This is a genomic window from Desulfovibrio sp. (assembly GCF_018379785.1).
Taxonomy (GTDB): domain Bacteria; phylum Desulfobacterota; class Desulfovibrionia; order Desulfovibrionales; family Desulfovibrionaceae; genus Desulfovibrio.
Genome location: NZ_JAGZUV010000021.1, coordinates 1 through 44,071 on the forward strand (window position 1 = coordinate 1; position 44,071 = coordinate 44,071).

The 44,071-nt window shown below is 63.4% G+C and carries 46 protein-coding genes; 24 read left to right on the forward strand and 22 right to left on the reverse strand.

Annotated features, from left to right (window positions below; genetic code table 11):
* Window positions 1-107: 107 nt before the first annotated feature.
* The 6 genes from KH208_RS06285 to KH208_RS06310 all read right to left on the reverse strand — a co-directional run bounded on the left by KH208_RS06285 (window position 108) and on the right by KH208_RS06310 (window position 5,043).
* A complete protein-coding gene (locus tag KH208_RS06285; protein WP_291434800.1) occupies window positions 108-557 on the reverse strand; it encodes a DUF805 domain-containing protein in 450 nt (149 codons plus the stop codon).
* 22 nt (window positions 558-579) lie between these two features.
* The gene (locus tag KH208_RS06290) at window positions 580-1,053 is read right to left on the reverse strand and encodes a DUF805 domain-containing protein (RefSeq protein WP_291434801.1); all 474 of its coding nucleotides are present in this window, start codon (window positions 1,051-1,053) and stop codon (window positions 580-582) included.
* A gap of 190 nt (window positions 1,054-1,243) precedes the next feature.
* Window positions 1,244-2,101: a bifunctional methylenetetrahydrofolate dehydrogenase/methenyltetrahydrofolate cyclohydrolase FolD gene (gene folD, locus KH208_RS06295; protein ID WP_291434803.1), complete on the reverse strand. Its 858-nt coding sequence runs from the start codon at window positions 2,099-2,101 to the stop codon at window positions 1,244-1,246.
* Window positions 2,102-2,169: 68 nt separating this feature from the next.
* Entirely contained in the window at window positions 2,170-2,832 is a 663-nt protein-coding gene (locus KH208_RS06300) for a DUF805 domain-containing protein (RefSeq protein WP_291434805.1), read from the reverse strand.
* A 47-nt stretch (window positions 2,833-2,879) separates the two neighbouring features.
* The gene (gene eno / locus KH208_RS06305; protein WP_291434807.1) at window positions 2,880-4,181 is read right to left on the reverse strand and encodes a phosphopyruvate hydratase; all 1,302 of its coding nucleotides are present in this window, start codon (window positions 4,179-4,181) and stop codon (window positions 2,880-2,882) included.
* 70 nt (window positions 4,182-4,251) lie between these two features.
* Window positions 4,252-5,043 (reverse strand): type III pantothenate kinase, encoded by a 792-nt coding sequence (locus KH208_RS06310; RefSeq protein ID WP_062254446.1) that lies wholly within the window; start codon window positions 5,041-5,043, stop codon window positions 4,252-4,254.
* A 398-nt stretch (window positions 5,044-5,441) separates the two neighbouring features.
* On the opposite strand from KH208_RS06310, the gene KH208_RS06315 reads away from it, so the two are divergent.
* Complete coding sequence (locus tag KH208_RS06315) at window positions 5,442-6,281, forward strand: sulfotransferase family 2 domain-containing protein (RefSeq protein ID WP_291434810.1); 840 nt, start codon at window positions 5,442-5,444, stop codon at window positions 6,279-6,281.
* Between the two features lie 75 nt (window positions 6,282-6,356).
* On the opposite strand, the gene KH208_RS06320 is transcribed toward KH208_RS06315, so the two are convergent.
* From KH208_RS06320 to KH208_RS06340, 5 genes are all read right to left on the reverse strand, one after another.
* Window positions 6,357-7,880: an NAD(P)/FAD-dependent oxidoreductase gene (locus tag KH208_RS06320; RefSeq protein WP_291434812.1), complete on the reverse strand. Its 1,524-nt coding sequence runs from the start codon at window positions 7,878-7,880 to the stop codon at window positions 6,357-6,359.
* Window positions 7,867-8,397, reverse strand: a complete 531-nt coding sequence (locus KH208_RS06325) for a GtrA family protein (RefSeq protein WP_291434814.1) — start codon at window positions 8,395-8,397, stop codon at window positions 7,867-7,869. Before KH208_RS06325 ends, KH208_RS06320 begins: the two co-directional genes overlap by 14 nt.
* Before the next feature lie 15 nt (window positions 8,398-8,412).
* A complete protein-coding gene (locus KH208_RS06330) occupies window positions 8,413-10,044 on the reverse strand; it encodes a hypothetical protein (protein ID WP_291434816.1) in 1,632 nt (543 codons plus the stop codon).
* A gap of 374 nt (window positions 10,045-10,418) precedes the next feature.
* A complete protein-coding gene (locus KH208_RS06335; RefSeq protein WP_291434818.1) occupies window positions 10,419-11,966 on the reverse strand; it encodes a carbon starvation CstA family protein in 1,548 nt (515 codons plus the stop codon).
* Between the two features lie 245 nt (window positions 11,967-12,211).
* Window positions 12,212-13,162 carry a TIGR01212 family radical SAM protein gene (locus KH208_RS06340; protein ID WP_291434819.1) on the reverse strand — a complete coding sequence of 317 codons (951 nt, stop codon included), beginning with the start codon at window positions 13,160-13,162 and terminating at the stop codon, window positions 12,212-12,214.
* Between the two features lie 241 nt (window positions 13,163-13,403).
* On the opposite strand from KH208_RS06340, the gene KH208_RS06345 reads away from it, so the two are divergent.
* From KH208_RS06345 to KH208_RS06385, 9 genes are all read left to right on the forward strand, one after another.
* The gene (locus KH208_RS06345) at window positions 13,404-14,444 is read left to right on the forward strand and encodes a rod shape-determining protein (RefSeq protein ID WP_291434820.1); all 1,041 of its coding nucleotides are present in this window, start codon (window positions 13,404-13,406) and stop codon (window positions 14,442-14,444) included.
* Window positions 14,445-14,568: 124 nt separating this feature from the next.
* On the forward strand, window positions 14,569-15,465 hold the full coding sequence (gene mreC, locus KH208_RS06350; protein WP_291434821.1) for a rod shape-determining protein MreC: 897 nt from the start codon (window positions 14,569-14,571) through the stop codon (window positions 15,463-15,465).
* Window positions 15,462-15,932 (forward strand): hypothetical protein, encoded by a 471-nt coding sequence (locus KH208_RS06355; protein ID WP_291434823.1) that lies wholly within the window; start codon window positions 15,462-15,464, stop codon window positions 15,930-15,932. The genes mreC and KH208_RS06355 overlap by 4 nt, the downstream gene beginning before the upstream one ends.
* Window positions 15,919-17,844, forward strand: coding sequence for a penicillin-binding protein 2 (gene mrdA / locus KH208_RS06360; protein WP_291434825.1), 1,926 nt, complete (start codon window positions 15,919-15,921; stop codon window positions 17,842-17,844). Before KH208_RS06355 ends, mrdA begins: the two co-directional genes overlap by 14 nt.
* A 319-nt stretch (window positions 17,845-18,163) precedes the next feature.
* Window positions 18,164-19,270 (forward strand): rod shape-determining protein RodA, encoded by a 1,107-nt coding sequence (rodA, locus tag KH208_RS06365; protein WP_062254431.1) that lies wholly within the window; start codon window positions 18,164-18,166, stop codon window positions 19,268-19,270.
* Window positions 19,271-19,553: 283 nt separating this feature from the next.
* Window positions 19,554-19,922, forward strand: a complete 369-nt coding sequence (locus tag KH208_RS06370; RefSeq protein ID WP_062254429.1) for a polymer-forming cytoskeletal protein — start codon at window positions 19,554-19,556, stop codon at window positions 19,920-19,922.
* 336 nt (window positions 19,923-20,258) lie between these two features.
* On the forward strand, window positions 20,259-20,813 hold the full coding sequence (locus tag KH208_RS06375; RefSeq protein ID WP_008682481.1) for a GAF domain-containing protein: 555 nt from the start codon (window positions 20,259-20,261) through the stop codon (window positions 20,811-20,813).
* Window positions 20,814-20,990: 177 nt separating this feature from the next.
* On the forward strand, window positions 20,991-22,007 hold the full coding sequence (gene gap / locus KH208_RS06380; RefSeq protein WP_291434828.1) for a type I glyceraldehyde-3-phosphate dehydrogenase: 1,017 nt from the start codon (window positions 20,991-20,993) through the stop codon (window positions 22,005-22,007).
* A 125-nt stretch (window positions 22,008-22,132) separates the two neighbouring features.
* On the forward strand, window positions 22,133-22,762 hold the full coding sequence (locus KH208_RS06385; protein WP_291434830.1) for a hypothetical protein: 630 nt from the start codon (window positions 22,133-22,135) through the stop codon (window positions 22,760-22,762).
* 26 nt (window positions 22,763-22,788) lie between these two features.
* Here the strand turns inward: KH208_RS06385 and KH208_RS06390 are convergent, their stop codons facing one another.
* The 6 genes from KH208_RS06390 to queA all read right to left on the reverse strand — a co-directional run bounded on the left by KH208_RS06390 (window position 22,789) and on the right by queA (window position 27,556).
* Complete coding sequence (locus KH208_RS06390) at window positions 22,789-23,271, reverse strand: nuclear transport factor 2 family protein (protein ID WP_291434832.1); 483 nt, start codon at window positions 23,269-23,271, stop codon at window positions 22,789-22,791.
* Between the two features lie 111 nt (window positions 23,272-23,382).
* Window positions 23,383-23,922, reverse strand: coding sequence for a 2-oxoacid:acceptor oxidoreductase family protein (locus KH208_RS06395; RefSeq protein WP_291434834.1), 540 nt, complete (start codon window positions 23,920-23,922; stop codon window positions 23,383-23,385).
* Window positions 23,915-24,763, reverse strand: coding sequence for a thiamine pyrophosphate-dependent enzyme (locus KH208_RS06400; protein ID WP_291434835.1), 849 nt, complete (start codon window positions 24,761-24,763; stop codon window positions 23,915-23,917). The genes KH208_RS06395 and KH208_RS06400 overlap by 8 nt, the downstream gene beginning before the upstream one ends.
* Complete coding sequence (gene vorB / locus KH208_RS06405) at window positions 24,763-25,860, reverse strand: 3-methyl-2-oxobutanoate dehydrogenase subunit VorB (RefSeq protein ID WP_291434836.1); 1,098 nt, start codon at window positions 25,858-25,860, stop codon at window positions 24,763-24,765. The genes KH208_RS06400 and vorB overlap by 1 nt, the downstream gene beginning before the upstream one ends.
* Window positions 25,857-26,093 (reverse strand): ferredoxin family protein, encoded by a 237-nt coding sequence (locus KH208_RS06410; protein WP_062254412.1) that lies wholly within the window; start codon window positions 26,091-26,093, stop codon window positions 25,857-25,859. Before KH208_RS06410 ends, vorB begins: the two co-directional genes overlap by 4 nt.
* 332 nt (window positions 26,094-26,425) lie before the next feature.
* The gene (queA, locus tag KH208_RS06415) at window positions 26,426-27,556 is read right to left on the reverse strand and encodes a tRNA preQ1(34) S-adenosylmethionine ribosyltransferase-isomerase QueA (RefSeq protein ID WP_291434837.1); all 1,131 of its coding nucleotides are present in this window, start codon (window positions 27,554-27,556) and stop codon (window positions 26,426-26,428) included.
* A gap of 122 nt (window positions 27,557-27,678) precedes the next feature.
* On the opposite strand from queA, the gene KH208_RS06420 reads away from it, so the two are divergent.
* The 6 genes from KH208_RS06420 to KH208_RS06445 all read left to right on the forward strand — a co-directional run bounded on the left by KH208_RS06420 (window position 27,679) and on the right by KH208_RS06445 (window position 32,518).
* Window positions 27,679-28,329 carry a hypothetical protein gene (locus KH208_RS06420; protein ID WP_291434838.1) on the forward strand — a complete coding sequence of 217 codons (651 nt, stop codon included), beginning with the start codon at window positions 27,679-27,681 and terminating at the stop codon, window positions 28,327-28,329.
* Window positions 28,326-29,582, forward strand: coding sequence for a bifunctional phosphopantothenoylcysteine decarboxylase/phosphopantothenate--cysteine ligase CoaBC (gene coaBC, locus KH208_RS06425; RefSeq protein WP_291434839.1), 1,257 nt, complete (start codon window positions 28,326-28,328; stop codon window positions 29,580-29,582). The genes KH208_RS06420 and coaBC overlap by 4 nt, the downstream gene beginning before the upstream one ends.
* On the forward strand, window positions 29,564-30,337 hold the full coding sequence (locus KH208_RS06430; protein WP_291434840.1) for a hypothetical protein: 774 nt from the start codon (window positions 29,564-29,566) through the stop codon (window positions 30,335-30,337). Before coaBC ends, KH208_RS06430 begins: the two co-directional genes overlap by 19 nt.
* 338 nt (window positions 30,338-30,675) lie before the next feature.
* Window positions 30,676-31,011 (forward strand): LysO family transporter, encoded by a 336-nt coding sequence (locus KH208_RS06435; protein ID WP_291434842.1) that lies wholly within the window; start codon window positions 30,676-30,678, stop codon window positions 31,009-31,011.
* Window positions 31,012-31,120: 109 nt separating this feature from the next.
* Window positions 31,121-31,720, forward strand: a complete 600-nt coding sequence (locus KH208_RS06440; RefSeq protein WP_291434843.1) for a lysine exporter LysO family protein — start codon at window positions 31,121-31,123, stop codon at window positions 31,718-31,720.
* Window positions 31,721-31,795: 75 nt separating this feature from the next.
* On the forward strand, window positions 31,796-32,518 hold the full coding sequence (locus KH208_RS06445; RefSeq protein ID WP_291434844.1) for a DVU0298 family protein: 723 nt from the start codon (window positions 31,796-31,798) through the stop codon (window positions 32,516-32,518).
* Between the two features lie 93 nt (window positions 32,519-32,611).
* Here the strand turns inward: KH208_RS06445 and KH208_RS06450 are convergent, their stop codons facing one another.
* The 5 genes from KH208_RS06450 to rplU form a co-directional block, all read right to left on the reverse strand.
* On the reverse strand, window positions 32,612-34,000 hold the full coding sequence (locus KH208_RS06450; RefSeq protein WP_291434845.1) for a sodium-dependent transporter: 1,389 nt from the start codon (window positions 33,998-34,000) through the stop codon (window positions 32,612-32,614).
* Window positions 34,001-34,096: 96 nt separating this feature from the next.
* Window positions 34,097-35,329, reverse strand: coding sequence for a glutamate 5-kinase (gene proB / locus KH208_RS06455; protein ID WP_291434847.1), 1,233 nt, complete (start codon window positions 35,327-35,329; stop codon window positions 34,097-34,099).
* Between the two features lie 89 nt (window positions 35,330-35,418).
* On the reverse strand, window positions 35,419-36,519 hold the full coding sequence (obgE, locus tag KH208_RS06460) for a GTPase ObgE (RefSeq protein ID WP_291434849.1): 1,101 nt from the start codon (window positions 36,517-36,519) through the stop codon (window positions 35,419-35,421).
* A gap of 207 nt (window positions 36,520-36,726) precedes the next feature.
* The gene (gene rpmA / locus KH208_RS06465; RefSeq protein ID WP_291434851.1) at window positions 36,727-36,996 is read right to left on the reverse strand and encodes a 50S ribosomal protein L27; all 270 of its coding nucleotides are present in this window, start codon (window positions 36,994-36,996) and stop codon (window positions 36,727-36,729) included.
* Window positions 36,997-37,130: 134 nt separating this feature from the next.
* Entirely contained in the window at window positions 37,131-37,439 is a 309-nt protein-coding gene (gene rplU / locus KH208_RS06470) for a 50S ribosomal protein L21 (protein WP_008682513.1), read from the reverse strand.
* Between the two features lie 122 nt (window positions 37,440-37,561).
* Here rplU and KH208_RS06475 point away from each other — a divergent pair, with 122 nt between their 5' ends.
* The 8 genes from KH208_RS06475 to KH208_RS06510 all read left to right on the forward strand — a co-directional run bounded on the left by KH208_RS06475 (window position 37,562) and on the right by KH208_RS06510 (window position 44,039).
* Window positions 37,562-39,109, forward strand: coding sequence for a class I SAM-dependent RNA methyltransferase (locus KH208_RS06475; RefSeq protein WP_291434854.1), 1,548 nt, complete (start codon window positions 37,562-37,564; stop codon window positions 39,107-39,109).
* Window positions 39,110-39,354: 245 nt separating this feature from the next.
* The gene (locus KH208_RS06480) at window positions 39,355-39,732 is read left to right on the forward strand and encodes an AtpZ/AtpI family protein (protein WP_291434856.1); all 378 of its coding nucleotides are present in this window, start codon (window positions 39,355-39,357) and stop codon (window positions 39,730-39,732) included.
* The gene (locus KH208_RS06485; protein WP_008682517.1) at window positions 39,692-40,129 is read left to right on the forward strand and encodes a hypothetical protein; all 438 of its coding nucleotides are present in this window, start codon (window positions 39,692-39,694) and stop codon (window positions 40,127-40,129) included. Before KH208_RS06480 ends, KH208_RS06485 begins: the two co-directional genes overlap by 41 nt.
* A 118-nt stretch (window positions 40,130-40,247) precedes the next feature.
* The gene (atpB, locus tag KH208_RS06490; RefSeq protein WP_008682518.1) at window positions 40,248-40,952 is read left to right on the forward strand and encodes a F0F1 ATP synthase subunit A; all 705 of its coding nucleotides are present in this window, start codon (window positions 40,248-40,250) and stop codon (window positions 40,950-40,952) included.
* Between the two features lie 167 nt (window positions 40,953-41,119).
* Window positions 41,120-41,443, forward strand: coding sequence for an ATP synthase F0 subunit C (atpE, locus tag KH208_RS06495; RefSeq protein WP_008682519.1), 324 nt, complete (start codon window positions 41,120-41,122; stop codon window positions 41,441-41,443).
* Between the two features lie 312 nt (window positions 41,444-41,755).
* Entirely contained in the window at window positions 41,756-42,400 is a 645-nt protein-coding gene (locus KH208_RS06500; protein WP_291434860.1) for a redox-sensing transcriptional repressor Rex, read from the forward strand.
* Window positions 42,401-42,411: 11 nt separating this feature from the next.
* A complete protein-coding gene (locus KH208_RS06505; protein ID WP_291434861.1) occupies window positions 42,412-43,206 on the forward strand; it encodes an adenosylcobinamide-GDP ribazoletransferase in 795 nt (264 codons plus the stop codon).
* Between the two features lie 254 nt (window positions 43,207-43,460).
* Entirely contained in the window at window positions 43,461-44,039 is a 579-nt protein-coding gene (locus KH208_RS06510; protein WP_291434863.1) for a nitroreductase family protein, read from the forward strand.
* Window positions 44,040-44,071 lie beyond the last annotated feature (32 nt).

Below are 44,071 nucleotides of genomic sequence, written 5' to 3' on the forward strand. Positions count from 1 at the left end.
TTCGGAACCACATTTTCGGCATTTCATATTGCTTTCCTCCTTCTACAAAGAAGATAGCATATATGAAGTTATCTGTCATTGAAAAAGTTGATGTCTCGCGGGGCGGCCTATTCCCCCGCGTTTTCCGCCGCCAGGGGATCGGGCCCGAAACGGTTGGGCCCGGCCGTGCCCGGCAGCGACAGGATGGCAAGATAGCAGATGCACATGGACAGGGAGAGCAGGGCCGACACCGGACCGGCATTGCCGCCGGGCGCGCCCCGGCCCAGCAGCCAGAACAACAGGCTGAGGATGGGAACCAGCAGCCACCAGCCCGCCAGATTACGGTCGTGCAGGCGGCGCACCGTTACCCCGAGATTGGGCAGGAGCAGGGCCAGGGAAACCAGAAAGTTCAGCCCCATGGCCGTCTTGGGCGGCAAGGGCGAAAGCACGGTATTGGCGGCCAGATTGATCAGGCCGATGCCCAGCATGAACCACCAGAATTCCGAACGGGACGCGCGGCCCCGGAAAGAGCAGTATTTGTCTTTCAGACAGACGCGCACGGCCTGGGCAAAGGTCATATCTCTCCCCTTTCTCCGTTTTTCATAGAGGGCCGCCCGGCGCGCTGTCCGGGGGCGCGGACCTCAGCGGATCAGGACCGAAGCGGTTGGGTCCGGGCGTGCCGGGCAGGATCAGCATCACAAAAAGCCAGATGCCCGCGGCCGCCGCCAGCAGGCACACGAGAACCAGGGCAGCCTCCGCAACCGACATCGTGAAAAGCATCGCCAGCAACAGGATAGCGGGGACTATGGGCGCCAGCTGCCACCAGCCCGACAGGTTACGGTCGTGCAGGCGGCGCGCGGTGACACCGATATTGGGCAAAAGGAAAACCAGAGAAACCAGGGCGCTGAGGCCGTTACCCGCCGCTGAGGGAAGAAAGCCGGAGACAAGATTCACAGCAACATTAATCAGAAGCATGAACAGCGCGAACCACCAGAATTCCGAGCGCGAGGCCCGCCCCTTGAAGCTGCAATACTTCTCGGTCAGGCAGCGCCGCACAGCGGGCGCGAATTCCATATCTTCCCCCTTCCCGGTTTTCCGGCCGGGCACTGCGGCATTTTACGTTTGAAATGTACACATTTCAAACTCTGCGCCTGCCGTGGAAAAAGCGCGGTTTTCCTTGCACTCTGGCCTGGGTGCCGCTTACGCGGCCGCCGGAGCAATCCACGCATTTCAAGAGTGGATTGCTCCGGCCTGACAACATATCCTATGCCGTGCGCCCGCGCCAGGACTGCACGGTATTTTTGAGCAGCATGGCGATGGTCATGGGCCCCACGCCGCCGGGCACCGGCGTGATGGCGCGCGCCTTGGCGCTCACGCCCGCGAAATCCGCGTCGCCGCGGAGGCCTTCAGGCGTGCGGTTGATGCCCACGTCAATGACGACCACGCCTTCGCGCACCATGTCGGCGGTGACGAAACAGGGCCGTCCCACTGCCAGGAAAAGGAAGTCCGCATTGCGGCATTCCGCCGCCAGATCCGGAGTGCGCGAGTGGCAGATGGTCACCGTGGCATCGGCATAGTCGCCGGGCCGGGCCAGGAGCATGGCCAGCGGCTTGCCCACGATGTCGGAGCGCCCCACCACCACGGCCTTTTTGCCCGCGGGCGAGAGATCATAGCGCCGCAGCAGCTCCATGACGCCCGCGGGCGTGCAGGAGACGAAACCCGGCAGGCCCAGGGAAAGGCGGCCCACATTTTCAGGATGGAAGCCGTCCACATCCTTGGCCGGATCAATAGCCAGCAGGCAGGCCTGGGCGTCCAGGCCGCACGGCAGGGGCAATTGCAGCAGAATGCCATCCACATCCGGGCGGCGGTTGCATTCATGGATCAGGGCCAGCAGCTCGTGCTGGCCGGTGGACGCGGGCAGGTGGTAGGGGAAGGAGATAATGCCCGCCTCGGCGCAGGCCCGCTCCTTGTTGCGCACATAAACCTCCGACGCGGGGTCCTCGCCCACCAGGATCACTGCCAGACCCGGCGCGCGGCGGCCTTTGCCGCAAGCGGCGGCCACTTCTTCCCTGAGTTCCTCGCGGATGACGCGAGACGTTTCCTTGCCGTCAATCAAAAGCATGCTCTTCTCCGGCCTTGGGGTTCAAAACTGATCATAAAAATTCAGTATACGCCATCCGCGCGCCGCGCTCAAGCTCCGGACGGGTCTCTCCCCTCCTTTTCGCCTGACGCGCCGGGCCGGTCTGAGTCCGCTTTCCGGAAGACCAGCACCCCGGCCCGCCGTCCCGGTTCGCCCTCCAACGGATCCGGCCCGTAGCGGTTGGGACCGGCCGTGCCCTTTTTGAGACAGACAAGCAACATGGCCAGCTCGCCGAGCAGTTGTACTATGAAGATACACGTCATAAGGGGATCGTCGGAAATGAAAAACCAGACATCCACCATAAGAAGGCAAATAACCAGCGGCAGATTTCCCAGATCCCCGGGCAACGGAATCAGCAAGAAGCCGATGAGAATCGCGAAGGCAGAGAAACGCCCCCAATAAACCAGCAAGGCATACAGCGCCAGCCAGTTGCCGCTGTATCCGCAATCATGCAGGCGGCGTACTCGCACGGCCAGCGACGGCAAATACAACACAAACGCCGTGCCGTTGGTAAGCAACAGCAAGGAGTTTCCGAAGCTGAAAGACTTCGCAAGGCATACCACGACAAAGATCGAGACCGTGCAGGCCGGCAGGTAAAAAATGTAAAACCACCAGAATTCCGAGCGCGGAGCCCGGCCCCGGAAACAGGCGTACTTGCGCAGGCAGGTCTTCACGGCCACGGGCAGGTTCACAAGGCGCTCCAGGTGGAGCAAGGCCCGCGTCCTTACCGGGCGCGGGCCTTGCGTTTCGGCATGGCGTTTTAGTCCTCGCTGTCGCCCAGCGCGTAATACTCGGCCAGCATGGGGCCGAAGAATTCGGCCTCGTCGCCCAGTTCCTCCTCAATGCGCAGCAACTGGTTATACTTGGCCATGCGCTCGGAACGGCAGAGCGAGCCGGTCTTGATCTGCCCGGCGTTGACGCCCACGGCCAGATCCGCGATGAAGCTGTCTTCGGTTTCGCCGGAGCGGTGCGAAATGACGGTGGTGTAGGCCGCTTCCTTGGCCATTTCAATGGTGTCCAGAGTTTCGGTCACTGTGCCGATCTGGTTCAGCTTGATCAGGATGGAGTTGCCCACGCCTTCGGAAATGCCCTCGGCCAGGATGGCCGGGTTGGTCACGAAGATGTCGTCGCCCACCAGCTGAATGCTCTCGCCCAGGCTGGCGGTAAGCATGCCCCAGCCGTCCCAGTCGCCTTCGGCCATGCCGTCCTCAATGGAGATCAGCGGGTATTTGCGGGTGAACCCGGCCAGCCATTCGACCATTTCGGCGTTGTTGAAGGTCTTGCCCTCGCCCTTGAGCACGTACTTGCCGTCCTGGTAGAATTCCGAGGCGGCCGCGTCGATAGCCAGGGCCACTTCGCCGCCGGGATTGTAGCCCGCCTCCTCGATGGCCTTGATGATGTAGGCAAAGGCCTCGTCATGGTTCTTGAGATTGGGCGCGAAGCCGCCCTCGTCGCCCACGCTGGTCACATGCCCGTCCGCTTTCAGAATGGCCTGCAGGGTATGGAAAATCTCCGTGCCCATGCGCAGGGAATCGCGGAAAGTCATGGCCCCGATGGGCATGATCATGAATTCCTGGATGTCCAGGTTGTTGGGGGCGTGCGCGCCGCCGTTGATGATGTTCATCATGGGCGCGGGCAGCACCTTGGCGTTGATGCCGCCGAGATACTTGTAGAGCGGCAGGCCCAGGAAGGTGGCCGCGGCCCGCGCGCAGGCCATGGACACGCCCAACATGGCGTTGGCGCCCAGACGGGATTTGTTGTCCGTGCCGTCCAGATCGATGAGGCTGTTGTCGATCTGCACCTGGCGCAGCACGTCCAGACCCAGAAGTGCGTCGGCGATTTCGCCGTTGACGTGCTCCACGGCTTTGGTCACGCCCTTGCCGCCGTAACGCTTCTTGTCGCCGTCGCGCATTTCCAGCGCCTCGCGGCTGCCGGTGGACGCGCCGGACGGCACGGCCGCGCGGGCGCTGACGCCCGATTCCAGGGTCACTTCCACTTCCACAGTGGGATTGCCGCGCGAATCCAGGATCTCACGGCCGAAAACAGAGGCAATGCTGCTCATATTCGCTCCTTATGCCCTCATGTTGGGGTTATGTTCAGAACAAGGCCGGGCGCGCCGATGCGCGGCGGCCTCAGAGAATATCCCGCTCCTCATAGTACAGACGCCGCAGGCCATCCAGCAACAGGGCGGGCAGAACATGGTCGAAGACCGGGCTCACCCTGGCGATGGACGCGGCGAAGCCGCCCGTGGCCAGCACCTTGATCGGGCCGGGCATCTGCCGCTTGAGCCGCTGGGTCAGGCCCTCCACCATACAGACAAAGCCAAAGACCAGACCGTGCTGGATGCTGGTGGTGGTGTCGCGGCCCGGCGCGGGTTCTTGCGCGCGAATGTCCAGATTGACTCTGGGCAATTTGGCGGCTTCGCGCGACAACGCGGCCAGGGCCGTGGCCGGGCCCGGAAAGATCAGGCCGCCCAGATAGGCCTGCCCGCTCACGCAGTCAAAAGTCACCGCCGTGCCGAAGTCCACCACCAGCAGGGAGGCCGCGTCCGGGCAGAGCCTGCGGGCGGCGAAAGCCCCCACCAGGCGGTCCGCTCCCACTTCGGAGGGCCGTTCGTAACGGTTTTCCAGGGGAATGGGCAAGTCATCGGGCGCGCAGTACAGGGGCCGGTCCAGATAGCGGGCCACGGCCTCGCGCAGCAGCGGGTCGAAACCCGGCACCACGGAAGAGGCCACGCAGGCCTTGAGCTTCGCCATATCCGTGTCCGCGTGCCGCAAAAGGGAAAGAAGCGTGAGGCCGAGGCTGTCCGAGGTGTGCCCGGCGTTGGCGGGCAGGGTGTAGGATGTCAGCACATGCCGCTCGTTGGCCAGCCCCACCTTGATGGACGTATTGCCTATGTCGAAGAGCAGAAGTTCCGGCTGCATGGGACACCCCCGCGTCGGCGTGAAAGGTCGGTTTCAGAGCGTTGAAACAGTAAAGCGCGCCCGCACCGGCGCGCGCGGCGCACGGTGAAGCGGCATGGAACCAGCCGAAGGGGCACAACAACCCGAAGGGCTGTCCCCGTCGGCGGCACCGGAGCCAGAAGGGCCCGACAGCGGCGATACGCACATTTTCCGGCTGAATGACGCCTTGAAAACACAGTCTCCAAAAGTATTCCGCGTCAGCACGAACAGGCCCGCCGGGATTTGCCGCGTTCCCATGCGAAATATTTTATGGAAAAGTAAGTATGCCGGATTCATGCGGCGGAGGCAAGCACGGTCCGCCCGCCTCGCTTGCGGGACGGTCCGGGCGAGGTATACAAGCATGTTTCAGGGAGCACGCCATGGATGAGACGCTCTTTTTTCTGCATCTGCCGCGCACCGCCGGGACCACGCTGAACGCCGTTCTGCACGACAACTTCGCGCCTGAAACCATCCTGAGCGTCTATGCCAGGGAGGACTACGAACGCTGCCGCATGCTGGAGGCGGACGCGCTGGAGCCAATCCGCCTCATCGAGGGGCATCTGATGCCCGAATGTTTCGATCCGCCCAGCCTCTACGGACGCCGCCTGCGCATGTTCACCCTGCTGCGCGAGCCCTTGAGCCGTCTTGTTTCGGAATACGTCTTCCAGAAATCCTGGCCCGGGAACCATCTCTACGCCTATCTCAACGAAAATGCCGTCAGCTTCCGGGACTATCTCACCAGCAACGATCCCCTGCTGAAATTCCGGGGCAGAAACTTCGTCACGCACTGCCTGGCGGGCGTGTTCGCGCCGGATAGGAATCCGGACGAGGTGCTGGCCCTGGCTAAAAAACATCTGGAAGAAAGTTTCTGCTTCGTGGGCATTCAGGAGCGTTTTGACGAAAGCCTCCTGCTGCTGGCCGACGAAATCGGCCTGCAAAAGCTCTTCCACGAACGCCGGAACATGCTGCGCCCCGGCCTGGCCGACGCCGTCAGCGCCGAAGACCGCGCTTTGGCCGCGCGCCTGAACCATGCGGACCTGGAGCTTTATGCCTTTGTGCGCACCCGCTTTGAGCGGCGCGTGGCCGCGGCGGGCCCGGCCTTCACGGTCCGGCTGCGCCGTTTCCGCTTTCTGAACGGCAAGTATCAGAAAATGTGCGCCACGCTGGAAGACACCCTGGTGGCCGAGAGCGCGGGCCCCATCCTCAAACCCAAGGGTTGACCGGCGCAAAACGGCGGCAATGCCGCGTGGCCGTGCGGGCCGCGCACTCAGCGCCGACGCACAATAAGCCAGCCCTTATTTGCCCTCGTGATATTCCTTTTCAACATTGACGTCCCAAATAGCCGCCTTGTCCTCTCTATCACCAAGAATGCACTCCACCGTGCGGACGGCTGACAGCATGGAATGGTCCATATTGTTATAGCGGTGCATACCATTACGTCCCACAGGATAGAGATTGGGCACGCTGTTCAAAAAGCATTGCACCTCGCCGATGCGGTCATAACTGCCGAAGTAGGCGGGATAGGCCTTGGGAACACGCAAAAGCACCGTGTCCTCCACATCCGCCGCCGTAGCAAAGCCCAGCTTTTCTAGCTCATTCACGGCCATTTCGATAAAATCGGCATCGGACATACTCCAGAGTTCGTCACCCTCGGTGGCGAAATATTCCATGCCCAGCCAAAACTTACTTTGGTCAGCCACGAGCCACGGGCTCCAATTGTGGAAGAGCTGAATACGCCCTACATGAACATCCGGTTCCTGAATATAAATCCAGTTGTCTTTGAGATCGGCATGCGCCCCGTCCCGCCCCAGGCGTCTGACCAGAACGCCTACAGTCATGAAGTCACGATACACCAGACCGTGCGCCACCTGGCGCACGGCTGGGGGAACGACATCCCCCAGCTGTTCCACTAATTCGCGTAACGGCATGGAGCTGATGCAGGATGTGCATGGCAGGGTCTGCTTCCTACCATCGGCGTGGAGCACATCTACGCCGACAATGCGGACCCTACCATCATCTTGTTTCCAATTCAGAGCGGTCACCCGGCTTTCCATCAGGATGGTGCCACCTAACTCTCGCACCATATCAGCTACGGTCTCCCACAACGAACCAGGACCCAACTTGGGATACCAGAAACGCTCAATGAGGCTGGTCTCAATATCTTTCTGAGCGATGGATGCAGATGACCCAAGCATGTTTTTGACGGCGTGCGTCAGAACGCGCACGATGGACAGACCTTTGATACGTTGGGCTCCCCAGTCCGCAGCAATGGCATTGCAGGGTACGCCCCAGACCTTGTGGGTATAGTCGCGAAAAAAAGTTTCATAGAGTCTGCGTCCAAAACGATTGACGATAAAATCTTCCAGCGTCTGTTCCGGTTTGATGGGCCGCAGACAGGCCTTGGCGTAGGAAAGACCGATACCCGCCACTCGAGACAGGCCCAGATTTCTGAGCGTGCCCATGCTCAGGGCAATGGGATAGGAGAAAAATTTCCGTAGATAAAAGATTCGCGAAAGACGGCGACGAAGCAAAATAATGCGGTCGAGCTCATCGGGCAAGGCCGGAGGCATACCCTCTCCTTCCACGGGAAGAATTTCTGCCCACCAGTCCATCACTTCCTGAGATTTTGAAAAAAATCTGTGCCCGCCTATGTCCATTCGGTTGCCATTGTGGACCACCGTGCGTGAAATACCGCCCACTTGTGCGTCTTTTTCCACTACAGTTACGGAGCGGATCCCACGGCGCAACAATTCCAATGCCGCCGTCAGGCCGGCAGGACCACCGCCGATGATAACAATTTGCTTGTCATCTGAGGACATTTTTTCTCCTTGCACGCCGCCAAAAAGAGCGGATACCTTCATTAAAACTGCAAAACTTGTGCCCCAAAAAGGAATAAAAAGTCACGATGCCGATGGAAAGCACATGGCAGACCAACTCCAGATGCCGCCACACCAGCCCATGCAGGCCAAACCCATTTTCCAGCAGCGCCTGCCCCGCCAAAAACAGCCCTTTGGCCACCAGAGCATTGAGCAGCACACCTACGCCAGCCACCACGAAGAAAGTGTTGAACTGTCGAAGCATGGGCCGACCGCGATAGTGAAAATTAAAGTAATAATTGCAGCCGAAATTGATCAGCAGCCCCGATGCCGAGCCTATGAGCACAGCCCAGAAATATGGCATGACGACCAGAATCCCCGAATAAAGCGTATAGCCCACGGCAAGATTTACGAGTGCGGCTATTCCTCCGAAAATAAGGAAACGAAAAAATTCGGCGCTCAGAAAAAGCGTAAGGCATTTTTTCAGCACTCCAGAACTCTGGTGCAGGATTTCAGTCATTGTTCGCAGTTCCATTCAATTGACGGTGCCGGACGGTTTGTGGGCCACAATCCAACCTTCGTTATGAAAAAGAATGCTGGACGGTGGCAGGGCTGCGCGCACTTCCGGCCGGTTAGGAGTAATAAGCCACCGTGCGGGATTTTCCCGCCATATATTGACTACCGAAAGTGGATCGGCATTGAACGCGCGCTGTTCGCGGAGCCATCGCTGACAGAGTTCTATGTCACGGGCATAAAAGAGCAGCCAGCCGTCCTTGGCCACGGGCGAAAGAGGACGCCGTGCCACATAGCGCACGGCCAGATCACTTGCGTCAGTGAAAACCAGATCGCACGGACTCGTCAGTTCGCGCAGGGCTTGCAGGGCCTGATGGTATTGCCCGGCGGCGGTCATGAGTTCGGCGGCACGAGAACTATCCAGCGTGGGCAAACCCAGTGTATAGGCAACACTATGTCGCACGGCAAGAACTTGTTTGTCTTGCGAAACCATTCCGATAAGTAGAACCACGCCAAGTGGCGCGGCAAGGCGCGCTACGGCAGGCAAACGTTGCCACCAAAGGCTCAAGACACAGACAATGGACAACCAGCACAGAGGGATGAGAAAGCGTGTCCCCCGCAACAATTCCTGACTGACGTGCGAATAACCCAGTTTGGCCGCCAGAGTCATTTCAACCAGACAGAGAACAAGCATACCCGTGAGACCCAGCAAAAAGCCTGGAAACATACTCAGCAATACCTGCGCCCGGGGGCTGAGTCCCGCTACATGCCGAGCAATAATCCAGCAGACAAGACCGAACAGAAGAAAAGGTTCCCGCACGAGATAATGGTACAGAATGCGACCCAGATCTCCCCAAGGATCGCTCCAGTCTGCCAGGGCGCGCATATTCCAAACTTCATGGAAGAGGGCGTAATGCACAGAATCGGAAGTTACACTGTGTCCCATGGTCACGGCAAGAACTGGCAAAGCCGAGAGCAGAAAAGCGCCAGCGGTCACAGCGGAATTTTCCAGATGGCGTGCCAGAGAGCAGCCGCCGGGGGCCAGAAGAAATGCCGCGAAGAACATGGCGGCACAGGTCAGGGCGCTAACACTATGAACAACAATGGACAGACCGATGGCGAAAAGAAGCAAGGGGCGCAGGCCTGGGCGGCGAAGGGCCGCGCAGCCCAGCATAAGCCAGAACGGAAAAAGATCAGCGTAATAGATGCGCGGCACAGGATCAGCATGCGTGGCTCCCCAGAATGTGCCGAAGGCCCAATAGATGGTCACGCTCATGCCCAAGCTGAACAAAGCGGCCAAGCTGGGGCTTTTGATCAACCAGCGCCCCAGCATATAATAAGCCGCCAGATGCAACCAAATACCCAAGGCTCCGGCACGAAAAATGGCCGCCACCGCCCCGTCGCCCCATTCCAAAAGTCGAGCCAGCAGGGTCAGTAGGCTGGGTTCTCCGGGAAAAGCTTTATATGTATGTACCAAGGGGTCATGCGCAAAGTCACCGGGAACGAGACGGGCCGCGAAAATCTGAGTATAATTCTGAAGGTCGCTATCCATGAAGACGCCGGAAGGCGACAGCGCCCAGGTGCCGTGGTAAGCGGCCATACAAAGCAACGCGGCTAGAAGCAGAAAAATAAAATCTGCAAGACGAAGCGACATGCTTTCTCCAAAATGCCAAGCCCGATACTGTTGAGCAGATGGAAATCTAAAAAAACTCAGATAGCGACGTCATGTCTCGCAAGCCGTCCGACTCGCACCATAGGATATCAAATAAATTCGTCCCGAGATCGGCCATAGCAGCTACAAAAAGATCATCCCGGCCTACCTTTTCTGTAACGATCCGCGGCACAGATAAGCGCCGCCCCTGTAGAGGAAACGGAATTTGGAATAGTAGGGAAGAAACACGCGGTGTGGTTAAGTGCCAAGGTTACACAGAGGTGGCCGGAATATCCAGAACATTTCAAGGCAGCCTTTGGGTAGTCCCAGTGGTGTAGAGGAAAACCACTCCCCTCTCCCCTTCGATGTATACCGCGTCAGAACTTCGCCTCGTCACCTTCCGGCATCCTGCCGCCCCTGGCGAGAAAGAGCGCGAAGCAGAGCCCGGATGCGGCCAGTCCCATGCAGACCGAGGCCGTCATGGGCCAGTGGAAGGGGAATTTATCAAAGTAAAAGAGATAGGTGCCGCACACGGCGGTCATGAACAACGCGGGCACGGTGACCACCCAGTGCAGGCGTTTGCGGCGGCGCAGCCAGACCGCCGCCGCCCAGAGGGACACGCAGGCCAGGGTCTGGTTCGTCCAGCCGAAAGCCATCCAGATAGCCGTGAAGTCGCCCACGGCAAAGTAAATGCCCAGCAGAAAAAGCGGTACGGCCAGCACGATGCGCCGCCCCAGCGAGCCCTGCTCAAAGCGGAGCACGTCGGCCAGGATCAGCCGCCCGGTGCGGAAGGCCGTGTCGCCGGTGGAAATGGGCAGGATGACCACGCCCAGAAAAACCAGAGTGCCGCCCGCCAAGCCGCCCAGCAGGCCTTCGGAGGCCTTGGAAACCACCACCGCCGGCGTCCCGGCCGCCATCAGGGCCGCCGGGTCTCCGCCGTAAAAAGAAAGTCCGATGGTCACCCAGATCAGCCCCAGCACGCCCTCGGCGATCATTACCCCGTAAAACATCAGCCGGGCCTGTCCTTCAGAGCGCATGCAGCGGGCCATCATGGGCGACTGGGTGGCGTGGAAGCCCGAGATGGCCCCGCAGGCGATGGTCACGAAGAGCAAAGGCCAGAGGGGCGCGCCCTTGGGGTTCAGATTGGTGAAAAAGTCGGCCGGGCGCAGGTTGGGCAGAATGCTGTACTGAGGATTGAGCAGCAGCGCGGCCAGCAGGCCGAAGGCCATGAACAGCAGCAGGATGGCGAAAAAGGGGTATATCCTGCCGATGATCTTGTCGATGGGCAGAATAGTGGCGACGAAATAATAGCTGAAAATCAGGACGGAAAAGAGCAGGGCCAGCACCTTGCCCGCGGAAACCGTACCGTCCGCCCCGGCGCAGAGCGCGGCCGGAGGACAGCTTTCAAGCCATTGCAGCACGGCCGCGCCGCCCTCCCAGGAGCGCAGCAGCTCGCCGGTCTTGAAGGCCAGCAGCCCGGCCGGGCCGTTGACGAAAACCGCGCCCACCAGAATCATGAACCAGATGGTGAAGACCAGCATGAACCAGCGCGCGTATTTGCCCAGATTGCGCCCGATGAGCTCCGGATAGGAGACCGCCCCGTAGCGCAGGCTCATGGCCCCGGTGAGGAAATCATGCACCGCGCCCGCGAAAATGCAGCCGAACACCACCCAGAGCAGGGCCGCGGGGCCGTACACAGCCCCCAGAATGGGCCCGAACACCGGCCCCAGGCCCGCGATGTTCAGCAACTGGATGAAAAAGATCTTGTACGGGGGCAGAGCCACGCAATCCACGCCGTCCGCCCTGCTCTGCACCGGGGTCGGCCGCGCGCGGTCAATGCCGAAAACCTTTTCCACAAAAACGCCGTACACGGCGTAGCCCAGCACCAGCAGGCCCAGCGCCGCAAGAAAGCACACCATCCCCATCCCGGCCGTCCCGCGAAATATGTTGAAACCACTATGAATTGATGCCCATCTGCATAGTTCCGGCCGGAATAAAGGTCAAGGCGCGGAGGGCGCTGGGAGGCGGGCTTGCCGCCCGGATGAGGGATGTTTCGCCCTTCGGGCGCGGGGCTGGGGTCCGGGGGAGGGGGCGGCCCAAGCGGGAGCGGGGCGAAAAATCCCACGCCCGAAAGGGAGGCATAAACGGTATGCGGGCGAGCCCTCCCCCCCTACCCGCCGTACCACGCGGGCGGTCCTTCCGGCACGTCGGCCCGGCAGCCCTGCCAGAGATCGCGCGCGTGCAGGGCGCGCAGCAGATCCGTCATCAACGGGCGTTTGAGCGCGGCCCAGGCCGGGGCCACCAGTTCGCCGGGCGCGGGATCGCTTTGCAGACGGTGCATGACCACGCGGGAAGGAATACGCGGCAAGGCCGCGCAGAGCAGGTCCACATATTCGTCGCGCTCCAGGGGCTGGTAGCGCCCGTCCCGATACCGGCGGGCCAGTTCCGTGCCCTCGGGCGCATAAACGTTGTGTAGTTTGAGGCCGTGCAAAGGCAGGCTCACGGCCCAGTCCACGCTTTCCAGAAAGTCCGCCTCGCCCTCGCCGGGCAAACCGGCCATCAGGTGCCCGCAGACCAGCAGGCCGCGCGCGGCGGCTTCGGTCACGGCCATGGCCGCGCAGGCCGCCGTATGCCCCCGGTTGATCCGGGCCAGCGTGGCGTCATGGGCGCTTTGCAGGCCCAGCTCCAGCCAGATCTCCGCAACGCCCGCTTCGGCCCCGGCCCGGAGCAGGGCGTCCAGCTTGGCCGGGCTCAGGCAGTCGGGCCGGGTGCCCACGGCCAGGCCGCGGCAGTCCGGCAGGGCCGCGACCGCGCGCAGCAGGTCTTGCAGGCGCTCCAGGGAGCCGTAGGTATTGGAAAAGGATTGCAGATAGGCCAGGAAACGGCGATCCGGATCCTCGGCGTGGTACTTTTGCCGCCAGGCCTGCCACTGGGCCGCCAGGGACAGGCCGCGCCCGCCCAGGCCCGAGCCCGACCCCAGGGCGTTGCAGAAAATGCAGCCTTGCGTGGACAGCAGACCGTCACGGTTGGGACAGGCCGAACCGACGTCAAGTGGAATTTTTTGCACCCGCATGCCGTACTTGCGGCGGAAATACGCGGCCAGAGTATGCCAACGCACCATACTAACGCGCCTTGCGGGCGGATTACGGGCCGTTCCGCGGCCGATCCGGGAATCGGCCGGCCGGGACAAAGATTTTGAACCCCACGCCCATCGTCTTGACTTCACGCCCGTTTTAGCCGAACAGTTTTCAGCCTGACGACAAAAAATTATTTCCGGGCCGTTGCCGCCGCGACGGTTCCGGAGTGCCGCTCCCGCCCGCCGGGACCATACGCATACCAGCACAGCGAGGCAAGCAAGAGTAATGTCCAAGATTCTGGATTTCGCACTGGGGATGTTTTCCAACGATCTGGCCATCGACCTGGGCACGGCCAATACCTGCGTCTACGTCAAGGGCCAGGGCATTGTGCTGCGCGAGCCCTCGGTGGTGGCGGTCAAAAAGGATTCGCGCGGCAATAACGTGGTGCTGGCCGTGGGCCACGACGCCAAGCGCATGCTCGGCAGAACCCCCGGCAACATCTGGGCCATCCGTCCCATGAAGGACGGCGTCATCGCCGACTTTGAAGTGACCGAGGCCATGCTGCGCCACTTCATCGCCAAAGTGCACAATTCGCGCCGCCTGGTGCGTCCCCGGATCATGATCTGCGTGCCCACGGGCATTACCCAGGTGGAGAAGCGGGCCGTCAAGGAATCCGCCCAGTCCGCCGGCGCGCGTGAAGTCTATCTGATTGAGGAACCCATGGCCGCGGCCATCGGCGCGGACCTGCCCATTCAGGAACCCACCTCCAACATGGTGGTGGACATCGGCGGCGGAACCACCGAAGTGGCGGTGATCTCCCTTTCCGGCATCGTTTATTCGCGCTCGGTGCGCGTGGGCGGGGACAAGATGGACGAAGCCATCATGACCCACGTCAAACGCAAATATAACATGCTGATCGGCGAATCCTCGGCCGAGGAAATCAAGATCAAGATCGCTTCGGCCTATCCCCTGGATCCGGAGCAGCAGATTGAGGTCAAGGGCCGGGACTTGGTCACGGGCATCCCGCAGAACATCATCATCACCTCCGAGGAAGTGCGCAAGGCCATTTCCGAGCAGGTGGACAGCATTGTGCAGGCCGTGCGCATCGCCCTGGAGCAGACCCCGCCGGAACTGGCCGCGGACATTGTGGACCGCGGCATCGTGCTCACGGGCGGCGGCGCGCTGCTCAAGGGGCTGGATCAGCTTTTGCGCGAGGAAACCTCCCTGCCCATCACCGTGGTGGACGACCCGCTTTCCACAGTGGTGGTCGGCACGGGCCGGGCTCTGGACAGCCTGAACATCCTCAAAGAAGTCTGCATCGACTGACAGCGGGTGGCCTTCCACAACTTCGTGGCGTATTTTCTCCGTGGGCGACGTCGTGCCGGAAGCATCTTTCCGGCACGACGTCGCCCCGTGTGTATGCAATCGAGCCTGAGGCGGATATAACTCTGTGTCATTGCGGCGTATTCTGATTTTCGCGGGCGTCCTGCTCATCCTCTTTCTGGGTATGTATTCCTGGAACCAGCGCACCCGCACCCTGGACGATTTCGCCGCCAATATCGGCCTGGAGCTGAGCGGCGCCGTGCTCAAGCCCATGCGCTACATCCAGGACGTGGGCACGGGCTTCTGGGAGCGCTATTTCGACCTGGTGGGCGTGCGCGAGGAAAACGAGCGCCTCCAGGCCAGAGTGGCGGATCTGGAATCCCGTCTGCTGGCCAACGGCGAGGATCTGGCCGAGCTCAAACGCCTGCGCACCCTGGTCCAGTTGCCGGTGGACGCCAGCTGGCGGCCCTTGGGCGCGCGCGTGCTGGCCGGGCGCATGGGCCCCAACGCCGTACTGGACAGCATCACCATCAGCCGGGGCTATACCACGGGCGGGCGGCCCGGCACGCCGCTGGTTACCCACCTGGGCCTGGTGGGCCGGGTGCTGCGGGCCAGCGCGCATACCGCCACCGCCCTGCTGCTCACGGACCCGGGCAGCCGCATCGCGGTTTTCTCGCAGGACAGCCGGGCGCTGGGCATCCTGGCGGGGCAGGGCACGGGCCGCAGGCTGGAAGTGAATTTCGTGCAGCGCGACGCCAACGTAAAACAGGGCGAGGTGCTGATCACCTCCGGCCTGGACGGCAAATACCCCAAGGGCATTCCCGTGGCCCGCGTGCTCAGCGTGGCCCCTTCGGACTACACCCAGTTCATGGCTATTTACGCCGAGCCCCTGGTGGATCTGCAACATATTGAAGAAGTGCTGCTGCTGGAGCCCACGGGCATCGCCCAGCCCGAGCCCGAGCCCGAAGGCCCGCCGCCCGTCTTCGTGGGGCCGCCCGCGCCGCCCGCCGCCGTGACGCCATGAGCAAGTTCCGCAACTTCTGCTGGTGGATTTTCTTCATGGCCATCGCCGTCTGCCTGCAGGCCTTGGTGCCGGGTCTGGACGTGCTGGCGGTGGGCCTTATCATCCTGTTGCAGGAGCGGGACTACAAAAACATGCTCTGGCTCCTGCCGCTCTTCGTGCTCTTGCAGGAGGGCATGGGCACCCGCGAGTTCGGCGGGGTCATCGTCTGGTACGCTGCGGTTATTGCGCTGTTCAAGCTGGGCCGCTGGTTGTTCGAGGTGGAGAACTTCATTTTCATCTTTCTGCTTTCCGCCTGCCTGGGCGCCGCGTATTACGGCGTGGCCTGGCTCATGGCCCCGCTGCAGAATCTCGCTTTCAACGTGCCGGACGAGCTGGACAAAAGCCTGATCCAGGCGCTCTTCCTGCCCTTCGCCTGGCGTCTGCTGATCACGACGCGGCACTGGACCACGGATGATGAAGAAAAATAAGCGCCTCTTCACGCCCGACGCCCCGGGCGGGCCGCCCCGAAAAAAAGAGGGCATCCGCTCCTGGCTCAAAATCCAGGTGGAGAGCGAGGGCTACCAGCCCCCGCGCGGCGGTGCCGTACTTTTGCAGGTCCTTGTGGGCCTGCTGTTCTTCGTCTTTGTGGTCCGTTTCTGGTATCTCCAGGTCCACCGCGGCGAGGAATTCGCCCGCCAGGCCCAGGAAAACCGCCTGCGCCAGGAGCGCATCTTCGCCCCGCGCGGCCGCATTCTGGACGACGGCGACAAGCTGCTGGCCGACAACCGCACGGCCTACGGCCTGTCCCTGGTACGCGAAGACTGCCACGACATCCCGGCCACCCTGGCCCAGATCAGCGCCTGGTCCGGCATTCCGCTGCCCCAGATCTGGGAGAAATACCAGCAGGACCGCTTCAAGGTGAAGTCCTTTGAACCCCTGCTGATGATCACGGACATCGACTTTGACCTGGTGGCCCGCATCGAGTCGGAAATCTACGCCTGGCCGGGTCTGGAAATCGTGGTCCGCACCAAGCGCAGTTATCCGGAAAAAGAACTTTTCGCCCATGTGCTGGGCTATGTGGCCGAAGCCAACGAGCAGGAAATGGCGAAAGACCCGGCCCTGGCCATGGGAGACCTGGTGGGCAAGCAGGGCCTGGAGCTGGAGCTGGAAAAGCAGCTGCGCGGCCGCAAAGGCCTCTATGACGTGGAGGTGGACGCCCACGCCCGCGTGCTGGGCAAAGCCCTGCGCGAAGAGCCGCGCGGCGGGCATGAGGTGCATCTCTCCCTGGACCGGGGCCTGCAGCAGGCGGCCTGGGACGCCCTGGGCGGCGAGGCGGGCTGCGTGGTGGTCATGGAGCCGGACACGGGCAAGCTGCGCGCCCTGGTCACTTCCCCGGCCTATGACAACAATCTTTTCGCGGCGGGCATTTCCCAGCGGGACTGGGACGCCCTGCGCACCAGCAATCGCTTTCCCCTCCAGAACCGGGTGATCCAGAGCGTCTATCCGCCGGGCTCGGTCTGGAAGCTGGCCATGGCCGCCCTGTTTCTGGAACGCGGCGTCAATCCGCGCGAAACCGTGTTCTGCCCCGGCCAGGTCAAGCTGGGCAACCAGATTTTCCGCTGCTGGAAAAAAGGCGGGCACGGGGCCATGAACATGGAAAGCGCGCTGGTCAACTCCTGCGACGTCTATTTCTACCTCATGGCCGAGCGCCTGGGCATTGACAAGCTGGAGGAATTTGCCAAGGCTTGCGGCTTCGGGCGTCCCACGGGCATTGACCTGCCGCACGAAAAATCCGGCTTGGTGCCCTCGCGCGAATGGAAAAAGCGCCGCTTCGGCAGGCCATGGGTGCGCGGCGAGACCTACAACGTCTCCATCGGCCAGGGCTACACCCTGGTCACGCCCGTGCAGGTGGCGGTCTATGTGGCGGCCATGCTCAACGGCGGGGATCTGCTCAAGCCGCAACTGCTCAACGACGCCCCGCGCGTGGTGCAGAGCCGTATTCCGGCCAAGCCTGAAACGTTCAAGTTTGTGGTGGACGCCATGCGCAAGACCGCGGGCGTGGGCACGGCGCGGGTGGTGGGCCGCAAGGACGCGGACATGGGCGGCAAAACCGGCACGGCCCAGGTGGTCAAGTTGAAAATGACCGCCGGAGACCGCCGGGTGCGCTCCTCGGAAATGGAGTACGCCCAGCGCGACCATGCCTGGATCGCCACCTGGGGCTCCAAGAACGGCAAAACCTACGTGGTGGTGGTCATGGTGGAGCACGGCGGCGGCGGTTCCAGCGTGGCCGGACCGGTGGCCAAAAAGATTTACGATTATATCTTCGGCCCGGATTCGGGCGCGCCCGCGTCCCCGGCTCCGGCGACAGCGCCGCGCCCTGTCCGGGGGCGGGAGGATTAGGACCTGTTAACGCTATGCCTTTTTGCCCTCCTGCTGCGTCAGATTTCACCTGCTTTTTCGGTCGAGTACCAGAAGAGTACACTCCCTCAAAGCAGGTTTATCTTCCTTGCAGGCGAACAAAAATTCTATAGCGTTAACAGGCCCTGGGGCAATTCACCTTTGAAACAGGCACATCGCCCTAATGGCCGCGAAGAGCGGACATCCGCGCCAAGTGCAAGGAAATGCCGCGTCATGGTCTTTTCGCCCTCTGCCCGCGCCGGGCGCGCTTCGTGTGAAGGTCGAACAGGTTTGAAATATATTTCCTCCGCCCGGAGCTCGCATGGATAAACGCCTGTTCAGCTACATCAACTGGGGCCTGCTGGCCTGCATGTTCCTGCTCTATTTTCTGGGCGTGGGCAATCTGTACTCCGCCAGCGGCACGCGGCTGGAAGACGGCCTGGCCTTTTCCGGTTTTTACCAGCGCCAGTTGATCTGGGGCGTGTGCGGCCTGGCCTGCATGCTTCTGGCCATGAGCTTTGACTATCGCCAATTGCGCAACCTGGCCTGGCCCTTTTTTCTAATCAGTCTGGCGCTGCTGCTCCTGGTGCCCGTGGCGGGCAAAACCGTCTACGGGGCCAAGCGTTGGCTCTCCCTGGGCTTCATGAGCATCCAGCCCTCGGAACTGGCCAAGCTGGCCGTGCTGGTGCTGGCCGCTCGCCTGCTGGCCCGCGACGGGCGCCCGCTGGGCTGGAAGGATTTCAGCGCCGTGCTGACTGTGGGCCTGATTCCAGCCGCCCTGATCGTCACCCAGCCGGACCTGGGCACCACTCTGATGATCCTGCTGATTCTGGGCGGCATGATCCTCTTCCACGGGCTCAAGGGCTATGTGCTCAAAACCTGCCTGCTGGCCGTGCCCTGCGCGGCGGCCTTCATGTGGTTCGTGGGCATGCACGACTATCAGCGGCAACGCATCCTGACGTTTCTGGACCCCGGCAACGACCCGCGCGGCACGGGCTACCACATTCTGCAGTCGCGCATCGCCATCGGTTCGGGCCAGCTCTGGGGCAAGGGCTTCAAGGAAGGCACCCAGAGCCAGCTCCGCTTTCTGCCGGAACGCCATTCGGACTTCGCCGTGGCCGTGTTCGGCGAGGAATGGGGCTTTGTGGGCTGCGTGGCCCTGGTCACCCTGTTCTGCCTCTTCCTGCTCTCGATCTTCTCCACGGCGGTACAGGCCAAGGACCGCTTCGGCAGCATGCTGGTGGTGGGAGTCTTCTTCTATTTCTTCTGGCAAATTTTCATCAATATGGGCATGGTCATCGGGCTGATGCCGGTGGTGGGCATTCCCCTGCCCTTCATCAGTTACGGCGGCAGCGCCACTCTGGTCAATTTCACGCTGCTGGGCATTGTGCTCAACGTGTCCATGCGGCGCTTCATGTTCAAGGGATAAGTGTTAACTGCTCCAGAGGGTGTCGCATGAGATGAATTTTCGTGTTATATCAAGGAGAAAGAGCCTTTTAGCGCTGCTGTCTTTATCCGTAATGCTCGTTCCTCGCATAACGGCTAAAGCATGAAGGAAGTGTACTCTTGCCTCAGCCGTTGCAGCGAAGCTGCTTACGGATGAGAACAGCAGAGCTATGGTACTCGACCGGAATAAAAGGCGAATTTCGACGCGGAGATAACCGGAAAGACACTCATGACGACACCCTCTAATGGCGAAATGGAGGGTACCCGTGGGCAAGGACGAAATCGCATATCTCGGTTCCGACACCGTGTATGAAGGCAAACTCACCTTCAAGGGCACGGTGCGCATTGAAGGCAAATACACCGGCGAAATCGTCAGCGACGGCACGCTGAACGTGGGCAAGGACGCCCAAGTGGACGGCACGCTGAATGTGGGCGAACTGCTGCTTTCGGGCCGCTTTTCCGGCGAGGTCACGGCCAAGCGCCGGGTGGTGGTCTATGCTTCGGGCGTGCTTGAGGGCACGTTGCAGACGCCCAACCTGCTCACCGAGGAAGGCGGCGTCATTGAAGGCCAGGTGATCATGAAAAATCCCGGCAAGGCTCCGGCCAAGGGCCTGCTGGGCGGCAAGGAGGCCTGAACCCCGGCCGCGAGCCGCTCTGCCCCGGCGGGAGCGGCCGAACGGAGCGCGTTGCTTGAGCATAAAAAATAGAGCATACTTGAGAAAGTAAAGGCAAAGGTTTTGACCTTCGCCGTCATTAGAGCAGATTACCTTTGAGAATTAACATTCTCAAAGTTGACGCTGTCTTCAACCTGCGGCGGGAACGCGGTCCCGCCTTGGTTCAGGCGCGGGCGTCTGCTTTCGCAGCCGCCGGAGCAGTGTAACGTTTTAACGTTATACTGTCCCGGGCATTCCCGCCGCGTCCCCGCCCTCGGCGGACGGGCGCGGTCCACAGCGTTCCTCAAGGAGGCACTCATGGCACAAGATTATTTTCGCGCACTCAGGGACGTGGCGCTGGTGATCAACTCCAGCCTCGAGCCCAAAGAAGTCCTGCATAAAATCACGGAACAAACCGCCGCCACCATGGGCTGCAAGGCCAGCACCATCCGCCTGCTGGACAGCACCGGGCGCTTTCTGCTGCCCAGCGCGGCTTCCGGCCTTTCGGGCACCTACATGCGCAAGGGTCCGGTGGAGGTCAAACGCAGCGGTCTGGACGGCGAAGTGCTGGCCGGCAAAACCATCCACCTCAAGGACGCCACGGCCGACGGCCGCTTCCAGTATCCCGAATCGGCCAAGGCCGAGGGTCTGGTCTCCGTGCTTTCCGCGCCGCTCATGGCGGACGGCAAGGCCATCGGCCTGATCCGCGTCTATTCCGACGTGGAGCGCGATTTCACCCCCGACGAGCAGACCTTTATGGAAGCCGTGGCCGCCATTTCGGCCCTGGCCATTGAAAACGCGCGCCTGCACGAGGCACTGCGCAACAATTACGAGCTGATGGCCAAGCATGCCTACTCGGTCTACGAGGATTAAACAGGCCCTGCCCTTTGCCGCCGGCGGCGTCAGGCTTCGCTTCGCGCGCCGGTCACACATGTTTTGACACGCTCCCGGCACGCGAAGCCGGCCTTCCTTGCCGGCGAACAAAAATCCGGGCCTGTTGCATAATCGGGCAACGAGATATTTTTCCTTTTTTATGTTGAGGACATACATATGAAAAAAGTCAAAGTGGGCATCAACGGCTTCGGCCGCATCGGCCGCCAGGTTTTCCGCGCCCTGCACAAGAGCTACAAGGACCGCGTGGAAGTGGTGGCCATCAACGATCTCTTCGACGCGGAAACCAACTTCCATCTGGCGGAATACGACTCGGTCTACGGCCGGGGCTATCTGGACGCCAAGGTCAACGGCCAGGAAGTGACCGTGGGCGACTGGAACATCCACTGCTTTTCCGAGCGCGACCCCAAGCTGCTGGCCTGGGGCGCGCACGACGTGGATGTGGTGGTTGAAAGCACGGGCATTTTCCGCACCGCGCCGCAAGCCGGCGTGCATCTGGACAACGGGGCCAAAAAAGTCATCATCACCGCCCCGGCCAAGGAAGAGGACATCACCATCGTCATGGGCGTGAACCAGGATCAATACGACCCGGCCAAGCACCATATCGTGTCCAACGCCTCGTGCACCACCAACTGCCTGGCCCCGGTGGCCCTGGTGCTGCAACGCGAGTTCGGCATCCAGATCGGCAATATGGTCACCATCCACTCCTATACCAACGACCAGCGCATTCTGGACATGGCCCACAAGGACCCGCGCCGGGCCCGCGCCGCGGCCTGCAACATCATCCCCACCTCCACGGGCGCGGCCCAGGCCGTGGCCAAGGTCATTCCCGAACTCAAGGGCAAGTTCAGCGGCTATTCGCTGCGCGTGCCCACGCCCACGGTGTCGGTGGTGGACTTTTCCGGCATTCTGGAAAAGCGGACGGATACCGAAACCCTGCTGGGCAAGCTCAAGGACGCCGCGGACACCTATCTCAAGGGCGTACTGGAATACAACGACAAGGCCCTGGTTTCCATGGACTTCAAGGGCAATCCGGCCTCGTCCATCCTGGAAGCCTCCTATACGACCGTGCAGGACGGCCGCATGGTCAAGGCCGTGGCTTGGTACGACAATGAATGGGGCTATTCCAACCGGGTCTGCGACCTGGTCTGCCTGATGCAGGACAAGGGCCTGTAGTTTTTACACATTCCTTCGCGGCGGGCCGTTTTTCAGCAAGAAAAGCGGCCCGCGCGCAACGCCCGGCCAGGCGGCATACGCAACGGAGGCGACACGCCATGCATTTGTCCCAAAAAGGAAATCCCTTGCATCTCCTCATCTGCGGTCTGCTCGCGGCCGCTCTGCTCCTCTTGCTTATGAACAGGCCCGCCGTCGCCGTAAGCGGCGATTCCGCCTATCCCACCGCCAATAAAGCCGACGTGGAGGCAAAACTCCGCGCCAAGGGCAAAACGCCCTGGATTGAACGGGAAAAAGGCATGGGGGTGATGACCCTGAAGAACGGCGGCATGCTGAGCGAAGACTTCTTTCCGCTGGATGCGTATGAGGCCCACAGCGCCGTTGAACTGCGCGACGACATGCCCAAGTTCGCCCCGGGCTACGACAATCAGAAGGGCAAGGCCGACGATATTTCCCGCGCTCTGGAAAACCGGCTCAAAAAACACCTGCCTTTCGGTTTCAAGGCTCTGGCCGGCGACGGCAAGGTGGACGTGGTCAAGCTGGCGGAGCACGGCGGTGTCAAAGCCTATGTCTTCATCATTCCCATGGGCAGGGAACTGGCCGCCATTTCGCCCGACGGCAAGCATTTCTACTATAAAATACCCGACGTTCTGCGCACGCTGGAAGGCTTTCTGGCCACCCGGCCCGAGCTGGCCAAGGTCATCTGGCTTGAGCGCGGCGACAACTTCTTCATGTTTGTGCTGCAACACAAAAAATAGCGGCTGCCGTGCCTCCGCGCGTCGCGTTACGGCGCGGGCGGCCCGGAATAATGCACCTGGACGAGTTTCCAGCCCTGCGGCGTTCTGAAATAAACCTGGCTTTCGCGGCCCGCCGTATGCCGGATGTTTCCGTCCCGGCGGCGCGTGGCCGTGAATTCCCAGTCAAACTCCACCACCGCCGCATCGCCGTGCAGACGTATGGACGGCGCGGTCGTGAGCTGGAGCCCGCGCCGTGAAAACGTGTCGCGCATGGTTTTGCCGTAAAAATTCCTCTTTATCTCCTCCCAGCCGCGCTCATGGCCGCGCGGATGGATGAAGCTGGCCTGCGGCGTGGTCAGCCAGACCTGTTCAGCCCGATGGATATCATCCGCATGAATGACGGACTGACGGTACAGCTCCACCATGTCCGCGATATGCTGCTGATCCGCGCGCGGTTCCGCCGCGTCCGCCGTTGCAAGGGAACACAGAACCACGAGCAGGCCCAGACATATCCCGCATATTTTGCGCATCGTTTCTCTCCCAAAATGTTTTGCCGCTGCCCCCGGCGGGAGCAGCGGCATTTCCGGCTGTGCACAAGAGTCGGGCCAGCCGCCGGAAACCATCCTGCCGGACAGCCCGTATCAGGCGAAGTTGTAGCCCGCTTCCAAAGCCTGGGCATTGGCCGGGATCAGCCTGGCGTAGTGCGCGCTGACCACCCGCTTGAGGGCTTCCTGTACCGCCGCGAGCGGCAGCGCGCCCGTGGCCTTGAGCCAGGCCCCCAGCGCCACCATATTGGCCAGCTTCACGTTGCCCAGTTCATGGGCCATGTCGTTGGCCGGAATGTAGACGCTGCGCAGGCCGGCATCCAGCAGCCCTTGGCTGACCAGCGAGGCGTTGACGATCTGCACGCCCCCGGCCCGCAGGCGCGGCTGGAACTTGTCCAGCGAGGGCTCGTTGAGCACAATGGTGGACAAGGGCTCGCGCACCAGGGGCGAGCCAATGGGGTGGCTGTCCAGCACCACGGTGCAGTTGGCCGTGCCGCCGCGCATTTCCGCACCGTAGACCGGGATGAAGCTCACTTCCAGGCCCTGTTCCATACCGGCCTGCGCCAGCAGATTGCCGATCAGCATCACGCCCTGGCCGCCGAAACCGGCCATAATCACGTCCTGATACTCAGCCACGGGGGGCCTCCTTTGCCTGCGCGTCCTCCGCAACTGGCGCAACAGGACCGGCCCCGGCCGTGGCGTCCTTGAACACGCCCAGGGGGAAGACCGGAATCATGGCCTCGGCAATGCGCTTGTTGGCCGCCACAGGGTCCAGATGCCAGTTGGTGGGGCAGCCCGAAAGCAGCTCCACAAAACCGAAACCCAGACCGTCCAGTTGGACCTCGAAAGCCTTGCGCATGGCCTTTTTGGCCGCCCGCACATGTTTGACCGAATCCAGGGCGCAACGCTCTGCATAGGCCACGCCTTCGAGCTGGGCCATGATCTCGGCCAGGCGCACCGGGCCGCCCTCGTTGCTCAGGGAGCGGCCCTGCCGGGTCGTGGTGGTTTTCTGGCCCACCAGGGTGGTGGGGGCCATCTGGCCGCCGGTCATGCCGTAGACCGTATTGTTGATGAAGATGGTGGTGATCTTTTCGCCCCGGTTGGCCGCGTGCAGGGACTCGGCCAAACCGATGGCGGCCATGTCGCCGTCGCCCTGATAGGTGAAGACCACGGCGTCGGGCCGGGCGCGCCGCACGCCCGTGGCCACGGCACAGGCCCGGCCGTGCGGCGCTTCCAGGCCGTCCACGTTGAAATAGTCGTAGGTGAAGGTGGCGCAGCCCACCGAGGCCACCAGTATGGTTCTGTCCGCCACGCCCAGCTCATGCAGCACCTCGCTGACCAGGCGGTGGGCAATGCCGTGATGGCAGCCGGGGCAGTAATGGGTGGGGCACTCGTTGAGCACGGGAGTGACGTCAAACACCAGACGTTCGCCCGGCTGCGGGCGCAGCGCATCGGCCGTTTCCGAAATCCGCGTCATTAGTTCTTCTCCTTGAGCACCCGGAGGATGGGGTCGGTCAGCGCGTCCGCGCCGATGAACAGGCCGGGCATGACCCCGTGCCAGGCCACCGGGGCCGCACTGTTGAGCGCCAGGCGCACGTCCTCGACCATCTGGCCGGTATTCTGCTCGATAACCAGAAAACGCCGTCCCGGCGCCAGGGCGCGCAGGGCTTCGTCCGGGAAGGGATACAAGGTCACGGGCCGGAACAGACCCAACCGGTGTCCCTGACCGCGCAACTGGCGGATGGCGCTGCGCGCGATGCGGGCCATGGAGCCGAAGGCCACCACTACCAGCTCGGCGTCGTCCACATCCACCTGTTCAAAGGCCGCTTCCGCGCGCATGGCCGCGTACTTTTCCATCAGCAGGCGATTGCGCGCGGCCAGGGCGCCCTCGGCCAGATAGACCGATTTGAGCAGGCGCGGCGCGGCGGCGGGGCCGCGTTTGCCGTAGCCTTCCAGCCGCCAGTCACGGGCCGTGCCCTGAATCGCCTCCGGCCGCATGGCCTCTTTGGGCGGCTCGCGGCGCACGGGTTCCTTGATCTGGCCCACAATGGCGTCGCCCAGCACCATGACCGGGTTGGCGTATTTGAAGGCCAGGGCAAAGGCCCGGAACATGAAGTCATAACACTCCTGCGCCGTGGCCGGGGCCAGGACCAGGTTGCGGTGGTCGCCGTGGCCGCCGCCCTTGACCGCCTGAAAATAGTCGCCCTGGGACGGGCCGATATCCCCCAGGCCGGGGCCGCCGCGCTGCATGTTGACGATGACGCCGGGCACATGGCTGCCCGCCATGTAGGAAATGGCCTCCTGCATCAGGGAGATGCCGCAACCGGAAGACGAAGTCATGGCCGGGATGCCGCAGGCCGCCGCGCCCAGCAGCATGTTGGAGGCGGCCACTTCGCTTTCGGCCTGCACAAACTGGCCGCCGTTCTCCGGCAGCAGCACCGAAAGCGCTTCGGGAATTTCATTCTGGGGCGTGATGGGATAGCCGAAATAACAGCGGCAGCCCGCGTCCACCGCGCCGAAGGCCACGGCCTCATTGCCCTTGATCAGCACGCGTTCCGTCTGTGATGCGCTCATACCGCGCCTCCTTCGGCCGCGTTTTCGGCTTTGACGCTTCTGAACACCCGGATGGCCGTGTCCGGGCACATGACGGCGCAGGACGCGCAGCCCGTGCACTGGCCGCTCATTTCCATGATTTCATAACCCTGGCGGTTGAAACGTCCTGACGGACGCAGAATATGGACAGGGCAGACCTCCACACAGAGCCGGCAGCCCTTGCAGCGATCTTCCAGAAAAACTACTCGTGACATATGTTTTTTGCACTCCTTCTAGTGTCGCGCCAAGCGACACATGTCGCAAACCCGCAAGGGGTTGCGCGCCGCCGCAGGCGGCGTAAGCACAGCAAAAATCGCGTGTTTTGCTGTGTGATCTTCACGCCGAACCGGCAGGTGAGGCGTGACATTTCACTAGTGCCCAATTGCGAAAATTTCGAGCATCGGATGCTCTCAATTTTCGCAGGCTCACGGCGGCTGCGCCGCCGCAAAACCCTACGGGTTTTGGATGTCTGATTTTTCAACTCAGACATCAGCGACAGCACGGGGGACTCCCGCGCCGGAAAAGGACCGGAGAACCGGGCCCGCCCTTATTTAATGAGCATGGCGTCCCCGTAAGAAAAAAAGCGGTAGCCCCTGGTCACGGCTTCGGCATAGGCCGCCAGCATGCGCTCGCGCCCGGCAAAGGCCGAAACCAGCATGAGCAGGGAGGATTCCGGCAGGTGAAAATTGGTCAGCACCGCGTCCACCACGCGGAAGCTCCTGCCGGGATAGAGAAAAATATCCGTCCAGCCCGTGTAGGGCTGCACCCGGCCGCAGAGCTCGGCCACGCCCTCCAGGGTGCGCACGCTGGTGGTGCCCACGGCCACCACGGGACGGCCCTGGGCCTTGGCCCTGGCTATGGCCGCGGCCGTGGCCTCCGGCACTTCCACATATTCGCGGTGCATGCGGTGGCTGCGGATGTCCTCGCAACGCACCGGGCTGAAGGTGCCGTAGCCCACATAGAGCGTCACCTCGGCCCACTCAAAGCCCCGGTCCGCCAGTTTTTCACGCATGGCCGGGGTGAAGTGCAGACCGGCCGTGGGCGCGGCCACGGAGCCGGTTTTGTCGCTTCTGGCGTAGACGGTCTGGTAACGGCTGAGGTCTTCCTCGCCGTCGGCGCGCTTGATATAGGGGGGCAACGGGATATGCCCGGTGGCCGCGAAGGCCTTGGCCAGATCGCCCTGCCAGGCCAGGCGTACCCGGCGCTGCCCGAAGGGGCCGGATTCCAGCACGGTCACGCTGATGCCCGCGCCGAAGGCGAAGGTTTCGCCCTCGCGCACGCTGCCCCCGCAACGCACCAGGCCCTCGGCCTCCGCACTGAAGGCCTCCGCGCCGCCGGGCCCGCCAGGGCGCTTGTCGGGCCGGGCACGTTCCATGACCAGGGGCAGAGGCGTGAGCAGCAGGAATTCCACCTTGCCGCCCGTGGCCCGCGAACCCAGCAGGCGCGCCTGCAGGACGCGCGAATTGTTGGCGACGATCAGCGCATTGCCCGGCAGGCAGTCGGGCAGATCGCCGAACATGCCGTGGCGCAGCTCAGGGCGGGGATCGGAAGCGCCCTTGCGCGGCAGGACCAGCAAACGGGATGCGCCCCGCTCTTCGGGGGGAAACTGGGCGATCTGCTCCGGCGGCAGATCAAAACGGTAACTGCTCAGAGAAAAATCCGCTTCGTCGGGAATCATGGCTGTGGCGGGCCTCGTTGCTGCGCCCGTCCCGCCGCCGGACTTGTCAGGGCGCGGCGGAGAGGCTAGGCTGTGTTCCTGAATCCGGACAATCTGTCATGTCCGGGCTAAGGAGTATAGCCATGCGACGCACGCTTGTCACCCTCGCTCTGGGGCTGGTCCTCGCCGCAGCCCAGGGCTGCGCCTCCATGGGCGTCGGCAATCCCTTTTCCAACGACCCGCTCACCGGCGGCGCGGACGCCGCGTCCAGCCAGCTGCTGAACGTGCCCCTGCCCACCGGCATGCAGCGCTATGCCTCGCACGGCTATATGAATTACGGCGCGGACGGGGAGCGCGAGGGCCTGGAAACCCTGCGCGGCAATGTGGACGCCTCGCAGGCGGCCCAGAGCATGTTCACGGCCCTGCAAAGCCAGGGCTGGCAGCTGCGGCTCTCCCTGCGCAAGGGGGACCGCTCTCTCTACGTCTATGACAAGGGCAACAGCCTGGCGGTGCTGGCCTTCCGCCGTCAGACCGTCCTGACCATTCTGGAGATCTGGGCGGGCAGCCGCCTGCCCGACGGTTCGGCCCTCAGTCTGCCCGGCGGCGCGGACAGCGGCGCGGAACTGTCCGGCGAGGAATACGCGCCCCTGGGCAACGAACCAGGCCAGAGCGCGCCCACGCCGCCGCCCGGCACCACGGAGCAGTGGGGCGCGGGAGCTCCCGCCGGCTCTGGTGGTCCCGGTGCTTCCGGTGCTGCGGGCACGTCCGGCGGCCTGCAGGAGCGCGCGCTGTGAGCCCGGCCCCGGCCGTATCCCTTGCCACGCCTTTTGACCGGAGCACGCGCTTTGCCCATAAACGCCTGCATCTGGGGGTCTGCGGTTCGGTGGCCTGCTACCGGGCCACCGACTTGCTGCGGGCCTGGCTCAGGCTGGGCATCCATGTTTCAGCCACGCTCACGGACGGGGCCCGGCGTTTCGTCACGCCCCTGCTCTTCGAATCCCTGGGCGCGATGCCGGTCTACGGCGGCATGTTCGAAGCCGGTCAGGATACTTTCTCCCATCTGGAGCCGGGACAGCGCGCCGAGGCCCTGGTCGTGGCCCCGGCCTCGGCCGATGTTTTGGCGCGTCTGGCCCACGGCGCGGCCTCGGACATGCTGGCGGCCCAGGCTCTGGCCTTTGACGGCCCGCTGGTCCTGGCCCCGGCCATGAACCCGCGGATGTGGTCCCATCCGGCCACCCGGGCCAACGCGGCTCTTCTGGAGCAGCGCGGCGCGCGTTTCGTGGGGCCGGACAACGGCGGCACGGCCTGCGGCGACGACGGCCAAGGGCGTCTGGCCGCCCTGCCGGAAATTTTTCTGGCCGGGCTGCAAGCCCTGTCCCCTCAGGATATGGCCGGTCTGCGGGTCATGGTCACTCTGGGCCCCACGCGCGAGGCCTGGGACGGCGTGCGCTTCTGGTCCAATCCCTCCAGCGGGCTGATGGGAGCGGCCCTGACCGTGTGCGCCTGGCTGCGCGGGGCCGAAGTGACGGCAATCTGCGGGCCGGGGGTGAGCGTTTTTCTGCCGCGAGGCGTGCAACGGCGCAACGTGACGAACGCGCGCGAGATGTACGAGGCCGCGCGCGGCCTCTGGCCGGATATGGACATGGGCATGTTCACGGCGGCGGTGGCCGATTTTTCACCCGCGCCCCTTGGGGAACGCAAATTCAAGAAATCCGAGGCGCCTGACGGCTTCAGCCTGGATTTCAGGCCCAATCCGGATATTCTGCACAGCCTGGCCGCCGTGCGCCGTCCGGGCCAGAAGGTGCTGGGTTTCGCGGCGGAGACCGCGCCGGACATGGACGCCCTGCTGCCCCTGGCGCGCGCCAAACTGGCCCGCAAAAAAGCCGATCTGCTGGCGGCCAATCGCGTCAATGCCGTGGACAGCGGCTTCGGCACGCCCACCAACAGCATGGCCGTGGCGGACGCGCGCGGGCGCGAGGAAATCTGGCCCTCACAAAGCAAGGCCGATGTGGCCTGGGAGCTCTGCACATGGCTTTTGCGGATCTGAATCCGCTGGGCGCGCTCTGGCAGGGCCACGGCCTGCGCTGCCTGCTGCTGCCGGAGGACGCGCCACCGGCCTGCTCATTCTGCGCCGAGCCTGGCCTGCGGCCCGCCCAGCCAAGGCGGGCCGCCGCCCCGGCCGCCCGGTCCGTTCAGCCAGCCCGGCAAGGGTCGCGTCCGGCCCGCCAAATGGCTCCCGCCGCGCCGGAAGGGAGCGCCCCGGAACAACGGGAAAGCGCCCGCGCCGGGGAGCGCTGGCGGCCCCTGCCGCCGCACGTCTGGCCCGCGCCCTGGCGGGGACGTCTGGCGGCCACCCGGCCCGGCCTGGTGGTCTGGACCTACTGGAATCTGGGCAGGGATCTCTGCGGCGCGCATGACGAGCAGCGTCAGGCGCGGCGGGCTTTCCTGCAACGTCTGCTGGGCGATCTGGGGCATCCGGCGGGCACGCATACGTTCTGGCCCGCCTGCCTGCCGCCGGAAGACGCGGCCGGCGCTCCGGACGCGGAGAACTGCGCGCCCCATGCCGACGTCTTCTGGTCCGGCGTGAGCACGCTGGGCGCGCGCGGCGTGGTGGTCATGGGCTCGGCGGCGGCCAAGGCCCTGGCCCTGCCGGGCGGCCTCCGCCCCCTGCAGCAGACCCGCCATCGCGGGCATCTGATCTGGGTGCTCTGGGATGTGGAATATCTGCTGCACGAGGAGCAGCGCTATGGGGCCATGCTGGCCTTTTTGCGGCAGGCGTTACGCCATGTCATCCGGAGCTGAAGGCTGTTCCTGGAATAAGTTCTTTTGTCTTCCGGCTGCGTCACGTCCGCTCTGAAAAACATCCCGCTCTGGCGGCTAGTTCTGAATGAGGATTTTCGTTCTCCGCCAAGGGCGCCAGCCGTCGCCGTGGGCGGCTTGCTTGAGCCGTCCACGGCGAAGCTGCGTTACGGATCACAAGGTTCGTCTACGGCTAAAGCTCCTTCGTCGCGACGGTTCAAACAAGGCGAGGCCTGGGCGGAGGGAGCATATTTAAACCCGCCTTCGCACGGGGCGAGCCGGACGCCGGCAGAGAGCGAAAGGACAGGTTAGAAACAGCCCCCAGGAAAGAGAGAAAAAACATGTTCATCGCCATGGGCCTGATGCTGCTGGGCATGATCCTGGGCTGGCTGCTGCGCGGCCGGGCCAGGCTCGGCCTGCTGACCCGCTGCGTCTCACCGGCCATCATGCTGTTGCTCTTTTCCCTGGGCGTGGCCGTGGGCGGCAATAGGGAACTGATGAACAACCTGCCGCTGCTGGGCGGCAAAGCCCTGTTGCTGACCCTGGCGGGCGTGGCCGGGTCCCTGGCCTGCGTGGCTGTGATCCGGCGCTGGTTCCGCGATTTCCCCGCAGCCCCGGGCGCGGGCAATGCCCGAAAAACTCCTGTTGATGCACACCCGCCGCACGACGGCGAGTAACGGGCCGCCGTGCGGCAAATTTTTCTGAACACGAGCCGATGGCGGCGCAAATACCGCGTAAGCGGGCTTTGTCACCAGTCCATAAAGACCCGGAGGGGCTTTTTTCCGTATGTCCGGCAGCCTGCTGATTTTGGCTTTTTTCGGCGCGGGGCTGGGTCTGGCCCGACTGGGCCTGATTCCCCGCTATTTTGTGGAGCACGACGCCACGCTCTATGTGCTCTGGCTGCTCATGGGACTGGTGGGCCTGTCCATCGGCTCGGACCGGCGGCTGAGCGAGATTCTGCGCACCCTGCGCCCGCGCGTGCTGCTGCTCCCCTTGGCCACCACTGTGGGCACCTTCGCGGGCGTGGCCGCGGCCAGTCTTTTTCTGGCCTACAGCCTGGCCGACTGCCTGGCCGTGGGCGCGGGCTTCGCCTACTACTCCCTTTCCTCCATCTTCATCACCCAGTACAAGGGCGCGGAGCTGGGCACCGTGGCCCTGCTCAGCAACATCCTGCGCGAAATCCTGACCCTGGTGGGCACGCCGCTGCTGGTGCGCCTGCTGGGGCCGCTGGCCCCCATTTCCTGCGGCGGAGCCTCCACCATGGACACCACTCTGCCCATCATCGCCCGCTACGCGGGCCGGGACTGGATTTTCGTCTCCATCGTGCACGCCATGATCCTGGATTTCAGCGTGCCGTTCTGGGTTGTCTTCTTCTGCACGCTGTAGGCATGGCGGCTTGCCAGACGCTGAAAAAGTCGTAACTCTGGATGTGGCCGCATTTTAAACCAGCGGAGGAAAGCCATGCCCAGGATGCGTTCAACCAAGCAGCAATTGAAACAATATTTGCAGAGTCCGCAGTGGCGGGATCATTTGGAAGAAATCGCCGCAGGCGGCGCGTCCCATGTGGGGCCGCTTTTTTCCTTCCTGCTGCTGGGCCCGCAGACCATGCACCGGGCCGCCGTGGCCCTGGGCCTGACCACGGCCCGGCTGGCCGGGCGCGATTCCGAGGCGGCCCGCAACATCATCCGCCGCTTCATGTGGCATATGAATGAAGAATCCGGCAACATCGGCTGGGGCATTCCCGAAGCCTTCGGCGAAAGCCTGGCCGCCAGCCCGGCTCTGGCCAAGGATTTTCACCGCGTGCTGGCTTCCTATCTCATCGACCTGGGCCGGGACGACAATTACTGCGACAACGACCTGCTGCGCCGCTCATGTTACTGGGCCGTCGGCCGTCTGGCCCAGGCCAGGCCCGAACTCTGCGCGGGCGCGCGACCCTGGCTGCGCAAAGGCCTGGAGGACAACGACGTGATCTGCCGGGGCATGGCCGCCTGGGCTCTGGCCCAGTTGCCGCCGGATTTCATGGACACGCCCGCCCTGCGCCGCCTGGCCGACGCCGGGCATGAAGAAATCTGCGAACTTTTCGACGGCGGGCAACTCCATGAAAAAAGCGTCAGCCAACTGGCACGCGAAGCCCTGGCCCGTGAAGTCCCGGCCCAGGCCGAGGCTGACGCGGACCGGCCCTGAATGGCACGGAACGTCCCCAGAGCGGGCCTGATCGGGCTGCCTCCGGACCGGCTTTCCGGCATTGCCCTCGGGGCTTCTTCCCGTTTGATCCGCTTAAAATACCTTCAGGCCGTGCAGCAAAATAATGGCGATGAGCAAAGGCGTCACCGTACGGCAGGCCAGACGCAGCAGACGCGCCAGACCTTGCAGCGGCAGGCTGCCGTTGTTGGTCAGGGCCGCGACGAATTCCCGTTCCGGCCAGGCGTAGCCCGCGAACAGGCTGGTCAGCAGGCCGCAGACCGGCAGCAGCAGGTTGGACGTGGCGAAATCATAGGCGTCAAAGAACGACAGGCCGAAGACGGTCTCCGGGGCCCAGATCCCGGTGGAGAGCGTGGGCGGAACGCCCAGGGCGGCCACGCCGAGCGTCACCAGCAGAGTGGCCCTGGGGCGGGGCAGCTTGCAGGTTTCCAGCAGCCAGGCCACGGGAATTTCCAGCAGGCAGAGCATGGCCCCGATGGCGGCCACGGCCGAGAGCACAAAAAAGATCGCCGTAAAGAACTGCCCGCCCGGCATGGAGGCGAAGACCGCCGGAATGGTCAGGAAAAGCAGGCTGGTGCCCGCCGTGGGCTCGAAGCCGAAGCTGAACACCGCCGGAAACACGGCCACGCCCGCCAGCAGGGAGACCAGCAGGTCGCAGACCATCACCCGCAGGGCCAGGGCGGGCACGCGGGTGTCGGCCTGGAAATAGCTGCCGTAGGTGATCATGCAGCCGAAGCCGATGGACATTTTGAAAAAGGACAGACCCATGGCCATCAACACCACTTCGCCGTTGATGCGCGCGAAGTCGGGCATGAAGAGAAAGCGCAGGCCCGCACCGGCGTTGGGCAGGGTCAGGCTGCGGATGCAGACCGCCACCAGCAGCAGAAAAAGCAGGGGAATGAGCACGCGCGTGACGCGTTCGATGCCCCCCGAGGCCCCGCGCATGATCACGGCCGCGATGAACCCCAGCACCAGCCATTGCCAGAGCAGGCTTTCCCACGGGCTTGCCAGCAGTTCTTCGAAAATGCGGGCCGCCGCCAGCGGATCCGTGGTAGCCACGCCGCCGCTCAGGGCCTTGGGCACATAAGCGAAGACCCAGCCCGCCACGTCGCTGTAAAAGGCCAGAATCAGCGCGGCGGCCAGTACCGAGAGCGCGCCCGTCACCCACCAGGCCCGGCGCGGGGTCAGCAGGGTGAAGGTTCTATAGGCATTGGCGCGTGTGCGCCGCCCCATGATCATTTCCACGATCATCAGGGGCAGGGCCACCAGCATGGTGGAAAGCACGTAGATCAGCAGGAAGGACGCGCCGCCGTGCTGCCCGGTGAGGGCGGGCACCTTCCAGATATTGCCCAAGCCGACGGCCGAGCCCAGGGTGGCCGCCAGCACGCCGAGCCGGGAGGCGAAAAGATCCCGCGCTCCCCGTCCCGTCCCGCCTGTTCCTGATCCCGTTGCCGATGCCCCCATGCCTCCTCCCCCCAAGACGGCCGCCAGACGGCGCGGTCGTTCACACGCGGCGTCAGAGCGATGCACGCATTTCAAACGTGTCAAACGTGGATTGCTCTATACCGCCGCGTCCAGCAGCAGATTGTCCCTGTGGATGACTTCCGGATAGTGGGCGTCGCCCAGAATGGCCGCCACCTCGTGACGCTTGAGCCCCATGATTTTCTTCAGGTCCGCCGCGCTGTAATTGGAAAGGCCCACGCCCAGGCTTTGCCCCTCGTGCAGCACGCGCACCAGGGCTCCTTTCTGGAATGCGCCTTCCACCTGGCGCACGCCGCCGGGCAGCAGACTGCCGCCCTTGCGCAGCAGGGCCTGCGCCGCGCCCGCGTCCACCGTGACGTTGCCCGCCGGTTCCGACTGGTAGGCCAGCCAGAACTTGCGGCGCGGTATGGCGTGCCCCGCGGGACGCACCCAGGTTCCCGGCGTTGCCGCCGGGGTTCCGCCCGCCGCATCCAGCGCCGCCGCGTCAAAGACGCGGGTCAGCACGTCGGGCGCGCGGCCCGGCAGAATCAGGGTGGGCACGCCGATCTGGGCGGCGCGCCGGGCGGCCAGCAGTTTGGAATACATGCCGCCCGTGCCCACGGAAGTTTTGCCGCCGCAGAGCTGGCTGAGATCCAGGGCCGCCACGTCCTCGATATGGTCCATGACCGGCGCGTCGGGTTGCTGCTGGGGATTGGCGGCCAGCACGCCGGGCGACGAGGTCAGATTGATGAACAGGTCCGCGCCCGTGAGGTTGACCAGCAGGCTGGCGAGGCAGTCGTTGTCGCCGAACTTGAGCTCGCTTACGGAAACCGTGTCGTTTTCATTGACAATGGGCAGCACGCGCCACTGCAGGAGTTCCGCGAAGGTGTTGCGGGCGTTGAGAAAGCGCTGGCGGGCGCGCAGGTCGTCGCGGGTCAGCAGCACTTGGGCCGTGGGCATGCCGTGGGCGTGAAAAGCCGCGTCCCAGGCCCGCATCAGCTGGCCCTGGCCCACGGCGGCGGCGGCCTGCCGGGCCGCCAGGCCCGTGGCTTCCACCTGCCTGCCGTGCACAGCCAGGGCCGCCCGCCCGGCGGCCACAGCGCCGGAAGAAACCAGTACCAGCCGCCGCTCGCCGGACAGATTGCCTTGCGCACCGGCTTGCGAGCCGGGCGGGCGGCGCAGCCCGGCCAGTTGCCCGGCCAGACTGTCCAGCACGGCGGCGCTGAGCCCTTGGGCGTCGGTCAGCACGGCGCTGCCTACCTTGATCACCACCACACGGGCCTGTGCCAGCACACGGGCCCGCTCCTGCCGCCAATCCTCCGGCCTTTCCATCACCGCCTCCGCTGCAATTGCCCGCACAACGCGTGCCGCTTCCGCCCCGGCCGTCCGCGCTTTCCGCCGGACACACCGCCGGAACAGTCTCACTCGCGCGTGTAGATCACTTCAATGTCCGGGAATTCCTCGTCCGCTTCCGCCTCTTCCCGCTCATATCGCAGCAGGGGCTCGTGGCGAGCCAGCTCGTCGCGCAGCCGCCAGAGTTCGGCCACCAACGGTTCCAGGGCCTGCTCTTCGCGGGCGGAAATGAAGAATATCTTCCGGCCGTCGGCTTCGGCGCGGGCTTTCAGAGTCTCCAGGCGCTCCTCGTCCACCAGGTCTATTTTATTGACCACTTCAATCTGCCTCCGCTCGGCCAGCTCCGGATCGAAACGCCGCAACTCCTCATTGACCAGTTCAAACCCGGCCCAGGGATCCGCGTCGTCCACATCCTCAATGCTCAACATATGCACAAGAAAGCGGGTGCGTTCCACATGCTTCAAAAAGCGGTGCCCCAGGCCCTGCCCGGCGTGCGCGCCCTCAATAAGGCCGGGGATGTCGGCAATGACCATGCGCTTGTCCGGATCCACTTCGTCGATCATCACGCCCAGATTGGGCGTCAGGGTGGTGAAAGGATAGGCCGCGATTTTGGGACGTGCCGCCGAAACCCGCGAAATGAACGTGGACTTGCCCGCGTTGGGCAGACCGATGAGTCCGGCGTCGGCCAGGATTTTCAGCTCCAGGCGCAGGTTCAGCTCCTCGCCGGGTTCGCCGGGTTGGGCAAAGCGCGGCGCACGCATGGTGGCGGACTTGAAATGCTCGTTGCCTTTGCCGCCGCGTCCGCCGCGCGCCGCCAGCGCAAGGCTGTCCGGTTCGCTGAGGTCGGCCAGCAGGCGCTCGCCTTCCGGCCCTTCGGCAAAAACCAGCGTGCCCACGGGCAGGCCCAGCACCAGATCCGTACCTTTTTTGCCGTCGCATTGGCTGCCCTGGCCGGGCTGGCCGTTCTGGGCCTCATACAGCCGCTTCAGACGAAAGTCATAGAGGGAAAGCAGACGGTTGTCGGCCCGCAGATAGACGGAACCGCCGTCTCCGCCGTTGCCTCCGTCCGGGCCGCCGCGCGGCACAAACTTCTCTCGCCGGAAGGACACGCAGCCGTGGCCGCCCTTGCCCGCCCGGACCTGAATTTTCGCTTCATCCACAAATCTCATACTATGTTGCCTCTGACCGGGGCATCATGGCCCCGGATTTATGTTATTCAAACAAGATAAGCACTTGAAATGTTCGTTTACGGGGGCAAAACCCGCATGCCCGCATTTCGCGGCAAACGTTTTCAGTATGCCCGGAAAAAAGACAAAAGGGAAGGAACCGCCCCTGAGGGCGGCTCCTTCCCTTTGAAATTTTCACGCGAAGGCGCTTTATTGAGCGGGCGCTTCCACATGCACGCGCGTCAACACGCGGCGCTTGCGGATATATTTTTCAAAACGCACCACGCCCTCCACCTTGGCGAACAGGGTAAAATCCCTGCCCATGCCTACATTGGCGCCGGGATACACAACGGTGCCCAGCTGACGTACCAGAATATTGCCCGCCAGCACATGCTGACCGCCGAAACGCTTGACGCCGCGGCGTTGACCCGCGCTGTCGCGGCCGTTGCGCGAAGAGCCGCCTGCTTTCTTATGAGCCATGATAGCCTCCTGAACGCTGAACTCTCGAAACACCTTGCCCATTCCGCCCCGGCTTCGGCCCTGAATCGCGACCCGATGCGGGACCGCTTCCGGAAGCCGACCGAAAAACGGAGGGCCCGTTTCGAAAGGCCAGCCTAGCTGTTGATGCTTTTGACGCGAATGGTGGTGCAGTCCTGACGGTGACCGCGCAGCGTTTTGGAATCCTTACGCCGCCTGCGTTTGAACACCATGACCTTGGGGCCGCGCCCCTGTTCCACCACTTCCGCCGTCACGGCGGCGCCGGCCAAGTACGGAGCGCCCACTTTGCAGTCCGCGCCCCCGACCATCAGCACCTTATCCAAGGTAACATCGCTGCCGGCCTGGGCCGCGAGCTTTTCCACAACAATCTTGGAACCTTCTTCGACGCGGTACTGTTTTCCGCCGGTCTCGATAATCGCGTACATGATCAACCTCCAAAAAGAGAAAGGCATATTTGCCCGATGGAACGGAAAATGTCAAGACCCGGGCCCCGATCTTTTTTATCCGGACGTTTTTCCCGGCCGGAATGCCGGACAAATCCGGCGGCATGGCCTTGGCAAAACCGCCCCGGCGCTGCTACCTTGCCGCCATGAGCGAAATCCTCACCCTGACAGTGGACAGCCTGGCCCACGACGGACGCGGCATCGCCCGCCTGCCGGAGACAGGCCACAACGGCGAAGTCCGTGGAAGCGGCACGGCGGTCTTTGTGAGCGGCGCGCTGCCGGGGCAGATTGTCCGCGCGCGGGTCGTCAGGCGCAAGACCCGCCTTGTGGAGGCCGACCTGCTGGACGTGCTGCGCCCGGCCCCGGACGCCGTGCCGGCGCTCTGCCCGCACCAGCATATCTGCGGCGGCTGCCCTCTGCAGATCATGCCTTACCCGGCGCAGCTGCGCTGGAAGGAAGATTTGGCCCTGGCGGCCCTGGCCCGCATCGGGCATCTGGACCGGGGCATGCTCGCAGCGGTTTTGGAGCCGCCGCACCCTTCCCCGGAGCAGGCGGCGTTCCGCAACAAGATGGAATTCGCCTTTGGCCGGGACGCGGGCGGCAATCTGATTCTGGGGCAGCGCCGCCGGGGCGGCGCCGGAGTCATCGCGGTGCCGGACTGTGTGCTGCTGCCCGCCGGGGCTCAGGACATTCTGGCCGCTGCCCGTCGCTCGGCGGAACAGAGCGGCCTCGCCCCCTATGCCGCTCCGCCCGCACGGCGCGGCCCTGGCCGGGACAAAAAGACCCATGCAGCCGGATCGCACGGCTTCTGGCGCTTCCTGGTTCTGCGTAGCGGCAGACGGGAAGACGACCCCGCGCCACGCTGGTGGGCCCTGTGCGTAACCAGTCCCGGCGGTGCGGACGGACGGGCCGCCGCGCGCGCTCTGGGCGAAGAGCTGCTGGGCGGCTTTCCGGACCTGGCCGCCTTTGTCCATGAGGAACGGCAAAGCCCCGATGCCCTGGCCGCCGGTGAGCGGCGCGTGCTCTGCCTTAACGGGAGAGGCGGGGAAGATCCGCAGGCCGCCCTGCTCCACCTGCCGCTGGGCGATTGCCTGTTCGCCCTGGACGCGGCTTCTTTCTTTCAGGTCAACACCAGAGCCGCGCAGAATCTGGCCCGCCTGGCTCAGGACATGCTCCGGCAGACGCGCGGCGGCGCGGAAAACGGCGCATCCCTGCTGGACCTTTACTGCGGCGTGGGCGCGCCGGGGCAACTGCTGGCTCCTGACTACGATCGGCTTCTGGGCCTGGAATGCGACAAACGCGCCGTGGCTCTGGCCCGGCGCAACGCGGAACGCGGCGGACTGACCCGGTGCCGCTACGAAGCGGGCGATGCGGCGGCCCTGCTGGACCGGCTGCGGCGTGAGCGGCGCGGTCCCGGCTGGGACACGGTACTGGCCGACCCGCCGCGCGCCGGTCTCGCCCCTCGGGTTCTGGACGGCCTGCTGGCGCTGCGGCCCCAAACTATCCTCTATATATCCTGCAACCCGGCCACCCTGGCCAGGGACGCGGACGGCCTCCAGGCGCGCTACAGCCTGGAACGGCTGGCGGCCGTGGATCTTTTTCCACATACGCCGCACCTGGAATGCCTCAGCCTCTGGCGGCTTAAGTCCTGAAAAGGTCAAAAACAACCCCGGCAGGCCCGCGCGTACGGCGAAAATATGCGCAGATGCCGAATGTTTCAGCGCAAAGCCGTTGACGCGCCGTGGAGGCTGTGATAATTTACACAGCGTTAGGGCAAAATCATAGCAAACATAGGATTTGCCGGGTGACAGCGGGAACTGACGCCCACACCTGAGAAGGGTTCCACAGCGCGGATGTAAAAGATGTGCGCGCCGCTGACACAACGCGGAGGCGGCCCATGTCGTTCAAGGATATTCTCAAACAACAGCAGAGCGGCATGGAAGCCCTGGCAACCACCGGGGTCATCGGCCTGCATCTGGTCAGCGGGCCGCTGGTGGGCTTCGCCATAGGTTACGGCCTGGATTACTGGCTGGATACCAGCCCCTGGTGCAAATTGTTTTTCCTGCTGCTGGGCATTGCCGCCGGTTTTTTGAATGTCTACCGGGACACGCAGCATCTGTTGAAAAAAATGGCGGCTGAAGACGCCCGCCGCAAGGGCCTCAGCCCGACGTCCGGCATGCCGACGCGGCAGACCGGCACCGGGGCGGGCGCAACGCAGGGAACCAGAGAGACAAATGACCGCGCAGACGCTGAAAACCATGACGCACAGCCTTGACGCCTGGCTCTGGCGGCGGGGCATCGGGCACCCGGTCATCCGGCCGCTGGTGCGCAACGAACTGCTGCTGACGGCCCTGTTTCTGCTGGGCGGCGGCGCGGCTTTCAGCGCGACGCCCTGGTTTTTCTGGTTCGGCGTGGGATTGGGCATTATGACCCTGACGTTCTGGAGCTTGGCGCGCTTTTTCCTGCGCGCGGGCCTGGGCGAATACAGCACCGCGTTTTTACGCGTGGTATTGCTGCGCTGGGGCGGCAGGCTGCTGCTGCTGGGCGGGCTGCTCTACTGGGCCCTGATAGTCTGCAAAGCGCCGGTAACGGCCATTCTGGGCGGCCTGACCGCCGGGGCGGCCACGGCTCTGATAACCTTCGCCGTGGCTTCGCGTAACGCACGGCGCTGAGGCAGCGGGCGGCGGAGCCGCCGGACGGAACACTTCATTGGGGGAAAGGCCTCGGGCATTCGCGCCGCGCGGCCTTTGAAAACACGGTTCAGCTTGTATCCACACAGGAGGCTGGCTCATGGCAGGTGGTTTGCCGCATCCGGTATTGCTTTCCACATTTATGGGCATGGACGAGATCACCATCGGCGGACAGGTGATCGAATTCAAACACGTCTTTTATTCCTGGGTCTGCATGGCCATCCTCTTCACGGTGGCCTTGATCATGCGCCGGCGGCTGACGCTTGTGCCGGGGGGCCTGCAAAACTTCTTCGAGGCGCTCGTCGACACCATTGAACGCTTCGTCTGTTCCACCATGGGCGAGGTGGGGCGCAAATACGTGCCCCTGCTGGCCGGTATGTTCATCTACATTTTCGGCATGAACCTCATGGGTCTGATCCCGGGTTTCGACGCGCCCACGGCCAACCTGAACACCACGGTCTGCATGGCGCTCTTTGTGCTCGTCTATTACAACGCCGTGGGCCTGATGCGCTGGAAAAGCCATTACATCAATCAGTTCACCGGCCCGTCCAAGTTCCTCATTCCGCTGATGTTCCCGCTGGAAGTGGTTTCGCACCTCTCGCGCCCGGTTTCTCTCTCCCTCCGTCTTTTCGGCAACATCCGGGGTGAGGAAATCGTCATGATTCTCTTCTTCGTCATGGCCCCCCTGCTGGGCACTCTGCCCATCTACGCCCTCTTTCTTTTGGGCAAGACCATGCAGGCTTTCGTATTCTTCATGCTGACCATGTTCTACATCAAGGGCGCTCTGGAAGGCCCTGAGCACTAAACCGACACGCCGACATCTCCCCCGCGGCCCGCTTGTCCGGGCCGCGGGCGGAGCCGCCGCCGGAACCGCCTGAGCACGCGGCCCGGATTCCGGAATGAAACTGCTTGCATCATTTGGGGGAATGGTCGTACGCGACCCAACTATAAACCAGTGTAAGGAGTGCTCTCATGCGTAAATTTCTGATGATCGCCCTGAACACCGTGGCGCTGCTGGGCTTGGCCAGCATGGCTTTTGCCGCCAACCAGCTCGACTCCGCCGCTCTGGGCTACACCTGCCTGGCCGCTGCCCTCGGCATCGGCATCGCCGCTTTCGGTTGCGGCATCGGCATGGGCCTGGGCCTCAAGGGCGCCTGCGAAGGCGTTGCCCGCAACCCCGACGTGAGCGGCAAGATCACCGGTACCATGATTCTGGCCTTCGCCTTCATCGAATCTCTGGCCATTTACGCTCTGGTCATCAGCTTCATCCTGCTCTACGCCAACCCTTACGCGTAGTCCGCGTTCGATCGCACAAAAAAGGGAGGCCTTGGCCTCCCTTTTTTGTGCGCGCCGAACCCGGACGCTGCTGCGCATCCGCCACGGCGGGCCCGCATCCTTTACTCCGGCCCCCCTCAGCGGCCTCCCCCTCCGGCATGTCGCCAACTCCGCGTAAAGGCGCACAAAATCGATAGAAAACGGCCAGCGTGCCCCCCCTCGGGCGGGCGCGTCATCCCTCTTGCGCAATGCTCCGTTTTCAAGTATTCTGAATAATACTTTATTTCACAAGTCAACATTAACGAATCTGCTCCAAGCTATAAGGCACCGCACATGGTCACTCAACCCAAAAGCAAACACATTCCCCGCGCCACCATCCAGCGTCTTGCAACCTACGTGCAGGTGCTTGAAAATTTTGCCCGCGATGATGTGGAAGTCATTTCCTCCAACCCTCTGGCCGAAGCCTGCGGCGTCAACGGCTCGCAGGTACGTAAGGATCTGGCTTATTTCGGGGAATTCGGCATCCGGGGCGTGGGCTACCATGTGACTTCGCTCATCGCGGCTATTACCTCGGCACTGGGCGTGGACCGCGAATGGCGTATGGCCCTGATCGGCGTGGGCAACCTGGGCAAGGCCATTCTGAACCATGGGGAATTCCGCGCGCGCGGCTTCAACATCGTGGGCATTTTTGACTGCGATCCCTTCAAGATCGGCGAAATCGTGCACGGCCTGGAAGTGCATTGCACCAAGGATCTCAAGGGCATGGTGGCGGAACTGAACATTGAAATCGGCATCATCACCACTCCGCCGGAACGCGCCCAGCGCGCGGCCCAACATCTGATGGACGCGGGCCTGACCTCTATCCTCAATTTCGCGCCCGCGCGGATCAAGGTGCCGGAACGCGTTCATGTGGAATACGTGGACTTTTTCCACCACCTCTATGCCTTGGCCTTCAATCACACCCAGGCCCGTTATTGAGCGGACCCGGCATGTCTCCGGCCGCATGGGGCGGACGCTTTCTGGATGCCCTGGCCTTTCTGAGCCGCTTGGCGCCGCCCCGGAGTTTCACCGCGCAATCTCTTGTGGACTGTGTGCCGTGGTTCGCACCCGTCGGCTTGGCTTTGGGCTGTCTCTACACGCTGGTGGCCTGGCTGGCCCTGGCCTTCCTTTCCACCGCAACCGGAGCCTCCCACGCTATGGAGACAGCCTGGCCCGCCGCCGCTCTGGCGGCCTGGCTCTGGCTGGCCCTGGAACTGTGGAGCACGCGCGGCCTGCACTGGGACGGCCTGGCCGACCTGGGCGACGCCTGCGGCAGCGGCGCGAGCGGCGCACGTTTCCGGGAAATTCTACGGGACAGCCGTCTGGGAGCCTTCGGCGCATTGAGCCTGCTGCTGATTTTCAGCGGCCAATGGCTGGCCCTCGCCTGGCATCTGGCCGCCGGGCAGTGGCTCATGCCGATGCTCGCACCGGCCTGGGGCCGGGCCTGCGCGGTCTGGCTGGCCGCCTCCGCGCCGCCCCATAACCCGGATTCTCTGGGCGGCCTGGCCTGTGCCGGGGCCGGTCCGACGGTGCGCCGCGCCTATCGGCTGGGGGCGCTGCTGCTGGTCTGCCTGCTGGCGGCTTCAGGCCTCTCCCCATGGCAGGGTTTGGCCCTGATCGTCACGCAATATTGGCTCACACGCCGCCTGGCCGCGCAGGCCCGGTTACACGGCGGCCTTTCCGGCGATTTTCTGGGCGCGGCCATCGAATTGGGGCAGTTGTGGTTTCTGCTGGCAACGCTGTAAGATGACGCAGGCATACACCGGCACAACCTGGAACAATTCACATTTAAAATGAATGAATCGCTCTGGTGACCGCATGCGGACACCCGCGCCCAAGTGCAAGGAAGCGACCGGAGGCGGCGCAGCCGTGTCCGTTAGCCCACAAAGGGCTTACGGGCAGCAACAGCAGCGATAAACCGCGTTTTTCCGCAGCATGCGGGCGGCGTAGCATTTGAAATATGTAACATTTCAAACGCAAAATACATAAGGAGCGGAACATGGACTTCAAGGAATTAGTGGAGGCGGCCCGCACCTGTCGCCGGTTTGAAGAGAACAAGCCCTTGAATATGGGTGACCTGGACTGGCTGACGGAGTGCGCCCGGCTGGCCCCCTCGGCCCGCAACGCCCAGGAGCTGCGTTTTATTCTGGTGGGGCCGGGCGAAATCTGCCGAAAGCTGTTCGCCCTGACCCGCTGGGCCGGAGCGCTCAAAGATTGGGGCGGCCCCCATCCCGGCGAACGGCCTACGGCGTTCATTGCCGTGCTGATGCCTGAGAACGGCAAGGAGCTGCTCTGCTACGATACAGGCATTGCCTGCCAGACCATCCAGCTGGCGGCCGCCAGCCGTGGCTGGGGTTGCTGCATCATTCAGTCCTTTGACCATAAGGCCGCGCCGGAATTGCTGGGTGTGCCCGAGGGCATGAAGATCGCCCTGGTGCTGGGCCTGGGCGTAGCCAAAGAAAAACGCTTGGTTGCCCCCATGCCCGCCGGCGGCTCGTTCGGCTACTGGCGTGACGAACAGAGCGTGCACTATGTGCCCAAACGCGCGCTGGACGATTTGGTGCTCAAGCGTTTTTGACGGGCCACGGCTTCCGCAGGAACAGTAAGCGC

What these genes read in the sequence shown, in the direction of transcription:
- KH208_RS06285 (WP_291434800.1), bottom strand. Translation starts at nt 557, where the DNA reads ATGACCTTTGCCCAGGCCGTGCGCGTCTGTCTGAAAGACAAATACTGC.
- KH208_RS06290 (WP_291434801.1), bottom strand. Translation starts at nt 1,053, where the DNA reads ATGGAATTCGCGCCCGCTGTGCGGCGCTGCCTGACCGAGAAGTATTGC.
- folD (WP_291434803.1), bottom strand. Translation starts at nt 2,101, where the DNA reads ATGCTTTTGATTGACGGCAAGGAAACGTCTCGCGTCATCCGCGAGGAA.
- eno (WP_291434807.1), bottom strand. Translation starts at nt 4,181, where the DNA reads ATGAGCAGCATTGCCTCTGTTTTCGGCCGTGAGATCCTGGATTCGCGC.
- KH208_RS06310 (WP_062254446.1), bottom strand. Translation starts at nt 5,043, where the DNA reads ATGCAGCCGGAACTTCTGCTCTTCGACATAGGCAATACGTCCATCAAG.
- KH208_RS06315 (WP_291434810.1), top strand. Translation starts at nt 5,442, where the DNA reads ATGGATGAGACGCTCTTTTTTCTGCATCTGCCGCGCACCGCCGGGACC.
- KH208_RS06320 (WP_291434812.1), bottom strand. Translation starts at nt 7,880, where the DNA reads ATGTCCTCAGATGACAAGCAAATTGTTATCATCGGCGGTGGTCCTGCC.
- KH208_RS06325 (WP_291434814.1), bottom strand. Translation starts at nt 8,397, where the DNA reads ATGACTGAAATCCTGCACCAGAGTTCTGGAGTGCTGAAAAAATGCCTT.
- KH208_RS06330 (WP_291434816.1), bottom strand. Translation starts at nt 10,044, where the DNA reads ATGTCGCTTCGTCTTGCAGATTTTATTTTTCTGCTTCTAGCCGCGTTG.
- KH208_RS06335 (WP_291434818.1), bottom strand. Translation starts at nt 11,966, where the DNA reads ATGGGGATGGTGTGCTTTCTTGCGGCGCTGGGCCTGCTGGTGCTGGGC.
- KH208_RS06340 (WP_291434819.1), bottom strand. Translation starts at nt 13,162, where the DNA reads ATGGTGCGTTGGCATACTCTGGCCGCGTATTTCCGCCGCAAGTACGGC.
- KH208_RS06345 (WP_291434820.1), top strand. Translation starts at nt 13,404, where the DNA reads ATGTCCAAGATTCTGGATTTCGCACTGGGGATGTTTTCCAACGATCTG.
- KH208_RS06355 (WP_291434823.1), top strand. Translation starts at nt 15,462, where the DNA reads ATGAGCAAGTTCCGCAACTTCTGCTGGTGGATTTTCTTCATGGCCATC.
- mrdA (WP_291434825.1), top strand. Translation starts at nt 15,919, where the DNA reads ATGAAGAAAAATAAGCGCCTCTTCACGCCCGACGCCCCGGGCGGGCCG.
- rodA (WP_062254431.1), top strand. Translation starts at nt 18,164, where the DNA reads ATGGATAAACGCCTGTTCAGCTACATCAACTGGGGCCTGCTGGCCTGC.
- KH208_RS06375 (WP_008682481.1), top strand. Translation starts at nt 20,259, where the DNA reads ATGGCACAAGATTATTTTCGCGCACTCAGGGACGTGGCGCTGGTGATC.
- gap (WP_291434828.1), top strand. Translation starts at nt 20,991, where the DNA reads ATGAAAAAAGTCAAAGTGGGCATCAACGGCTTCGGCCGCATCGGCCGC.
- KH208_RS06390 (WP_291434832.1), bottom strand. Translation starts at nt 23,271, where the DNA reads ATGCGCAAAATATGCGGGATATGTCTGGGCCTGCTCGTGGTTCTGTGT.
- KH208_RS06400 (WP_291434835.1), bottom strand. Translation starts at nt 24,763, where the DNA reads ATGACGCGGATTTCGGAAACGGCCGATGCGCTGCGCCCGCAGCCGGGC.
- vorB (WP_291434836.1), bottom strand. Translation starts at nt 25,860, where the DNA reads ATGAGCGCATCACAGACGGAACGCGTGCTGATCAAGGGCAATGAGGCC.
- KH208_RS06410 (WP_062254412.1), bottom strand. Translation starts at nt 26,093, where the DNA reads ATGTCACGAGTAGTTTTTCTGGAAGATCGCTGCAAGGGCTGCCGGCTC.
- queA (WP_291434837.1), bottom strand. Translation starts at nt 27,556, where the DNA reads ATGATTCCCGACGAAGCGGATTTTTCTCTGAGCAGTTACCGTTTTGAT.
- KH208_RS06420 (WP_291434838.1), top strand. Translation starts at nt 27,679, where the DNA reads ATGCGACGCACGCTTGTCACCCTCGCTCTGGGGCTGGTCCTCGCCGCA.
- KH208_RS06430 (WP_291434840.1), top strand. Translation starts at nt 29,564, where the DNA reads ATGGCTTTTGCGGATCTGAATCCGCTGGGCGCGCTCTGGCAGGGCCAC.
- KH208_RS06435 (WP_291434842.1), top strand. Translation starts at nt 30,676, where the DNA reads ATGTTCATCGCCATGGGCCTGATGCTGCTGGGCATGATCCTGGGCTGG.
- KH208_RS06440 (WP_291434843.1), top strand. Translation starts at nt 31,121, where the DNA reads ATGTCCGGCAGCCTGCTGATTTTGGCTTTTTTCGGCGCGGGGCTGGGT.
- KH208_RS06445 (WP_291434844.1), top strand. Translation starts at nt 31,796, where the DNA reads ATGCCCAGGATGCGTTCAACCAAGCAGCAATTGAAACAATATTTGCAG.
- KH208_RS06450 (WP_291434845.1), bottom strand. Translation starts at nt 34,000, where the DNA reads ATGGGGGCATCGGCAACGGGATCAGGAACAGGCGGGACGGGACGGGGA.
- proB (WP_291434847.1), bottom strand. Translation starts at nt 35,329, where the DNA reads ATGGAAAGGCCGGAGGATTGGCGGCAGGAGCGGGCCCGTGTGCTGGCA.
- obgE (WP_291434849.1), bottom strand. Translation starts at nt 36,519, where the DNA reads ATGAGATTTGTGGATGAAGCGAAAATTCAGGTCCGGGCGGGCAAGGGC.
- rpmA (WP_291434851.1), bottom strand. Translation starts at nt 36,996, where the DNA reads ATGGCTCATAAGAAAGCAGGCGGCTCTTCGCGCAACGGCCGCGACAGC.
- rplU (WP_008682513.1), bottom strand. Translation starts at nt 37,439, where the DNA reads ATGTACGCGATTATCGAGACCGGCGGAAAACAGTACCGCGTCGAAGAA.
- KH208_RS06475 (WP_291434854.1), top strand. Translation starts at nt 37,562, where the DNA reads ATGGCCTTGGCAAAACCGCCCCGGCGCTGCTACCTTGCCGCCATGAGC.
- KH208_RS06480 (WP_291434856.1), top strand. Translation starts at nt 39,355, where the DNA reads ATGTCGTTCAAGGATATTCTCAAACAACAGCAGAGCGGCATGGAAGCC.
- KH208_RS06485 (WP_008682517.1), top strand. Translation starts at nt 39,692, where the DNA reads ATGACCGCGCAGACGCTGAAAACCATGACGCACAGCCTTGACGCCTGG.
- atpB (WP_008682518.1), top strand. Translation starts at nt 40,248, where the DNA reads ATGGCAGGTGGTTTGCCGCATCCGGTATTGCTTTCCACATTTATGGGC.
- atpE (WP_008682519.1), top strand. Translation starts at nt 41,120, where the DNA reads ATGCGTAAATTTCTGATGATCGCCCTGAACACCGTGGCGCTGCTGGGC.
- KH208_RS06500 (WP_291434860.1), top strand. Translation starts at nt 41,756, where the DNA reads ATGGTCACTCAACCCAAAAGCAAACACATTCCCCGCGCCACCATCCAG.
- KH208_RS06505 (WP_291434861.1), top strand. Translation starts at nt 42,412, where the DNA reads ATGTCTCCGGCCGCATGGGGCGGACGCTTTCTGGATGCCCTGGCCTTT.
- KH208_RS06510 (WP_291434863.1), top strand. Translation starts at nt 43,461, where the DNA reads ATGGACTTCAAGGAATTAGTGGAGGCGGCCCGCACCTGTCGCCGGTTT.